The following is a 41,294-nucleotide window of genomic DNA, read 5'->3' as shown; positions in this document are numbered from 1 at the left end:
GGCCGAGTCGCCCGACGAGGATGTGAACGCCTACGCGTTCTGGATCCTCTGGCAGTAACGGATTCAAATCCCCCATTGCATTCCTTCCACCTCAAATAATGATAAAACGCTTAATGTGGTGATCTACGACTATCAAAGCAAATATCGGCCTTGTAGTTCACTGATTTCGCATCACTTTCATGACCCGTTCTCCAAGGGGCCCGCCCGCCACCTGCGACGGCGTCCCAACGGAATCGCGACGCTCCCCAGAGTGACCAGCACGACTCCGCCGAGCGAGAGCAAGGCGACCCACGTCGCGACCGAGATGCTCTGGGTGTCCTCCGGCGGGGCGTGCACTATCGCGTCAAGTGGCAGGGGAGCGGGCTCCGCCGGCGCGAGTGCCACCGCCTCCGAGGGCAGGATCGCCGAGACGGCCAGCAGCGGGTTGACCATTCCTTCGCCGGTCCCGCTCCCGGAGCCGCCGTCGGCGGTCAAGGTGATGCGCCGCCCCACCTCTTCGTAGGTCAGCTTCGGATAGCGGGCGCGGACCAGCGCGACGACCCCGGTCACGTACGCCGTGGCGTAGCTGGTGCCCTCCAGGTTCTCCTGGTAGGCCTGGCCGGGCCAGGTGGAGGTGACTCCGGTGCCCGGTGCCAGCACGTTGATGGGCGTGACCGGGTTGGAGGAGTCGGCCCTCTTCCCGTTGGGGCCGGCGGAACCGACGGACAGGACCCCGGGGTAGGAGGCCGGGTAGGCGCGAGCCGGAGAGCCGTCCTCCTTGTCGATGTTGCCGGCCGCGGCGACCACCACCACGTTCTTGGCCAGCGCGTAGGCGACCGCGTTGCGCAGGTCGGGATGGTCGCTGGCCTGGGCCGACACGTTGATCACACCGGCGCCGAGCTCGACGGCCTTCACGATGGCCAGCGCCAGCATGGCCACCTGTCCCTTGCCGTCATTGGTGTGTTTGACGGAGATCAACTTCGCCTCCGGTGCCACCCCGGCGAAGGGGACCCCTCTCATCCGGGCCGCGGCGACGATGCCCGCCACCTCCGTGCCGTGGCCGAGGCAGTCGCGTCCCCCGGTGCTGGTGACGTCCTCCACGATGCCCCGCGTCAGCTGGGGGTGTCTGGTGTCCAGGCCGCTGTCGACGACCGCGACGGTCACCCCGGCCCCCTGGGTCAGCCGCCACACCTCGGGTAGGTTGAGCCGCCGCTGGGCCCAGGACTCCGCGATGCTCGTCGTGCCCTGCTTGAGCGAGCACTTGTCGGGCTCCGCCGTCCCGGCCGCGCCCGCGGGAGTCGCCGGGACCGTGACCGCCAGCAGCAGTGACACCGCGATAAGTGTCCGACCGATCACCATGCGTCCCCCAAAACGGGTGAATAACCGACAGAACCCTACTCAACTTGATCAAGCCTCGTCAGGCAGAGAGCTCGCTCAGATGGAGGCGGCGCTCGCGGTCCTAAGCTGGCTGATGTGAATGAGCGAAGCGAGCGAGTCGACGTGTACTGCAGCGATCGCTCAGACCTCCCCGACGAGCGTGGCCAGGAGCGGGCATGAGTGGATATCCGTGGGGCGAGGCGACCGCGACCGGCATCGGGTCGCATCCGGGGGAGGACCATGCCGAGGCGGTCAGGGTCGTCCTGGGCGAGTCGCCCGCGCTGCCGTATCTGCCGGAGTTGCCCGCCAGAGGCGTCGGCGCCGACATGATCGGGCGCACCGCCTCGCTGCTGCTGGAGATGCCGGTGGAGGTGCAGCCCTCGGGCTGGCGGTTCGCCGACCGGCCGGGCCGCGATCTCAAGCGCGCCCGAGACCACCTGGTACGCGACCTCGACGCCCTGGAAGAGGCGGCCCAGGGATACGAGGGACCCTTCAAGATCCAGGTATGCGGCCCGTGGACGCTGGCGGGAGCGGTCGAGCTCAAGTACGGCGACAAGACGCTCGCCGATCCGGGGGCGGTGCGTGACCTGGTGGACTCCCTGACCGAGGGGCTCGCCGCGCACATCGCCGACGTGCGCCGCAGGGTGCCCGGCGCCTCGGAGATCGTGGTCCAGATCGACGAGCCGGGGCTGCCCGGCGTCCTCGCGGGCACGGTGCCGACCGCCTCGGGCTTCGGGCGGCTGACCGCCGTCGACCGCCAGGTCGCCGCGGACCGGCTCGGCGCGGTGTTCCCCGCGGGGACGTTCGTCGTCGTGCACTGCTGCGCCCCCGACGTGCCCTTCCGGGTGCTGCGCGCGGCGGGGGCGGCGGGCGTCTCGCTCGACGCCCGCCGGTTGAACAGGCGCGACGAGGACGCGATCGGCGAGGCCGTCGAGGCGGGGACGGCCCTGTTCCTCGGTGTCGTGCCGGGCGTGGACGCGAGGCTTCCCGATGTCGGCGTGGTCGCCGGACCGGCCGTCGAGCTCTGGCGCCGTCTCGGCTTTCCCGCCGCGACGCTGGCCTCGCAGGTGGTGCTCACCCCGGCCTGCGGCCTGGCCGGAGCCTCGCCCGCCTACGCCAGGGCGGCCCTGGCCACCTGCCGCAAGGCCGCCCGGGTGCTGCAGGACGACCCCGGCGAGTGATCCCGGCCGCCGGGCGTGCCAACTCGGGGTAAGGAGGGGCACGGACTGTCGGTGCTCAAGGATACGTTTGGCTTGGCCGACGACGAGGGGAGAGGCGGGCGATGGGCGCTGAGGTCGAGGGCGTGCCGGTGCGTGCGTTGGAGCGGCACGCGGAGCTGACCGAGCTGGTCGAGGAGGCCAACTGGCGCTACCACGTGCTCGACTCGCCCACCGTGAGCGACGCCCAGTACGACGGGTGGATGCGCGAGCTGCGCGAGCTGGAGGAGGAGAGCCCGTCCCTCCGCACGCCCGACTCCCCCACCCAGAAGATCGGCGCGCCGATCTCCAGCGATTTCAATCCCGTTGAGCACCTGCAGCGGATGGAGAGCCTCGACAACGCCTTCAACGCCGAGGATCTCGCCGCCTGGCGGGCGAGGGCCGAGCGGCTGGCCGAGCGCGACCCCGCGCCCTACCTGTGCGAGCTGAAGATCGACGGTCTGGCGATCGCACTGGTCTACGAGAAGGGCCGCCTGACCAGGGGGGCCACCAGGGGCGACGGCCGGGTCGGTGACGACGTGACGGCCAACGTCCGCACGATCGCCAACGTGCCGCACCGCCTGACCGGCGACGACGTGCCCGACCTGGTGGAGGTCAGGGGCGAGGTCTACATCCCGGTCGAGGAGTTCGGGAAGCTCAACGAGCAGCTGGTCGAGGCGGGCAAGGCTCCGTTCGCCAACCCGCGCAACTCCGCGGCGGGCTCCCTGCGGCAGAAGGATCCGCGCGTCACCGCGCAGCGGCCGCTGCACATGATCGTCCACGGGATCGGCAAGTGGGAGGGGACCGCCCCGCCCCGCACCCAGTCGGAGATCTACGACCGGCTCGCGGCGTTCGGTCTGTCGGTCAGCGACCTCTACCGGGTCGTCGACGACCTTGAGGGCATCAACGACTTCGTCGGCTTCTACAGCGAGCACCGTCACGACCCGGCCTACGAGATCGACGGCGTCGTGGTCAAGGTCAACCGCATCGAGCTCCAGCACAACCTGGGCTCCACCAGCCGGGCCCCCCGCTGGGCGATCGCCTACAAGTATCCCCCCGAGGAGGTCAACACCAGGCTCCTCGACATCCAGGTCGCGGTGGGCCGCACCGGCAGGGTCACGCCGTACGGGGTCATGGAGCCGATCGTGGTGGCCGGCTCCACCGTCGAGCGGGCCACGCTGCACAACGCCTCCGAGGTCGCGCGCAAGGGTGTGCTGATCGGCGACACCGTGGTGCTGCGCAAGGCGGGTGACGTCATCCCCGAGATCGTCGGCCCGGTCGTCGACCTGCGCGACGGCACCGAGCGGGCGTTCACGATGCCGGAGCGCTGTCCGGAGTGCGACACCGAGCTGGCGTACGAGAACGAGGGCGACGCCGACCTGCGCTGCCCCAACACCAGGGCCTGTCCCGCCCAGCTCCGCGAGCGCATCTTCTTCGCGGCCGGTCGCAGGGCCTTCGACATCGAGGGGCTGGGCTACGTGGCGGCCACCGCGCTGACCCAGCCGCTGCCGCCGCAGGAGCCGCCGGTCCGCACCGAGGCCGACCTGTTCGATCTGACGATCGAGCGGCTGCTGCCGATCAGGTCGGTGGTCCGCGACCCCGACACCGGGCTGCCCAAGACCGATCCGGAGAGCGGCGAGCAGAAGGTCGTCACCTTCTTCGCCAACCAGAGCGGCGAGCCGAGCAAGAACGCCGAGAAGATGCTGGAGCAGCTGGAGAAGGCCAAGGGCCAGCCGGTCTGGCGGGTGCTCGTCGCGCTCTCCATCCGGCATGTCGGCCCCCCGACCGCCCAGGCGATCGCCGCGGAGTTCGGTTCCATCCACGCGATCGCGAAGGCCTCCGAGGAGGAGCTCGCCGCGGTCGAGGGCGTCGGCCCGCGAGTGGCCGCGGCGATCCGCGACTGGTTCGAGGTCGACTGGCACCGGGAGATCGTCGAGCGCTGGGCGGGCGCCGGGGTCCGGATGGTCGACGACCCGCCGGCCGAGCAGCTTCCGCAGACCCTGGCCGGGCTGACCTTCGTGGTGACCGGCACGCTCGCCGACTTCACCCGCGACGAGGCCGGTGAGGCACTGGCCGCCCGAGGCGGCAAGGTCTCGGCGTCGGTGTCGAAGAAGACCTCCTTCGTGGTGGTCGGGGAGAACGCGGGTTCCAAGTTCGACAAGGCCGTGAAGCTCGGCGTGCCGATCCTCGACGAGGCCGGTCTGCGGGTCCTGCTGGCCGAGGGGCCCGAGGCGGCGGCGAAGGTGACGGTGCAGCCCGAAAAGTGATGGAACCGCCCCGCCGCCGTGTGCAAGGACGCGTGAATTTTCAGTGACGGAACGTGCGCAATCGGTTTCGCGAAGTGGCCCGTAGGCCGTACTCTCCCATAGTGAACTAATGGGGGTTTTGTTACTCATGGCCGACCCAACCGACACTCGCGATACCGGACCGCGTCTGGGATCGCCCCTCTGGGCCTATCTCGCCGCCGTCATCGCGGTCGGGTTCGTCGCCCTCGTCGTGTCCCAGCTGCGCATGGACACGGCCGAGGTCGTGGAACTCGCCCGGAGCCCGCTGTTCTGGATGCTCACGGTCCTTGTCGTGCTGGGTGAGTTGCGGCCGGTGATCCTGTCGGCGTCGCTGACCGTGGGCGGCACCTACCCGTCGACCATGTTCACCTTCGCCGCGCTGCTCCACTACGGCCTGCCGATCGCGGTGCTGCTGCAGGCGGTCGCCATGGTCGTCAACGGGGCGGTCACCCGTAAGGCGTGCCACCGGGTGATGTTCAACATCGCCCAGGTGACCCTGGCCTACACCGCCGCCGGGATGGTGCTCGGCCTCTTCGGCGACCAGCCCGTCACGGTGGGCGCCGGAGTGCCCGACGGCACCGACCTGCTGGCGATCGGGCTGGCCGGGCTGGCCTACTTCGTGGTCCGGGCCGCGCTGGTCTCCGGCGCGGTGGCGCTGCACGAGCGCAGGTCGATCCACCGGGTGATCAAGACCACGATCGGCCACCAGAGCCTCGTCTACGCCGGGCTGCTCGGCATGGCCCCGCTCGTCGTGGTGGTGATGAACCACTCGCCGGCCCTGGTGCCGCTCTTTCTGGCGCCCGTGCTGGCCGTCTACTTCACGGCCAGCATGTCGGTCCGCCGCGACCACCAGGCGATGCACGACGGTCTTACCGGGCTGCCCAACCGCAAGATGCTCGTGCTCAGCACGGAGGAGGCGCTCGCCGAGGCGCGGGAGGGCGAGCGGGTCGGCCTGTTCCTGCTCGACCTCGACCGGTTCAAGGAGATCAACGACACCCTCGGGCATCCGGTCGGCGACCGGCTCCTGCAGATGGTCGCGCACCGGCTCACCCACAGCGTCCGCCCCGGCGACGTGGTGGCCCGGCTCGGCGGCGACGAGTTCGCCGTTCTGCTGCCCTCGGTCAGGGACGCCGCGGCGGCCAGGGAGGTGGCGGCGCGCCTGCGGGTGGCGATCACCGAGCCGGTACGGCTGGAGGGCATGAGCTTCGACCTGGACGCCTCGTTCGGCATCGCCATCTACCCCGACCACGCACCGGACTTCGAGATGCTCCTGCAGCGCTCGGACGTGGCGATGTACCTGGCGAAGGAGAGCAGGACCGGGGTCGAGATCTACGCCGCCGACAAGGACCGCAACAGTCCCGAGCGGCTCACCCTCCTCGGTGACCTGCGCAGGGCCATCGACCGCTCCGAGTTGCGGCTGCACTACCAGCCCAAGCTCGACCTGTCGGGAGGGCAGGTGCGGGGCGTGGAGGCGCTGCTGCGATGGCGCCACCCGGAGCGAGGGATGATCTCCCCCGGAGAGTTCGTGCCGATGGCCGAGCAGTCGTATCTGATGCGCCACCTCACCGGATACGTCATCGACGCGGCCCTGGAGCAGGCCGCCCACTGGTGGCACACCGGCCTGCACGAGCAGATCTCCGTCAACGTCTCGGCCCGCGACCTGCTCGACTCGGCGCTCTCCGACCAGCTGGGAGCGGGCCTGGCGCGATACCGGCTGCCGCCCAAGGCGATCCAGCTGGAGGTCACCGAGCGCATCCTGATGACCGACCAGGCGTACACCGCCGACGCGGTCCGCGCCCTGGCCTCGCTGGGCGTGCCGCTCGCGCTCGACGACTTCGGCACCGGCTACTCCTCGCTGGTCCGCCTGCAGCGTCTGCCGGTGGCCGAGGTCAAGATCGACTCTTCGTTCGTCCGCCGGATCGGCGAGTCCAAGGACGACGAGCGGATCGTCCGCTCGATCGTCGATCTGGTCCGCTCCCTCGGCCTGCGCTCGGTCGCCGAGGGCGTCGAGTCGGCCGAGGTGGCCGAGCGCCTGGCCGACATGGGGTGCGATCTGGGCCAGGGCTGGCTGTTCGCCGAGCCCATGTCGGCCGCTGACGCGACAGTATGGTTGCGCAAGCATCGAGGGCTCGCCCCGCACGACTTCGGCTTCCTGCGTCCCACCGAGATCCTCGACTCCCAGCGGGCCTGGTCCTCCCTGTCACCATGATCTCGTGTGTGGCCGGTCCGCCTCCCGGCAAGTGTTTTCCGGGGCCGCGCGAGGAAGCGTTCAAGATCGATTCGGGCGGGAGGCGGGTCATGCCGGGGGCCGATTTCTCCGGCCTGGCGGGCCGGGGACGGTCTGACCGCTTCGAGTAAGAGATCTTCGGTTGGTTGCGACGGTGTTAATGAGTCGGGACCCTCAGGTCGCGAGCCATAGGATGACACTGTCCAATTGCCATTCCACGAAACGGGTTCAACGACTCATGTCCGCCATAACCCGCGACGAGGTCGCTCACCTCGCCCGGCTGTCCCGGCTGGCGCTGGCCGACGAGGAGCTCGACCACTTCGCCGCCCAGCTCGATGTGATCATCGGTGCGGTCGCCCGCGTCGCCGAGGTGGCGGCCGACGACATTCCGCCGTCCTCGCACGCGTTGCCGCTCACCAACGTCTACCGCCCCGACGAGGTACGGCCGGGACTGACGCCGGAACAGGCGCTGTCAGGCGCCCCGGCAGTCGAGGACGACCGCTTCCGCGTGCCGCGCATCCTCGGGGAGGAAGCATGAGCCTCATCCACAAGACCGCCGCGGATCTGGGTGCGCTGATCGCCGCCGGAGAGGTCTCCGCCGTCGAGGTCGCCCAGGCCCATCTCGACCGGATCGCCGCCGTCGACCCGCAGGTCAACGCCTTCCTCCACGTCAACGCCGAAACGACCCTGGAGCAGGCGCGGGCCGTCGACGCCCGCCGGGCCGCCGGCGAGGAGCTCGGCCCGTTGGCCGGCGTGCCGATCGCGCACAAGGACGTCTTCACCACCGTCGACATGCCGACCACGGCCGGATCCAAGATCCTTGAGGGGTATCGCCCGCCGTACGACGCCACCGTGACCCGCCGTCTGCGCGAGGCCGGCCTGGTGATCCTCGGCAAGACCAACCTGGACGAGTTCGCGATGGGCTCCTCCACCGAGAACTCCGCCTACGGCCCCACCCGCAACCCGTGGGACCTGTCCCGCATCCCCGGTGGCTCCTCCGGCGGCTCGTCCGCCGCGGTCGCCGCCTACGAGGCCCCGCTGTCCACCGGCACCGACACCGGCGGCTCGATCCGCCAGCCCGCCGCGGTCACCGGCATCGTGGGCATGAAGCCGACCTACGGCGGCTCGTCCCGCTACGGCCTGATCGCCTTCGCCAGCTCGCTCGACACGCCGGGCCCCTTCGCCCGCAACGTGCTGGACACCGCGCTGCTGCACGAGGCGTTCTCCGGCCATGACGTGATGGACGCGACCTCCGTCGACGCCCCGGTGCCCTCGGTCGTGGCGGCGGCGCGCAGCGGCGACGTGGCCGGGCTGCGCATCGGCGTGGTCAAGGAGTTCGGCGGCGACGGCTACCAGGCGGGCGTGCTCGCGCGCTTCCACGAGACCGTGGAGCTGCTGGAGTCGCTGGGCGCGAAGGTCTTCGAGGTCTCCTGCCCCTCGTTCACCACCGCCCTCCCGGCGTACTACCTCATCGCCCCCTCGGAGTGCTCCTCCAACCTGGCCCGCTTCGACGCCATGAGGTACGGCCTGCGCGTCGGCGACGACGGCACGCGCAGCGCCGAGGAGGTCATGGCCCTGACCCGGGCACAGGGCTTCGGCCCCGAGGTCAAGCGCCGCATCATCCTCGGCACATACGCGCTGTCCAGCGGTTACTACGACGCCTACTACGGTCAGGCGCAGAAGGTCCGCACGCTCATCGCGCGCGACTTCGAGGCCGCCTTCCAGCAGGTGGACGTGCTCATCTCGCCGACGACGCCCACCACGGCGTTCCCGATCGGCGAGCGCGCCGACGACCCCATGGCGATGTACCTGGCCGACCTGTGCACCATCCCGGCCAACCTGGCGGGCAACGCGGCCATCTCCGTGCCGTGCGGCCTGGCGGACGAGGACGGCCTGCCGGTCGGTCTGCAGATCATGGCTCCGGTGCTCGGCGACGACCGCTGCTACCGGGTCGGTGCCGCGGTCGAGAAGGCCCTCCAGGCGCGGTGGGGCGGCAGCCTGCTGTCCAGAGCCCCGGAGCTATAAGGGTTTTCTGGATTTCGGGGCGAGGGGGCGACAGGTGACAGGGAGAACGGCGGCATGATCACTCGGATCGAGATCGACGGGTTCAAGTCCTTCTTGAGCTTCGATCTCGATGTGCCGCCCTTCCTCGCGCTGGTCGGACCCAACGCGAGCGGCAAGTCGAACCTCTTCGACGCCGTGGGGTTCGTGGCGGCTGAGATCGAGGGGCCGGGCGGGCTGCTGGGCGCGACCCGCGGGCTGCCGGGCGAGCAGTTCCACCGGGTCGCCCACGGTTCCGCCGTTGGCGGGTTCGTCGTCTCGGTGGAGGCACTGGTCACCCCGGAGCCCGGCTCCGTGGTGCCGGTCAGGTTCGACGTGGGCGCGGAGATGGTGCTGAAGATCCCCAGATCCAGCGGGGCCGTGGTCAGCCACGTGGCCCAGCGGATCCCGCACGAGCTGCTGGATCTCCTGGTCGAGGACCCGGATCCGGAGGGCACGCCCCGCCGTACGGTCTCCTCGTGGCGTCGCTACTCGCCGTCCCCGGCGGCGATGCGCCGCCGCTGCCCCTCGGCCGACCGGGGAGCGCTCGCGGACGACGGCGCGAACCTGGCCGCGGTGCTCGCGCGGATGGCCGGTACGGAGGCGCTGGCCGACCTCGTGGTCGACCTCGCGGGAGTGCTACCCGACGTCACCGGGCTGGTGCCGCGCACCGACCGGAGGGAGTGCTCCTTCGACCTGCTCGTCGACGGCCAGGGAGCGGTGCCGGCCACGCTGCTCTCCGACGGCACCCTGCGGGTCCTCGGCCTGCTGACCGCCCTGTACGACCCCGACCACCCGGGCACGCTGCTGGTGGAGGAGATCGAGAGCGGCGTCCACCCGGGGCGCCTCGGCGAACTGCTGCGGCGGGTACGCCAGCGGACCTCCGGGCCGGGGGGTGCCGAGCCGCCGAGGCAGGTGATCCTCACCAGCCAGTCCCCGATCGTCGTCGCGGAGGTCTACCGGACCGAGCCGGACGCGCTGACGTTCCTCGACACCGCGGTCCGTGTCGACCCCGACAACGACCGGGTGTCGAGGGTGACCGTGGCCAAGCCGATCCAGCCGGACGGCGAGCCGGGCACGTTCGTCTCACCCCGGCAGGTCCGCAAGTACCTGGGCGCGGCCGCATGAGCCGCCCGCTGGTTCCCGGACTCATCGCGGAGGGGGAGACCGACGAGGGCTTCCTCAGCATCGTGATCGCCAGGCAGCTGCGCGAGCTCACCTGGATGTCGCCGTACGCGGTGGACGTCAAGGAGACCGAGGTCGTCTCCCACGACCGGGAGCACATGGTCACCGCGCTGGAGGAGCTCGCGGCCGACTGCCACCTGCTCTTCACCCACGATGACGGGCGGGAGCGCCGCCGTAGCGACGGCGTCCGCTACCACTCGCACTACCTGGTGCCGGTGATCGGACTTGGCGACACCGAGGCCTGGCTGCTCGCCGACCGCGCCGTGTGGGCGGGGCTGGCGGGCAGTGACCTCGGCGGGCTGCCCGCGCGGCCCCGCGATGTCGAGAGGATCGCCGATCCCGCGGGGGTACTGGCCGTGACCGTCCCCCGGCGTGGCAAACCGGTCCGCGACTACTTCGAATACATAGGACGCAACATCGACCTCGCCGTTCTGGCCCAGGTGCCCGCCTACGCGAACTGGGTGGCCGAGACGAGGAACGCGTTGAAGGGACTTGGATATCTATGACGTCTTCTATGAGGAGCGGTGAACGACGATGAGCGCTGAGACGTTGATGCCGTACGACGAGGCGATGGAGCGCTTCGAACCGGTGCTGGGCCTGGAGACACACGTCGAGCTGGGCACGGCGTCGAAGATGTTCTGCGGCTGCCCGACCACGTTCGGCGCCCCGCCGAACACGCACGTCTGCCCGGTCTGCCTGGCGCTGCCCGGCTCGCTGCCCACGACCAACGCCGCCGCGATCGAGTCGACGATCCGTATCGGCCTGGCGCTCAACTGTTCCATCGCCGAATGGTGCCGCTTCGCCCGGAAGAACTACTTCTATCCGGACATGCCGAAGAACTACCAGATCAGCCAGTACGACGAGCCGCTCTGCTTCGACGGCTACCTCGACGTCGAGGTCGACGGCAGGACGGTACGGATCGAGATCGAGCGCGTCCACCTGGAGGAGGACACCGGCAAGTCCACCCATGTGGGTGGCGCGACCGGCCGCATCCACGGGGCCGACTACTCGATCGTCGACTACAACCGGGCCGGCATTCCGCTGGTGGAGATCGTCACCAAGCCGATCCCGGGGACCGACAGGCTCGCCCCCGAGGTCGCCCGCGCCTACGGCACCGAGCTGCGCGAGCTGGTGCGCGGTCTCGGCGTCTCGGACGTACGCATGGAGGAGGGCTCCATGCGCTTTGACGTCAACGTCTCGCTCATGCCGCGCGGCTCCTCGGAGTGGGGCACCCGCACCGAGACCAAGAACGTCAACTCGCTGCGCAGCGTCGAGCGCTCCGTACGGGGTGAGATCGAGCGCCAGGCCGCGATCCTCGCCGACGGCGGCCGGATCATCCAGGAGACCCGCCACTTCCACGAGAACACCGGCACCACCACCTCGGGACGGTCCAAGGAGGAGGCGCAGGACTACCGCTACTTCCCCGAGCCCGACCTGGTGCCGATCGCCCCCGACCCCGCGTGGGTCGCCGAGCTCAAGGCGGCCCTGCCGGAGCTGCCGGGCGTGCGGCGCAAGCGGCTCCAGCAGGAGTGGGGCGTGTCCGATCTGGACATGACGTCCATGCACAACGCCGACGCCATCGGCCTGGTCGAGGCGACGGTGGCCGCCGGCGCCCCGCCCGCGGACGCCCGCAAGTGGTGGATGGGCGAGCTGGCCCGCCGTGCCAACGAGGCGGGGCTCCCGCTGAGCGCGCTGCGGATCACCCCGGACCAGATCGCCAGGGTGTGCGCGATGGTCGCCGGGGGGGCGCTGAACGACAAGCTGGCCCGCCAGGTGCTGGAGGGCGTGCTGAACGGTGAGGGCTCCCCGGACGAGGTGGTGGCCGCCCGCGGCCTGCAGATCGTCAACGACGAGGGCGAGCTGATGGAGATCATCGACCAGGTCCTGGCCGGCAACGCCGACGCTGCGGACAAGGTCCGCAGCGGCAAGGTCGCCGCCGTCGGCGCCCTGGTCGGCGGCGTCATGAAGGCCAGCCGGGGCAAGGCCGACGCGGGCCGGGCCAGGGAGCTCATCCTGGAGCGCCTCGGCGTCTCCGGGTAATCGGCGTCTCCGGGCAACCCGCGCGTAGGGTTTCCCGGGAGCTCAAGCGAAGGGTCTGCGAGTGGCCCGCGCGTAAGGTTTCCGGGGAACTCACGCTGAAGGTTTTACGGAGAGCCCGTGCGAAGGGTTTCCGGGAGTCCGCGTGAAAACCCCGCCGCCCTGGCGGGGCCGCGCTCGCGCCCGGGTGATCCGATCGCGTCCAAGCTCCACGAGCGGCCCGTGGTTGCGTACCACCGCTCGCGAGAAGTTGGGCGCGACGGCACGGGAGTCGTCTCTCCGTGCCGCCGCGCTGCTCATGGTGAGTTCGGCGGCTCGGCGTAGTGCTCACCGAGCCGTTCGGCGATCCGGACCGCGACCTGCGTCAGGTCGTCCACCGGAGCATGCTCGGCGGGCTCCTCCTGGTAGGCGGCGCCCCAGCAGAAGACGGTTCCTGCGCGATCGGCCCACACGGTCAGATCGGCGCTGACCACGAGGCGAGGCTGTCCCTCGTCGTAGGAGATCGCCGGATAGATCCGGTGAGTGTGCAATTCCACGCGTAGGCGCTGCAGAGCCGCGACGGCGGCGGGCCGCCGGATGGCGGCGCCCAGCCGGTCGCCCGCCGGTGTGCCGTAGGACGGGATCACCGTCAACTCCTCTCATCTGCTTGAGAACATGACTCCGACGGGCTCAGGTGGTCGGCCGCGATGGCCACGAGCGGCGTGGCACCTGGGGACGAGGTTCGCCAAAGGTCGAATTCCACCTGTTGCATGCGGTCCCACAGCTCGGCGGCGCTGTTCGCGTAGACGGTGCGGAAAAACGCCACGTCCCGGCAATCCCAGGCTTCGAACCGCCGGTATCTCAGGCTCCACCAGACCAGCCACCCGTACGCGTAGGTCTGCACCTGCCCGGCGGCCAGCACCGCGTCGGCGTCAGCGTGGGTCGACATGCTCTGCCAGGATCACGTCGGCCAGCAGCGGCAACTCGCAGCCCAGCAGCGTGGTGAGGGGGCGGGCGCGCAGGATCTCGTAGTGCTCGGCGAGCCGTTCGGCGGCCGTGGTCGAGTCTGAGGCGGCGCTGAGTAGATGATCGCCGGATCCGTCAAGCTTGGGACTGGTCCACCAGAAGTTCTCACCGTCGCTGTAGGCCAGGAGCCCGCGATAGACGGACACGATGGCGTTGCCGGAACGGAGCTCATGGATGTCGGCCGAGATGCCATGGGCGCGATCCAGTTCGGCGACTAGTTCTTCGGCGCGGAGCCGGGCGGTGGTCGGCGGCGCGGCGGCGTGCACCGGGGGAGGGAGACCGCCGCGCCTGCTCACGAGAGCGTCACTACGCTTCGGGGCCGAGTTCATGCCGCAACCCCTCGCCGGTACGGCTCACGCCGCCGGGGCGGGGAGGTGGTGTCCGGCGAGCGGCCTCCGCCATAGGCATCGGTGATCGCCGCCGGACGCGCGTGACGTCCGGGACGAACCTGGGACGGAGTGACGGGCGGGTGGACCTTCGATGGGCGCGACGGCGCCGCGACCGGTAGCCGATCGCCCAGGCCCAGACGCCGCCGCGTGGCCATCCGGGCGCACACCTGCCGGGGCGTGGGCTGCTCCCACAGGTGGTCACGACGATGCGGCAGGCTGCGCGCCTCGTGGGCATAGGGGGCATGCCCGCACCACCGGCAGCCCAGCGGCAGCGGCGGGGAATCCGCGTTCCAACGGATCCGGATGGCTCTAATCTTGGCCATGGATCAGGACTCGCTTCCTGGTCAAGGGGCCCGTACGGCGTGTCAGCGCCTACGGGTCCCGTTTCTTTTGCGACTCCTCTCATCACAACGCTGCGTAATCCCTTCGGCACAGATGCGTTTGGAGGACACTGGGGGCGACAGAACCGCCCCCAAGTGCGGCGAAGAGGTGTACGTGATGGCCGCTGATCTCCCCGCGTGGGCCGTACGACTCCGTAAGGAACGACGCGACCGGCTGTGGCCCCAGCGCGAGATGGCCCGCCGACTCGTCGAGGCGGCCGACGAGGAAACCCGCAACCACCTGCCCACCCGGGAGACCCTGATCCGCCGGATCAAGGCGTATGAGGCCGGGCACAACCGGCCCGGTGATCCGTACCGCGTGCTGTACGCACGAGCGTTCGGCATCCCCGAGGCCGACCTGTTCGACGATCCGCAGAATGTCTCTGCCTCTGAGCACCCGACCCGGGGTAGCCTCGCAGAGAAGGCGCCAGATGGAGACGACATGGAACGCCGACGACTTCTACAGCTCGCCGCCACCGGGTTCGGAATACTCGGCCTGTCCGGCGAAGCGGTTCGCCAACTGCTTGACCTGTCTCTCGCACATGATTTCCGCAGCGCCGAGGAATGGGAACTGGCCTGCGGCGATCACCTCTACGCGCTCCGGACCCGACCTCCCGCACAGGTGGCAGCCGATCTCATCATCGATCTGCTCCTGGTGCGACGGCAGTTGGAGACGTCGGCTCCCACCGAGGTCGCCGGACTGCAGAGGACCATGGCCGCACTTTCCACCGTCCATGCCAACGCGCTGACCCGCCTAGGCGATCACGGGGCCGCCGTCCGCTGGTGGCACACGGCCCGTCACGCGGCTGACGCATCCGGGGATCGAGAACTCCGCCTGCTGGTCCGGGCGGAGGAGGCGGGCCACGGACTCTACGGGCAGCGCGCCCCGGGGACGGTCCTCCGCCTCGTGCACGACGCGAAACAGATCGCCGGTGAACCCTCCGTCGACCTTTTGACCACCCAGGCCAAGGCCCTCTCCCTGCTTGGCAGGCACGATGAGGCGCTCGGAACGCTGAACGCCCTTCTCGACCTGGCGGCGAAGGGCAGCACCGGAGACTCCCTCGGCTTCTGGAAGCCGAACCAGATCCATTTCGCCGAGAGCTGGGTCTACGCCGGTGCGGGTGACGAGGCCAGGGCGGACACCGCCCGGACCAATGTGCTCAGACTGACCCGCGACTACCAGTACCAGGCCAACGTCGCGCTCCACGAGGCACTCTGCATGGTCGTCAGGGGGGACATCGACGAGGGCATGCGGCGGGCGGCAACGGTGATAGCCCCTCTTGCGCCCGCCTACCGCAGCAACCACATCATCGAAACCGGGAAAATACTGCTGCGCGCCGTACCTCGCGATCAGCAGGCCCGCCCGGCTGTCGGCGATTTTCACGAAGTGCTGACCACTGAGGCCTTGCAGAGTGCCTGAACAAACAGCCTTTCGAGCATCCTCGCGCCAGCCATCAGTCTCGACCTGGACTCGCATGGGTGCATAAAGGCGTGAGACGACTGAGGCCCTGATGAATATCACCTAGCAGGAACCCTGCGAGATAGGGAGGTGGTGAACATGGGTCTTCGTGACCCTCTGCCCGCCGAAGAGGTTACGCAGCGCCTGGCATCAAGCGGCTGGTCCGGCGACACCAACGAGATCAGTAAGAACTTCTCGATCGACTACGACAGCGCGATGCGCGCCGTCACCGAAATCGCACAGGCTGCCATCGAGTTGGAACATCGGCCAGACATCGATATCCGATGGGACCATCTGCGGATCGCCATGACCACTCACACGGCAGGCGATGTCGTAACGGAGCTGGACTTTCTTCTTGCCGACCGGATCAACGAAATCACCGAAAAGCACGGAGCCGTAACGACCTGACCCGAAGCGCTGTACCGTCGCGTCTGACCCACGAGCGGCCCCTGGTATCCGCGCCACCGCTCGCGGGAGTTCAGTGCGACGGCACGAAAGGGTCCGTGCTGTCGCGGCTGTTCACGGGGCGGTGAAGGTGTGCCGGGCCCGCGCGCTGTGCAGCCTTTCGACCTGGACGGACAGTTCCGAGGCGAGCGCCTCGGTGGAAAAGCGCATGAACGTCTCAGGAGTGGCGGACTCTCAACGTCCTGCGCGTGTGGTGATAACACCCCGCTGACCAGCTGACCAGCTGACCAGCGTCAGCGTCGAAGGAAATCGATCATCTCGGTTCTGGTCTCCTCGTGCGGTTCGACCGATGCCGCCTGCCGCATCCAGTGCCTTGCCTCGTCCGGTACGGCTGAGGCCGGCCAGGTGGTCAACGCGGCCAGGGCGGCGCGCCGGATCCGAGTGACCCGGTTGCGCAGTGCCACGTCGATCAGCGCCAGCCCGATGCCGGGGAAGGCCTCCAGCCCGCCCACGATGGACTCCAGCGCTCGATCCGGCCCGTACTCCTCGCCGATGTCGTGGCTGTCCTCTGGCCCGTTGGCCAGATCGGCCAGGGGAAGAAGTCGTTCGGCCAGGTGGCTGAGCTGCTCGGCTTCCTCGGCGGTGGCGAGCCGGATGGCGTGGTGCCAGGCGAACTCATCCAGCGGATCAATCTTCAGGCGGGCGATGATCTGCTCGACCACCTGTAGATGAAGTTCGTCGGCAGCCCACATCGCATGGCTGAAATCGACATGGTGTGGATCGGCCAGGCACCCCAGCACGAGGTCGTTCCACCGAGGTTGGGTGGTGAGTTCCTCGTAGCGGCGGCGGAGCTGCGCGATCATGTCGGGCGGCCAGGGCGAATCGTCGTCGGACTCGCGCAGGAAGGCCAGGATTCTCAGCACGGCGTGCAACCTGTCGAGCGTGGCCTGCCGGTCGGCGAGGAGGTCGGCGAAGCGATGCATGGCCGGTACGGCGTCGGCGTAGTCGCCCATGTCTTTGGCCGGACCACCCAGCGCCAGGGCGGCCAGGATGTCCGCGGCGCCGTCGAGCAGGGTGTCGTCGATGTCCGGCTCCAGCAGGGCCGAGTACAGGTCGCCGGTCGTGGCCGCGAGGTGGGCCAGGTATTCGTTCATGATCCCGTTGCGGAAACCATCCCTCAGCAACCAGGCCTTGATCTGTGGATCGTCGCATCCCTTGAGCCGTTCCACCGCGTGGATGCGGCCCCAGTCCCGCACTCGGCGGGCCAGTTCGTAGGCGGCACGTTGGCGGTCGGGCTGAGTGTGCTGCAGGGCCACTACCGCGTACAGGGTGAGCTCCTCCAGCGTGCCGAGCAGGAGCAGCAGCTCCCTGTCCCGCTCGTCTCCACAGACGCCGAGCAGCACAATGCCGATCTTGACAGCGTCGCGCCGGGTACCGTGCTCGGTCAGATGCCGCCCGACTTCGCCGATTCGATTACGGGGGAGCCGCCGTCGCCGGATCTGGTCGACGAGGTCGTCGGCGATGCCGAGTGCTGATACGGTGCCGAGCCGATCATGTAGCCGCAGAAGATCTTCACGGGCGGGGTCGCCGGTGACGAGCCTGCTGATCAGGTCGGCGATTTCGACGACGGCGTTGTTGTCGGGCTCGATACCAAAGTGGTGGCTCTGGATGCCGTCCATGACGACGCTGGTGATGAACGGCTCACGGTCACGGCGGGGCGGGTCATCTGGGAGCCGGTAGGCGTCCTCGGGCCACGGGCCGGGCCCGTAGCGCAGGGACATCGCGAGTGCGTGAGCGAGGAAGGTGGGGCGATCGTCGAGGGGATCGTCACCCAGCTTCCACGTGCCGGGGTTCACCGGCTGGGGCGGTGGCCGCCCTTCCCGTAGGTCATGCCCGCCATGATGGGCCACCGGGCGTCCGGATGGCAACCATGGGCCGCTCCCCTTGACTGCGCCACCTCGAGATTTTGATCAATTTACGCCGGTCTCATATCGTGTGAAAGGCGAGGTCAGGCGGGGGCGGCCTGGGCGGCGACGAGCTGTGCGTATTTGCCGCCGATGGCCATCAGTTCGTCGTGGGTGCCGCGTTCCACGATGCGGCCGGAGTCGACCACCAGGATCAGGTCGGCGTCCCGGATGGTGCTCAGCCGGTGGGCGATGACGATCCGGGTCTGGGTGAGCCAGAACAGATTGGCCTCGATGGTCGCCTCGGTGGTGCTGTCCAGGTTGCTGGTGGCCTCGTCGAGCAGCAGGATCTTCGGCCGGGGCAGGAGGGCACGGGCCAGGGAGAGCCGCTGGAGCTGACCGCCGGAGAGACCGCCGCCGTCGGTCAGCACCGTCTCGTACCCCATCGGCATCGCCATGATCTCCTCGTGCAGCGCCGCCACCTCTGCCGCGGCGATCACCCGTTCCAGGGGCGCGTCGGGAAGGTTCAGCGCGATGTTCTCCCGGATCGAGCCGTTGAACAGGGAGGTGGCCTGGCCGACCACACCGAACTGGCGGCGCAGGGTGCGCAGGTTGAGCTCGGAGGCCGGGACGCCGTCGTAGAGGATCTCGCCCTCCACCGGGATGTGCAGTGTCAGCAGCAGCCTGGCCAGCGTGCTCTTGCCCGAGCCCGAGGCGCCCACCAGCGCCACCTTCTGCCCCGGCCGGATGGAGACCGAGACGTCCCGCACCACCCACGGGCCGCGGGGGTCGTGCCGGAAGCTCACACCGCGCAGTTCCACCGCACCGCGCAGCCGCAGCACCTCGATGCCCTCGCTGGGCTCGGGCTCGGAGGCCAGGATGTCGGACAGGCGGTCGAAGTGCGCGCCCACCTGCTGCAGGCTCTGCAGGCCGGTCATCAGCGAGCCGAGCGGGGTCAGGGCGCCGAGCGCGATGGCGTTGAGCGCGATCAGCGCGCCCACGGTCAGCTGCCCGTCGAGGACCCGCCACGCGCCGAGCCAGAGCAGCCCGAGCGGGGCGATCACCCGGCTCGCGGACAGCGCGGCCTCCACCAGGCCCTGGGTGAGGCCGCTGCGCACGTCGGCGTTGAGCTGCTGGGCGAAGTGGGCCGACCACTGCTCCACCGCCCGCTTCTCGGCCCCGGACGCCTTCAGCGTCTCGATGCCGGTGATGGCCTGGATGAGGCTGCTCTGCGACGCGGAGAAGGCGGTCAGCTCCTGCTGGGTGAGCAGGTTGATCCGGCGGGTGGTGGCCAGCACCAGCAACCCCTGGAAGGCGACCACGCCGGTCAGCGCCAGCCCGAAGACGGGATCCCACACGTACACGAGCACGAGGTAGCCGACGGCGAGCGGACCGTCCAGCAGCGCCGCCACGATCTGGCCGGTGAGGATGTCGCGCAGCGTGGAGACGCTGGCGGCCCGGGTCAGCAGGTCGCCCTTGCCGCGCTGCGCGAAGTAGCGGTACGGCAGCGTCACCAGGTGGCCGATCACCCCCTCGGTGAGCTCCTGGTCGGCGCGGGCCCGTACCGCCACCAGCAGCGCCGCCCGCAGATAGCCGATCACGAACTGGGCCAGCCCGGCCAGCAGCACGGCCCCGCCGAGCAGGGGCAGCAGGTCCGCGGCCTGGGACGGGATGATCCTGTCGATCAGCAGCTGGGAGAAGAAGGGCAGGGCCAGCCCCAGCAGCTGCAGCAGCAGCGAGGCCGCGACGACCTGGGCGAGCAGGCCGCGTCGGCGCCGGAACAGGGTACGGACGAACTCGCGCCGCCAGGCGCTCGCCATCGAGGACGTGCCGCGGTGGAATCCCTCGCCGGGTTCGAAGACCAGCAGCACGCCGGTGAACCCGGCGCTGAACTCCTCCGCGGTCAGCCTGCGGCGGCCCCGCCCCGGGTCGACGAGGTCCACCCGGTCGGGCGACCAGCGCTCGACCACCACGAAGTGGTTGAACTCCCAGTGCGCGACCGCGGGGAGCGGCACGCGCGCCAGGTCCTCGGGCGCGAGCGAGAAGGCGCGCGCCTTCAGGCCGTGCTCGCGGGCGCCGTCCACGATGGCCTTGGCGCTCAGGCCGTCCCTGCCGACCTGGAGCCGTTCGGACACCTGGTGCAGGGTGGTGCGCTGGCCGTGGTGGCAGAGCACCATGGCCAGGCACGCGGCGCCGCACTCGGTGACGGTGTTCTGCAGCAGGACCGGTACGCGGCTCCTCATCCGCCGGCTCCCAGCGCGAGCGCGATCAGCGTGGCGCCGGCCGCCAGGACGGCGGCCACCAGGATCCACAGCAGCAGGAACGACGGGCCGCTGATCACCAGCGGCATCCGGGCGACGGAGCGGGCCTCGGCATGCCGGCGCAACGCCTCCGTCCGGTAGATGAGACGTCCCGGCGGGGACCCCGTCGGCTGCCCTTCCGGAGGCGCTGACGGGGAATGCGGCCGGTGGCCGGGCGGGGCCGCCGCGGGCGGGCGCTGCCGAGGAGGCGGAGGTGAGTACGGTGCCCGGGGACGGTACCCCTCGGTGTCCTCCCAGTTGCCGGCCCTGTGCCGGCCGGGCGCGGGAACGGCCTGGGTGCGGTCCGGATCGATCACGACCAGTGCCATTCGACCGTGGCCGCGGCGCGGCGCTCCGCCAGCCAGCCGGCGAACGCGGCGCGCCCGGCGGCGGCCAGCGTCTCCCGGTCGCCGGTGGCCGGGCTCCTGTGCAGGACGGCACCGGTCAGGAAGCCGCCGTCCGGCAGCTCCACCGGGCCGACGATCCCGCCGGGCGGCGTACCGCGCAGGGGCGTGGGCAGGTCCGCCTCCCAGCGGGTCGCGAAGGTCACCGTGGCCTCTCCGGTGTCCCCGAGCGAGGCCAGACCGGTCAGGAGGTCGGACACGGTGCCGGCGGTCACCTTCTGCTCGCCGGTGACCCACACGGCCCTGGTCCGGGCGAAGTCGCCGGGGTTCGCGGCCAGGTACCCCGGGGCCAGTTCCGCCTCTCTGTCCCGGCGGAACCGGCGGCGCCGGGCGATCTCGGTGATGTACGCCTCGAACTGTTCGCCCGACATGCCCGCCTCGGTCATCCAGGCGAGCGTCGACGCGCGGTCGTGCAGTCCCCGGCCCCGCCGGAACTCGTCGGCCGTCGCCTGGAGGTCGGCGGCGGTGAGCGGCTCGGCGGGCGAACCGGCAGGTGACTCGGTGTCGCCGGTGGCCTCGACGAGCAGGCACTGGTCGACGATCTCCCGGTACGGCGACGAGTCACCCCGGGAGAGCGTGCGCAGCATGGTCAGCGCCTGGGGGACCGTCACGTCCACGTCGTTGACGCTGACCAGGTATCCGGCCGCCCAGTGCGTCGAGTGGTCGATCAGCCAGGGCACCCCGTCCTCCGGCGGGGCGGTCAGCGCGACCGTGCCGCCGTCGGGATGGTCGAGGAGCAGGTCGTAGTCGACCACCGGGGTACCGGGGCGCCGGTCGACGACGAGCTGCGCCCGGACCTCCGGGTGCCGCGCCGCCCACTCGTCGGCCGCGCGCCGGGCGTCGGCGACGTCTACGCTGCGGCGGGGGAGCGCGCGGAGCAGGGAGACCCCTGCCTCCAGGGCCTCGGCGAAATCGGTCACGGTGTTCCTCCGTCCATGAGCCAGCCCGCGATCGCGTCGCTGACGGGCAGCCCGGTCCACAGCTCGACGAACCCCCAGGCGCCGTTGGAGTTCAGCTCCAGGAAGACGTACTCGCCGCCGGGGGTGACGATGAAGTCCAGCGCCGCGTAGGTCAGCCCGACGTCGGCGACCAGCCGGGCGCAGCGCAGCGACACCTCGGCGGGCAGCTCGTGCACGCCGTACCTGACCCGGTCGTTGTCGTAGTGCCGCCAGTCGTCCCTGGCCGCCCGGGAGCCCGACGCGTCGATCTCGGCCGCGAACACCCGCGCCCCCACGACGATCACCCGCAGCTCGACCGCCTTGGGGACGTAGGGCTGCAGGATGACCGGCTCGTGCCGGATCCGGTGCCGGGAGGTCAGGTGGCGGCGGGTGACCACGGTCGTGTACGCGCGGTGCTCTGCGCCGTCGACCTGGAACGGCTCGGCGGTGATCTGCTTGGCGACCAGCCGCCCCTCCGCCGACTCGTACGCGTCCGCCAGCTCCGCGGGGTCGTTGGTGTAGACCGTGTCGGGCACGGAGAAGCCCAGCTCGATCGCCCGCGCCATGTGGAAGATCTTGTTGTGCGCGCGGCGCTCGTCCGCTCGGCGGCCGGGGAGCCAGCGCGCGGTCAGCAGGCTCCACACCCCGTCCAGCATGAACTCCGCCTGCTCGTCGACGTGCGCGCGGTGGCTCGGTTCGGTCACGGTGCCGGCGGCCGAGGGTTTGCCCGGCCGGCTGCGCCACACCGCGGTGACCCGGGACAGGTCGACCGTCTCCGTACCGGTGTCCAGCAGCAGCCGCCGTTGCCCGCCGGCGAACGAGGCGGTGATCCGGCTGCGCCCGGGGAAGTCGGCGGTGTCCCACCACAGCACCGGCGGGCCGGTGCCGTCACCGGTATCGTCACCCACCAGCCGGGCGCCGCGCCGCCGGAGCGCGGCCAGCACTCTTTCCGCGGCCCCGTCCCCACGGCTGCTGACTATCAGAATCACTGCCCGGTCCCATCTGCGCAGGCGCGGCGGGACCGGTTTCCCGTCCCGCCGCGCCGTGTTCGATCCAGTACGCCGATCGGGGGCGCGGCCTGTCCTATGGTGAGACGGCCTCCCGGCACCGGCGGGGTGGCCTGGTCAGCCGACCCACTCGCGGCGGCAGGGTCCCGCCCCGTCGTAGGTCAGCACCCATCCGCCCTGGCCGCCGTCGACCCCGCCCAGCTCGGCCTCGGTCAGCTCGGCGCCCTCGAAGGGCAGGTCGTCGATCGTGATCTTCGACATGATCGCTCCTTCTGGCCGCGTGAGGCGGCGCGGTCGTATCGGACTAGCGGTCGTGTGCTCGGACTAGTACTGCCACCACTCGCACGGCAGGTTCTTCTTCCATGCGCTGACGGACCATTTCTGGCCGCCGTCGACCTCGCCCAGCTCGGCCTCGGTCAGCTCGGCGCCCTCGAAGGGCAGGTCGTCGATCGTGATCTTCGACATGATCACTCCTTTCGGCCGCGTCGTCGCGACCCCCGTTGGTCTTCCGCTCCCGGGATCGGGAGCCGGTCACCAGGTCCTTGTTCTCGGCCCCGGTCGTGTGGAGGACCCTAGGAACGGACACTTGCGGGCCACTTGTGCCCTGGTTGTGTCCGGGGCCGGAGGTTCTCGACCGTCCTGGCCGCCTCCGGGCGATCCGCGCGGCCCGGCCCGCCGAAGCGGTCCCGGTCCCCCTGAATCCGGGAAACGCGAAGAAAAGTGTCCGGCGATCGGCGGGATTTTTTCATGTGGTAATTCATATTTCTGAAATTCAACAGGTATTGACGAAATTCTTGATGACTTGCAAAGTGATCACTACAGTCCCGCCGTTCACTCTGGTACGACCTGACCTCACATTCGGAGAGCACGAAAAATGAGAAGGTTCCTGGCATTCGCCGCCGCGACGTTGACGGCCGCGGCGGGAATGGCCGTCGCGGCGGTTCCCGCCCAGGCAGCCCCTGTGAACAGGCTTTCCGTCCTGTCGGCGCTCCCCGCGGTGGACGCCGTGGTGATCGCGAACGGGGTGCGCCTGCGGGCCAGCGCCGGAGGGTCGACGGTTATCGGCTATCTCTATTACGGCGATTACGGGCAGGTGCTGAATCCGAACTCGACGAGCGGCTGGTGCAACTTCCGGCTGGGCGGCAGATCGGCCTCGGGACTGGCGGCGGGCACCACGGGATGGGTCTCGTGCAGCTACCTGGCCAGGGAGGACGGCCTGGGTGCCGACGGCTTGAACGTCGACACCCTGCGGGGATAGCGGGGACAGCGGGGACGACAGACCCGGCCGCCCGGCTCCCCACGGCCGGGCGGCCGTTTCTCGCCGACCCCTTTCCGTCGCCGGGTCCCGGCATCGCGTCGTGAAGCCCCGCCGTCGCGTCATCCGTCCAGGAGTTTGAGACCGATGACGCCGGCCAGGACGAGCGCGAGGCAGCCGAGCCTGGCGGGTGCCGCGCTCTCGCCCAGGGCGACGATGCCTACGGCGGCGACCCCGAGCGCACCGAGTCCGACCCAGGCCGCGTACGCGGTGCCCAGGGGCAGAGTCCTGAGCGCGAAGGTGAGCATGACGAAGCTCAGGACCGCCGCCGTCACCCCGACGAACGCCGGCCAGAACCGGGTGAACCCGTCCGAGCGTTCGAGCGCGGTGGCCCAGACGATCTCCAGTGCGGCCGCCGTGAGAAGCAGAACCCAGGCCATGGCGGTCAGGCCGTGGTGCCGGCGTCGACGGTGATGGTGGCGCCGGTGATGTTCCTGCCGCCCTCTCCCGCCAGGTGCGCGACGGTGGCGGCGATGTCGCCGGGGTCGCAGTAGCGGTCCAGGGCGGTGAAGCGCCGCTCCTCCTCCGCCTCGGGGCTGTCGGCCGGGTTCATCTCGGTGTCGGTCGAACCGGGCTGGACGAGGTTGGCCGTGATGCCCCTCGGCCCCAGGTCCCTGGCTAGGCCCTTGGTCAGGCCGACCAGCGCGGACTTGCTCATCGCGTAGAGCGTCCACCCCGGGTACGGCACGCGTTCGGCGAGGCTGCTGCCGATGCAGATGATCCGGCCATCCCGGCCCATGTGCCGGGCGGCGGCCTGGGCCAGCACGAACGAGGCGCGGGAGTGGATCGCGAGGGTGCGGTCGACCTCGGCGAGCGTCACCTCCTCCAGCGGCCCGAACGGGGCGATGCCGGCGTTGCTGACCACGATGTCGATCCGCCCGAACTCGGTGATCGTCCGTTCGACCGCGGCGACGAGCGCGCCCGCGTCGGTGGCCTCCGCCACCACGGCCAGCCCACGGGCGCCGGCGGCCTCGATCTTCTTGACGACCGTCGCCGCCCGCTCCTCCGAGCGCGCGTACGTGATCACCACGTCGGTGCCCTCCGTGGCGAGGCGTACGGCGATGGCGGCGCCGATCCCACGGCTTCCCCCGGTGACGAGGGCGACCCTGCGTGTCATGCTGTACTCCTTAAGCGGAATCAGTTCCGCTTAACCATAAAGTGGAACTGATTCCGCTTACAAGTCTCCAGTAGCCTGTGATCGTGGACGTCGTCACGAATCCCCGCCGCGAGCGGGTCGACGCGGCGCGCAACCGGGCGAAGATCCTCGCCGCGGCCGCCGGCATCGTCGCCGCTCACGGCGTCGAGGGGTTGTCGATGGCGGAGGTCGCCGCCGCCGCGGGGGTCGGCGTCGGCACGCTGTACCGCAGGTTCGGCGACCGCTCAGGGCTGGCGTACGCGCTCATCGACGAGCGGGAACGCGAGTTCCAGGCGGCCTTCATCGAGGGGCCGCCGCCCCTGGGGCCAGGTGCCGACGCGCCCGCCCGCATCCGCGGCTTCCTGCACGCCCTCGCTGACAGGACGGTGGAACAGCTGGACCTGCTGGTGATGGCCGAGACGGCGACACCGTTCGCGCGCTTCGGGGGTGCCTACGACGCCTACCACGCCCATCTGTCGATGCTCGTCGCCCAGGCCGGCCCCGGCTCCGACGCCTACGTCCTCGCCGACGCACTTCTCGCCCCGCTGGCCGCGCCACTGCTCGCCCACCGCCTGCGCGAGCACGGGGTGACGGTCGAGCGCGTCAAGGCGGGGCTGGACGACCTGCTGGCCGCGTTCACCCCCTGAGCGCCCGGAAGTCTTCCGGTGGTTCGCGCGGGCGTACGCTCCGCGCGGGGATGGGCGGAGACGGAGGGTACGCCCGCACGAGAAAACGGAAGCCGAAACAGGCGCGGAAACGGGCACGGACGTCCGTCCGTGCCCGCGTGTGCCGCACCCGGTGCGGCCGGTTCCGATCAGACGCCGCGGCGGGCGGCCGCCTTCCTGATGAGGGGCGTGAACAACGCCAGTACCGCCACGGCCAGCAGTGTCGCCGCGATCGGGCTTCTGACCAGGACCGTCACGTCGCCCGCGCCGATGGCCAGGGCCCGGCGGAGCTGGATCTCGGCCATCGGGCCCAGGATCAGGCCGATCACCGCCGGGGCGACCGGCAGACCGAAGCGGCGCATCGCGAAACCGAGCAGGCCCAGGAGATAGAGGATGACCAGCTCCACCCAGGAGGAGTTCAGCGCGTAGACGCCGAGCGCCGCGAACAGCGCGATCCCCGAGTAGAGGTAGGGGCGGGGGATGTGCAGCACCCGGGCCCAGAGCGGGGCCAGCGGCAGGTTGAGCACCAGCAGCATGGTGTTGCCCACGAACAGTGAGGCGATCATGCCCCAGACCAGTGCCGGATTGTGGTCGAACAGCTGCGGCCCCGGCTGCAGCCCGTACTGCTGGAAGGCCGCCAGCAGGATCGCGGCCGTCGCGGAGGTGGGCAGGCCCAGGGTGAGCAGCGGGACCAGCGTGCCCGCCGCCGAGGCGTTGTTGGCGGCCTCGGGGCCCGCGACGCCCTCGATGGCGCCCTTGCCGTACTCCTCGCGGGCGATCCCGCGCGCCAGGCGTCTCTCGATCGAGTACGACAGGAACGTCGGGATCTCCGCTCCGCCGCCGGGCAGCGCGCCGAAGGGGAAGCCGAGTGCGGTGCCGCGCAGCCAGGGCCGCCAGGAACGCGACCAGTCGGAGCGGCCGAGGAACGCCCGGCCGACCGGGATCACCTCCGGCGGGCCGTGCCGCAGCCGGGAGGCGACGTAGAGCACCTCGCCCACGGCGAACAGGCCGACCGCGACGATCACCACGTCGATGCCGTCGAGCAGCTGCGGCACGCCCAGCGTCAGCCGGGCCTGGCCGGTCTGCTGGTCGATGCCGATGAGCCCGATGACCAGGCCGAGCCCCAGGGACGCCAGTCCCCGCACCACGGAGCGGGACAGCACGGACGAGACGGCCGTGAAGGCCAGCAGGGCCAGTGCGAAGTAGTCCTCGGGGCCGAAGGAGATGGCGAAGTCCACCACCAGGGGGGCCGCGACGACCAGTAGCGCGGTGGCGATGGTGCCCGCGGCGAACGAGCCGATGGCGGCGGTCGCCAGCGCCTGGGCGGCCCGGCCCCGCTTGGCCATCTTGTTGCCCTCCAGCGCGGTGATCATCGAGGAGCTCTCGCCGGGCGTGTTGAGCAGGATCGAGGTGGTCGACCCGCCGTACATGCCGCCGTAGTAGATGCCCGCGAACATGATGAACGCGCTGGCCGGAGGGACGGTGAAGGTGATCGGCAGCAGCAGTGCCACGGTCATGGCCGGGCCGATGCCGGGCAGCACACCCACCAGCGTGCCCAGCGTGACGCCCACCAGCGCGTACAGCAGGTTGACCGGGGTGAGGGCGGTCGCGAAGCCATCCAGCAGCAACTGGAACGAGTCCACTCAGATCACCCCGGACAGCAGCCCGGCCGGCAGGGTCACACCGAGCCCTTTGACGAAGGCCAGGTAGGTGGCGGTGGACAGCAGGATCGCGATGACGCCCGCGCGCAGCCGGTGGGGGGCGCCGAGCGTCACGGACAGGCCGAAGAAGAGCAGCGCGCCCGCGACGACCCAGCCGAGCAGGTCGAGCAGCCCGGCGAAGGCCAGGAAGATCACGCTGACCAGCGCGACGGTGCGCCAGTCCGCCCGCGCGCCGGAGTCGGCGTCCTCGGCGTCCTCGGGATCGCCGTGGCCCCCCCTGAGCACGTCGATCACGTAGAACAGTCCGATCAGCAGCATCGCCGCCCCGACCAGGGCGGGGAAGAACCGGGGACCGAGACCGAAGGAGGAGCCCGCGGCGGCCACGTCCGCGGTGCCGACGATCACGAACGCCCCCAGCGCGAGGACCAGCACCGCCAGCCCCAGCTCGGGCCGCCGCCATGACCAGCCGGTCGCGCTCTCGGGCGCCGCCTCGCCTCCCGAATGCGGGACGGGACCGGGGGCGGAATCCAGGACGGGATCAGGACCGGAATCCGGGCCGGGGCCGGGGGACGCGCCGGTACCGCCGTCGCCCGCGCGGGCGACGGCGGCGGGTTCGGATCCGGTGCCGGTCGCACCGGCACCGGTCGCGCCGGTGCCGGTGCGATCAGACTGGTCTTCTACGGGAAGCATCAGGAGACGAGGCCCATCTCCGCGATGACCGCCTTGACCTTGGTCTGCTCCGCCGCGAGGAAGTCGGCGAACGGCTGGCCGGTCTGGAAGACGTCGGCCCAGCCGTTCTTGATCACCGCGTCCTTCCACGCCGGCGAGTCGTGCATCTTGGTGACCAGCTCGATGAGCTCCTGCTTCGTCCCGTCGTCCAGCCCGCCGGGCGCGACGAAGCCTCGCCAGTTGGCCAGCTCCACGTCCAGGCCGCCCTCCTTGAGGGTCGGGGCGTCCACGTTGCCCAGCCGGGCGGGCGAGCTGACACCGAGGGCGCGTAGCTTGCCGGACTTCACGTGCTCGGCGAACTCGCCGATACCGGAGATCCCGGCCGCCACCTTCTCGCCGAGCAGCGCGTTGAGCGCCTCGCCGCCGCCGGAGTGGGCGATGTAGTTGACCTGCTTGGGGTCGATACCCGCGGCCTTGGCCATCAGGCCCGCCACGATGTGGTCGGTACCCCCGGCGGAGCCGCCCGCGATGGCGATCTTCGCGGGGTCCGCCTTCCACGCCGCCGTCAGGTCGGCCAGCGTCTGGTAGGGCGACCCCGCGGGAACCACGACGATCTCGTACTCCTCGGTCAGCTTCGCGATGGGCGTGGTGTCGGCCAGGGTGACCTTCGACTTGTTCTGCTCCACCGCGCCGACCATCACCAGGCCCATGGTCATCAGCAGATTGCCGTTGCCCTTCTCGCCCGCGAGCTGGGCGAGGCCGATGGTGCCTCCCGCGCCTGGCACGTTGTAGATCTCGACCTTGCGGGACGGGGCAGCGGACTTCAACGCCTCTCCCGCGACGCGGGAGGTCTGGTCCCAGCCGCCTCCCGGTGAGGCCGGAGCCATGATTCTCAGCGCGCTGGTACCCGAGCCCCCACCGGAACCGCAGGCGGTGAGGGCGGCGAGGGACAGCACCGCGAGGGTGGCGAATCTCCGAAGACGCATGGTCGAACTCCCAACAACATGAACAGAGCGTGGTGAGGATGGTGACCGCAGCCGGTCGCCGTGTCGATCCTTTGCGTGTTTGCCGTCGTATCGGTCATATTGGTCACGCGTCTCCGCGATCTCACCGTTATCTCGGACTGCTTTCATCGATCTTCCCTGACAAGGGAGTCAACTCGTGCGACGCTTGGTCAACGCCTCGCTCGGCACCCAGTTCTTCGTGTTGCAGACGGTGATCGTGTTTCTCGCGGTCGGCGGTACGGCGGCTGTCTGGATGGAGCACACCCGTGAGCTGCTGGACTGGCAGTATCAGCAGCGCGCCCTGGCGATCGCCGAGTCCGTGGCGGGGCTTCCCCAGGTGCGCGAGGCGTTCAGCAGGGCGCGGCCCGAACTGAGCCTGCAGCCGATCGCGGTCGGGGTGCAGGCGGCCACCGGCGCCGACTACGTGGTGATCGCCAACCGGGACCAGATCCGCTACGCCCACCCCAACACGGCCCTGATCGGCAAGCGGCTGTCCACCGACGGCTCGCAGGTCATGACGGACGGGCGGCCCTGGACCGGCATCCAGACGGGAACGCTGGGCCGCTCGGTGCGCGGCAAGGCGCCGATCTTCGACTCCGCGGGGAAGGTCATCGGTCTGGCCTCGGTCGGGATCCTGGAGGAGACCGTCGCCGACCAGCTCAGCGTGGCGCTGCCGCCACTGTTCTGGACCGTGCTCGCGGTCCTGGTCGCCGGGTCGGCCGCCGCCGCGTTGATCGCTCAGAGGGTCCGCCGTCAGACGTTCGGCCTGGAACCGGCGGAGATCGCGGCCCTGCTCGAACAGCGTGAGGGCGTGCTGCACGGCGTCAAGGAGGGGGTGCTCGCCCTCGATCTGGCGGGCCGGGTGACGCTGGTCAACGACGCGGCACGCGACCTGCTCGGACTCTCCCAGCACGACGTCGGCCGGAGTCTGGGAGAGATGCGGCTTTCCGACCGGATGCGGGACGTGCTGGACGGTGCGGACCCCGGCGACGACCGGGTGGTGCTCCACTGTGACCGGGTGCTGGTGCTCAACCGGACCCCGGTGGCGGTGCGGGATCGGCAGAGCGGCTGGGTGGTCACCCTGCGGGATCGGACCGAGCTGGTACGACTGGCGCGCGAGCTCGACCAGGCCAGCACCACGACCGGCGCGCTGCGCGCGCAGGCCCACGAGTTCGCCAACCGGATGCACACCGTGGTCGGCCTGCTGGAACTCGGCGAGTACGAGACGGCCGTCAGTTACATCACCCAGACCACCGAGGCGTACAGCAGGCACGCCGCGGGCGTCCGGGAGAAGGTCGCCGACCCGACGCTGGCCGCGCTGCTGCTGGCGAAGTCGGCGGAGGCGGCCGAGCGGGGCGCGACCCTGGTGCTGTCCGACGACTCCCGGGTGGAGGAGGGCATGATCGGTGATCCGCACGACGCGGTCCTGGTCGTCGGCAACCTGGTGGCCAACGCCCTCGACGCGCTGCAGGAGAGTGGGGGAACGGTGGAGGTCTCGGTCCGTACCGAGGCGGACGGGCTGCACATCCGGGTCGGCGACTCCGGTCCGGGGATCACCCCGAGCCTGGTCCACGAGGTCTTCCTGGAGGGCTTCACCACCAAGGTGGCCCATGCCGGGCCACGGGGCCTGGGGCTGGCGCTGACCCGCCAGACGTGCTCGCGCCGGGGTGGCTGGGTACGGGTGCACAACGCGGGCGGCGCCGTCTTCACCGCGCTCCTCCCCACGGGTGAGCCCCCGCCGTCTCCCGAGGGGGAGCCCGCCGGCCCCGGGGAGCCCGCGGAACGGCAGGTGCGGAGATGACCGGGGACGGGTGCGCGGAGGAGATCCGCGTACTGGTGGTGGACGACGACTTCATGGTGGCCAGGATCCACGGCGGCTACGTCGCCAGGCTGTCCGGCTTCACGGTCACCGGCATCGTGCACACCGGGAGCGCCGCCATCGAGTCGGTCATGACGCACCGGCCCGACCTGGTGCTGCTCGACATCTATCTGCCGGACATGTCGGGACTCGATGTACTCATGACGCTCAGGGGAGCCTCGCACCCGGTGGACATCCTGGTGATCACCGCCGCGCGTGACGTGGCCACGGTCCGGGCGGCCATGCGCGGCGGCGCGGTCAACTACCTGATCAAACCTTTCACCGCCCGCGTTCTCGGTGACCGCCTCGGACAGTACGCCGAGATGCACCGGAGGCTCGCCACTCTCGGGAACGAGGCGCGCCAGGACGAGGTCGACCAGTTCTTCGGCACGGTCAAGGGAGTCCCGCTGCCGCTGCCCAAGGGGTTGTCGGCCACCACGTGCACCCTGGTGGCCACCGCGCTCAGGAAGAGCGGCACCGACATGTCGGCGGCCGAGGCGGCGGTGATCACCGGCCTCTCCAGAGTCAGCGCCCGCAGGTACCTGGAGCACCTGTGCGCGGCGGGTCAGGCGGAGCTCCGTCCGAAGTACGGCACCGCTGGTCGGCCCGAGCACCGCTACCGCTGGACTGGTTGATTTGTTATTTATTTTTGGGTGTCGGTTGACCGGTGTGGTCTAGGGTTGCGGGAGGTGGAAGCTGCGAAGCAGGAGGAGACGGAGGCCGTGCGGAACGCCGGAGCGTCTGTGGACCCGCCGACGGACCCCTTTGAGGCGATACCGCTTCCCTCGCGTCCAGTCCCGCCCGGTGCCCGTGATCCACGCCTCCCTCCGGGAGCACCGGGCGGCCGTTCCAAGGACGGCTCGCGCCTCCCCCCGGGAGTCTCGCCCGACATCTTCGGCCCCACCGGTTTCGGCGGTCCCGCCGCACCGGCCCGCGGGGCGACGGCGCTTCCGCCCGTGGCACAGCCACCGCAACCCTGGCAGATGGCGGCTCCACCCGAGCCCTCGTTCCGGCGGGACGAGCCCTCGCTCGTCCCCGGTGGCGACGGGGGGTTCCCGCAGCCCAGCGGCCTCCGTTACGAGGAGCCCGCCCCGGGCCGGCGCAAGGGCCGCAGGATCGCCCTGATCATCCTCGCCGTGCTGTTCGTCGCCGCTCTCGCCTACGCGGTGCCCGCGGTCGTCATGTCCGGCAAGATGCTGCCGGGCACCACGGTGCGGGGTGTCGAGATCGGTGGCCTGACCGCGACCGAGGCGGCCGACAAGCTCAGAGACCGACTGGCGGGTGAGGCCTCGGAGGAGATGACCCTCCTGGCCGCGGGCAAGCGCTACGAATTCGAACCGGGCAAGGCGGGTCTGGAGTTCAACGTGGTCGACACCATCGACCAGGCGCCCAGCGACTTCCCCAATCCCGCCGAGGTGTGGCGGGCCTTCACCGGCACCACCGAGCTGGAGCCCAAGATCTCCTCCGACGCCGAGGCCATGAAGACCGCGGTCGCGGGCCTGGCCAAGAAGATCGACCTCAAGGTCCGCGAGGGTTCGGTCACGTTCGAGGGCGTCAAGCCCGTCGTCGTGACGCCCCGCGACGGCAGGGAGCTGGAGAGGGAGGCCGCGGTCGCCGCGATCACGGACGCCTTCCTCGGTCCGGCGAAGGAGGTCAGGCTTCCGGTCTCGGTGATCAAGCCCAAGGTCGGCGCGGAGACGGTCAAGAAGGCCGCGAACGACGCGGGCAAGGCGTTGTCCGGGCCGGTCACCCTGACCTTCGCCGGCAAGCAGGTCCAGTTGCCGGTGGAGACCCTCGCCGCGCACCTGTCCTTCGAGCCGGACAGCTCCGGCGGCATGCGCCCGGTGTTCGACGCCAGGAGCGCGGTGGCCTCGGTGGAGGACAAGCTCATCGACCCGGTGCTGGCCCCGCGCGACCCCACGTTCCAGATCGTCGCGGGCAAGCCGAAACTGGTGCCCGGCCGCAAGGGGAAGGGCGTCGACGACGAACGGCTCGCGGCCGACGTGGCCGAGATGGTCTCCCGTAACGGAGAGCGGACGATCCCGGTGGCCATGGCCACGGTCCGGCCGCGGATGTCCGACGCCGAGGCGCGCAAGCTCGGCATCAAGGAGCGGATCAGCCAGTTCACCACGCCCTACGAGTGCTGCCCGCCACGGGTGACCAACATCAGGGCGCTCGCCAAGCTGCTGGACGGTTACCTGGTCAAGCCGGGCGAGACCTTCTCGCTCAACGGCGTCATCGGCCAGCGCGACACCGCCCGCGGTTTCGTCCCCGCTCCCATGATCCAGGGCGGCAGGCTGGTCGACTCGGTCGGCGGCGGCATCTCCCAGTTCGTGACCACGATGTACAACGCGGTGTTCTTCGGCGGCCTTGAGGACGTCCAGCACATGGCACACGAGTTCTACATCTCCCGCTACCCCGCCGGACGGGAGTCCACCGTCTCCTGGCCCGAACCCGACTTCCGCTGGAAGAACGACTCGCCGTACGGGGTGCTGGTGAAGACCTCCTTCGACAACAACGGGGTCACCGTCGCCTTCTGGAGCACCAAGCGGTACGAGATCGAGTCGATCTCGTCCGAGCGCTACAACATCACCCCGTTCAAGAGCGCGACCGACAGCGGCCCCAACTGCATCCCGATGGTCGGCCAGCAGGGGTTCACGATCGACGTCTGGCGCGTCTTCAAGCAGAACGGCAAGGAGATCAAGCGCGTCAAGGAGACCACGGTCTACCGCCCCGAACTCGACCTGAAGTGCGTGAGTGCCGATGGCGACGCTGACGCGTCGCAGTGAGGCCGCTCTTACCCGGCTCCTTCCCTCGTCGAGGAAGGCCGCTCGTTCCTCACGACCTTCCTCTCCTCAGTCCAGTCGCCGGCGCGGCCTCACGGGGAGTCCCTCGGGGATGGAACGTGGGGTACGTCCTCGGGGTGGTCGCTGGGGTGACCTTTCTGGGAGTGGTTGGATAATGCGGGGATGAAGATCTGGGTCCCCTCGAAAGCCGCCGCCGACGTTCTGTGTGATCTGCCCGAAGTGGAGTGCGCCGTCTATGACGGCACGGAGCCGGTGCCGGAGGGGGCGGAGCGGGTCGAGGTCTGGATTCCGCCGCTGACGCCGGTGGCGGGTCTCCCCGATCTGCTCGCCAGGATGACCGGCCTGCGGCTGCTGCAGACCGTCACGGCGGGTGTCGACGCCTACCGGCCGCACCTGGCGGAGGGGGTGACGCTGTGCAACGCCCGGGGAGTGCACGACGCGGGTACCGCCGAGTGGGCGGTGGGGGCCATGATCGCGGTGCTTCGGGAGTTTCCCGGATTCGTGCACGCGCAGCGGAAGGGCGAGTGGACCTACCACCACACCGGGGTGCTGGCCGACTCCACGGTCCTGATCGTCGGCTACGGCTCGATCGGTGAGGCACTGGAGCGGCGGCTCGACGGTTTCGAGGTGGACGTCGTCCGGGTGGCCAGGACCGCCAGGCCAGGTGTGCACGGCATGGACGAGCTGCCCGCCCTGCTGCCCGCGGCGGATGTGGTGGTGCTGCTCGTACCGTCCACCCCCGAGACCGCGGGCATGGTGAACGCGGGTTTCCTGGCGGCGATGAAGGACGGCGCCGTCCTGGTGAACGCGGCCAGGGGGTCGGTGGTCGACACCGCGGCTCTCGTCGCCGAGCTGGGCGGCGGCCGGATCCTGGCCGCGCTCGACGTCACCGATCCCGAGCCGCTGCCCGAGGGGCACCCGCTGTGGAGCGCGCCGGGGGTCCTCATCACCCCGCACGTCGCGGGCAGCAGCCCGGCGTCCGTACGGCGCACGCTGAAGCTGCTCCGCTCCCAGTTGCTGCGCTACCTCGCGGGCGAGCCGCTCAAAAACGTGATCACGGGTTCCTACTGACCGGCAAAGGAATCCGGACTGTGGCTACCTCGTGACCTGCGGTGCGTACCGTCGGCAGGAGCGATTTGCATCGCCCGCGCGGTTATCAGATCGGTGACGACTATGGCGTTGTCACTCCTCGCGCGGGCCGGACGGCCCACACTGGCCGTGTGCCGGTACGAGCGCCGAGGACGAAGAACGACGTGCTCGCGCCGGTGACACGAGCGCAGTGAGTAAGGGATGCTGCGGGAGCAGAGCACACTGAAACGACACCGATAGGCAGACGACATTGATCCGCTGGCGTGACCCCCGGGTACCGCTGACCGCCGCCGCCGTCGGCGTGGTGGGGCTCGTTGCCGCTCTTGTCAGCGGCGCTCCCGCCGTGGTCGTCGAGGCGGTGGCGGGCGTCGTCACCGCTGCGGCCGCCGCGGGTTCACTGTTCGCCGCGGCCTCCAGGGTGATCAGCAGGCGCAGGGCACTGGCCTGGCGCTGGCTGGCGGGTGGCTCGGTCACCTGGCTGCTCGGGGTGGGGGTGCGGCCGATCGCGGACGGCGCGCCGTTCGTGGTGACCTTCGCCGACCTGGTGCTGCTGGCCGGTACGGCCATGATCGCCGTCGGTACCGCGCTGTCGGCGGTCAGGCCCGCCCGAGGGCATGCCCTGTTGCGCGATCTCGCCGACTCCTACGTGTGCGCCGCCTCCATTCTGGTGATCATCTGGGTGACGCTGGTGGGGCCGGTCTACCGCGACGCCGGCGACGCGGGCAACGCCGCGGTCACCTTCGCCTCACCCCTGTTCTGCCTGATCCTCGCCTGTGTCGTGGGCCCCGCCGTGGTGCCGATCAGGCGGTCGGCCTGGCCGGTCGGTCTGGCGGCGCTGGCCGTGCTGGCCGCCGTCGCGACCTCGGAGACGACCACCGCGCTGGCTCGGGTGAGCGGCGACACGCCGTCGCTCACCTGGGTGTGGCTGGCCCCCGTCGCGTTCCTGGTGCTCGCCGTGGTCCCGTGGAGCGGGCGCGCGGAGCGACCGCCGGACCTGGAGGACGACGAGCCCCTCCTCCGCGAGAGCACGTCCTCGCTGATCGCGGCGGTGCCGCTGTTCCTGGTCGCGGCGGCCACCGTCGTCGTGCTCCTGAAGGTGATCGGTGGCGGGGTACAGGGACCGCCAGTGGTGCTGGCCTCGGTGTGCGCGTCGATCGTCGCGGTCCTGCTGGTACGCATGTTCGTGATGCTGCTGGAGACCGGGCGGCTGCGCAGCCTGCTCCATCTCGGTGAGCGGCAGCTGCACGACCTGGCGGAGAGCGCCGGCGACGTGGTGCTGCTCTGCGACTACGACGGTGTGGTGCGGCAGATCGGCGAGGGGGTCGAGAGCACGTACGGGTACCGCCCCGAGGAACTGGTCGGCGGGAAGATCTTCGACTACATCCACCCGGAGGACGTGCCGGGAATCCAGGGGGCGCTGAGCGCGATGAGCCTGGAGGAGGAGGCCGAGGAGGGGCCTGGCGCGTGCATGGTCGCCTGCCGGGTCCGAGCCTCCGACGGTACCTGGCGCCCCGCCGAGTCGGTCGCCACCCGGCACGTGCGCGGCGAGGGCCTGCTGCTCGTCACCACCCGCGACATCAGTGACCAGGAGGCCCTGCGCAGCCAGGTCGCCCACCTGACCTTCCACGACGGGGTGACGGGCCTGCCCAACCGGGCCTACTTCGAGGAACGCACCCGCGAGGTGCTCGGCCGTCCCGGCGCGAGCAGCGTCGCCGTGGTCTTCCTGGACCTGGACGGTTTCACCGCGGTGAACGACTCGGTCGGCCACGCCAGCGGCGACTACCTGCTCGGCCAGGCGGCCAGGAGGCTCCGCGCCGCCGTACGGACCGACGACACCCTGGCGCGTTGGGGCGGAGACGAGTTCGCGGTGCTGCTCGAGGCGGTCGACGCCCAGACCGCGGTGGACCTGGCCGAGCGACTGGTCCGCACGGTCTCGTCCGAGCCGTTCCGGGTGGCCGACCGTGACATCGCGCTGACCGCGAGCGTCGGGGTGGCCTTCGCGGCCGACGACGTCTCCTCCGCCGACCTGATCCGCAACGCCGACGTGGCGATGGCCAGGGCAAAGGAACTGGGCGGGCGCAGGGTCGAGGTGTTCGCCGCGCACATGCACGCCGACGTGGTACGGCGCCTGGAGCTCGCCGCCGACCTGCAGCGGGCGCTGCTGGAAGACCAGTTCGTGATCGAGTACCAGCCGGTGGTCGACCTGGCCACCTCGCGCGTCACCGCCGTCGAGGCACTGGTGCGCTGGTGTCAGGGGGGCGAGTTCGTACCGCCCGAGCAGTTCCTCGGTCCGGCGGAGGACACCGGCCTGATCGTGCCGCTGAGCGAGTGGATCCTGCGCGAGGCATGCCGGGAGGTGGCCGTCTGGCGCGCCTCCGCGTGGGAGATCGGGCTCTCGCTCAACCTGTCCGCCCGGCAGATCATGGCGCCGCGTTTCGTGGAGACCGTCGAGTCCGCCCTGGTCGAGAGCGGGCTGCCGCCCAGCGCGCTGACCCTGGAGGTCATCGAGGAGATGCTGGTCGAGGACGCCGAGCAGACCATCACCCGGCTCTCCGAGCTGCGCACCCTCGGGGTCCGGCTGGCCATCGACGACTTCGGCACCGGTTACGCCTCGCTGGCGCTGCTGCGGCAGCTCCCGGTCGACATGATCAAGATCGACCCCTCCTTCGTGTCCGGGCTCGGTTGCGACGAGACGCTGACCCTGCTGACCCGTACGATCGTGCGGCTGGGCCACGACCTGGGGCTGATCGTGGTCGCCGAGGGCATCGAGCGGCCCGAGCAGCTGGAGTTGCTGCGCGAGATGGGCTGCACCCGAGGCCAGGGATTCCTGGTGGCGCGCCCGATGGCCGCGCGCGGCGTCGACTCGCTGATGCGCACCAGCCTCTCCAGCCTGGGGACTCACGCGTGACCTCACATCTCGGACTCTGAGATATCTGTCCCATGAATTTGACGTGGAGCCACTCCGTCGGCCAAGGTGGAGGCATGCAGATTGACCGTGGGATTCTTGTAGTACTTCACCGGCGCGCAGGTCGCTGAGCGAAGTACTCTGACCTGCGCGCCGCCCCAGCTCCGCCGATCAAGCGGAATGGGGCATTTTTTATGCCATTAAGCATGTTCAGCCACAAGGAACGAGCCGATGACCGAACAGATGACAGGAGCCCAGGCCCTCGTGAGGGCGCTGGAGCACGTCGGGGTCGACACTGTGTTCGGGATCCCGGGCGGCGCGATTCTCCCCGCCTATGATCCGCTCTACGACTCGACCAAGGTCCGGCACGTGCTTGTACGGCACGAGCAGGGCGCGGGGCATGCGGCCCAGGGGTATGCGCAGGCCACCGGCAAGGTCGGAGTCTGCATGGCCACCAGCGGTCCCGGCGCGACCAACCTGGTCACCCCGATCGCCGACGCCTACATGGACTCGGTCCCGATGGTCGCGATCACCGGTCAGGTGGCCAGTGCCGCCATCGGCACCGACGCCTTCCAGGAAGCCGACATCTCCGGCATCACCATGCCGATCACCAAGCACAACTTCCTGGTCACCGACCCGAACGACATCCCCAGGACGATCGTGGAGGCATTCCACATCGCCTCGACCGGGCGCCCGGGGCCGGTGCTGGTCGACATCGCCAAGGACGCGCTCCAGGCGAAGATGACCTTCGAATGGCCGGTCGTCATGCAGTTGCCCGGCTACCGGCCGGTGACCCGGCCGCACTCCAAGCAGATCCGCGAGGCGGCCAAGCTCATCGTCGAAGCCGGAAGGCCGGTGCTCTACGTGGGCGGCGGCGTGCACAGGGCCGGCGCGTCGGCGCAGCTGCTGGAGTTCGCCGAGCTGACCGGCATCCCGGTGGTCACCACCCTGATGGCGCGGGGCACCTTCCCCGACAGCCATCCGCAGCACATGGGCATGCCCGGCATGCACGGTTCGGTGTCGGCGGTCGGCGCGCTGCAGAAGGCCGACCTGATCATCGGACTCGGTGTCCGCTTCGACGACCGGGTCACCGGAGACCTGTCGACCTTCGCGCCGTACGCGAAGATCGTCCATGCGGACATCGACCCGGCGGAGATCTCCAAGAACCGGCACGCGGACGTCCCGATCGTGGGCGACTGCAAGGAGGTCATCTCCGACCTGATCGCCGCGGTGCGCGGTGAGGGACGCAAGGGCGACTACGCCGACTGGTGGACCGCGCTCAACACCTACAAGGCGACCTACCCGCTGGGCTACACCGAGTTCGAGGACGGCTCCCTCGCCCCGCAGTACGTGATGGAGCGGCTGGGAGCGATCGTCGGCCCGGACGCGATCTACACCGCGGGGGTCGGCCAGCACCAGATGTGGGCCGCCCAGTTCATCGGTTACGAGAACCCCGGCACGTTCATCAACTCCGGCGGCGCGGGCACGATGGGCTTCTCGTTGCCGGCGGCGATGGGTGCCAAGATGGGCCGGCCCGACACCACGGTCTGGGCCATCGACGGTGACGGCTGCTTCCAGATGACCAACCAGGAGCTCGCCACCTGCACGATCGAGGGCGTGCCGATCAAGGTCGCGATCATCAACAACGGTAACCTGGGCATGGTCCGGCAGTGGCAGACGTTGTTCTACAACGAGCGTTACTCCAACACCGACCTGCAGACGGTCCGCCGCATCCCCGACTTCGTCAAGCTCGCCGAGGCATACGGCTGTGTGGGACTGCGGTGCGAGCGCCCCGAGGACGTGGACGCGACGATCAAGAAGGCCATGGAGATCAACGACGTGCCGGTGGTCGTCGACTTCGTGGTGCACCAGGACGCCATGGTGTGGCCGATGGTCGCGGCCGGGACCAGCAACGATGACATCAAGTTCGCGCGCGACATGGCGCCGGTCTGGGACAGCGAGGACTAGGCATGAGCAGGCACACGCTCTCCGTGCTGGTGGAGAACAAGCCCGGCGTGCTCGCGCGCGTCGCGTCGCTGTTCAGCCGCAGGGGGTTCAACATCGACTCGCTGGCGGTCGGGCCGACCGAGCACGCGGACATCTCCCGGATGACCATCGTGGTCAGCGTCGCCGACCTGCCGCTGGAGCAGGTCACCAAGCAGCTGAACAAGCTCGTCAACGTGCTGAAGATCGTGGAGCTCGACCCGGCGCAGTCGGTGCAGCGCGAGCTCACACTGATCAAGGTGCGGGCCGACGCCGACAACCGCTCCAGCGTGCTGGAGCTGGTCAACCTGTTCCGGGCGCGCTGCGTCGACGTCTCCTCGGACGCGGTGACCATCGAGGTCACCGGCACGCCGGACAAGCTGCAGGCCTTCATCAAGGTCCTTGAGCCGTTCGGCATCAAGGAGCTCGTCCAGTCGGGCATGGTGGCCATCGGCCGCGGCGCCCGTTCCATCACCGACCGTTCTCTCCGGGCCCTGGACCGGACCGCGTAACGCACCCGAGAAACCCGAAAGGTTAAGCAAGTGACTGAGATCTTCTACGACGACCAGGCCGACCTGTCGATCATCCAGGGCCGGCACGTCGCCGTTCTGGGATATGGCAGCCAGGGCCACGCCCACGCGCTCTCGCTGCGCGACTCCGGTGTGGACGTCCGGGTCGGCCTGCCCGAGGGTTCCAAGAGCAGGGAGAAGGCCGAAGCCGACGGCCTGCGGGTGCTCACGCCCTCGGAGGCCGTCGAAGAGGCCGACCTGACCATGATCCTCGCGCCGGACCACATCCAGCGCCACCTTTACGCCGACCACGTGGCCCCGAACCTGGTCGAGGGCGACGCGCTCTTCTTCGGGCACGGCCTGAACATCCGCTACGGCCTCATCGAGGCGCCGGAGGGTGTGGACGTGGCCATGGTCGCCCCCAAGGGCCCCGGTCACCTCGTGCGCCGCCAGTACACCGCGGGCCGCGGCGTGCCGTGTCTCGTCGCGGTGGAGAAGGACGCCAGCGGGAACGCCCTGGACCTCGCCCTGTCGTACGCCAAGGGCATCGGCGGCACCCGCGCCGGCGCGCTGAAGACGACCTTCAAGGAGGAGACCGAGACCGACCTGTTCGGTGAGCAGGCCGTGCTCTGCGGCGGCGTGTCCGAGCTGATCAAGGCCGGTTTCGAGACCCTGATCGAGGCGGGCTACCAGCCCGAGGTCGCCTACTTCGAGTGCCTGCACGAGATGAAGCTGATCGTCGACCTGATGTACGAGGGCGGCATCCACAAGATGTACTGGTCGGTCTCCGACACCGCCGAGTACGGCGGCTACTCCCGCGGCCCGCGCGTGGTGACGCAGGAGACCAAGAAGGAGATGCAGCGCATCCTCGCCGAGATCCAGTCCGGCGAGTTCGCCAGGGAACTGGTGGAGGAGTTCGACAGCGGCCAGAAGAAGTTCACCGCCTACCGCGAGGAGCTCGCCGAGCACCCGATCGAGAAGACCGGTGCCAAGCTCCGCCCGATGATGAGCTGGCTGAAGTAGGGGCCGCCCGCACCGGGCACCTCGGAACGGCCCGCGCCCCCGCGACGAGTTCACGTCGCGCTCGGGGTTGGGCAGGCCGAGGACGCCCATCGCGCCGAGCGTGCGGAACACGTCGCGCGGGAAGTCCTCGTCCGCCTCGGCCTTCGCGACCCGG

At 70.1% G+C, this 41,294-nt stretch carries 35 protein-coding genes and 1 pseudogene; 20 read left to right on the top strand and 16 right to left on the bottom strand.

The window, feature by feature from the left end; all coding sequences use genetic code 11:
• Positions 1–177: 177 nt before the first annotated feature.
• A complete protein-coding gene (locus AB0K21_RS42565) occupies positions 178–1,311 on the bottom strand; it encodes a S8 family serine peptidase (RefSeq protein ID WP_364158559.1) in 1,134 nt (377 codons plus the stop codon).
• Between the two features lie 221 nt (positions 1,312–1,532).
• Between AB0K21_RS42565 and AB0K21_RS42560 the strand changes: the two genes are divergently transcribed.
• The 8 genes from AB0K21_RS42560 (at position 1,533) to gatB (ending at position 12,329) form a co-directional block, all read left to right on the top strand.
• Entirely contained in the window at positions 1,533–2,537 is a 1,005-nt protein-coding gene (locus AB0K21_RS42560; RefSeq protein WP_364158556.1) for a methionine synthase, read from the top strand.
• Positions 2,538–2,638: 101 nt separating this feature from the next.
• Entirely contained in the window at positions 2,639–4,819 is a 2,181-nt protein-coding gene (ligA, locus tag AB0K21_RS42555; RefSeq protein ID WP_364158553.1) for an NAD-dependent DNA ligase LigA, read from the top strand.
• 127 nt (positions 4,820–4,946) lie between these two features.
• Positions 4,947–7,046, top strand: coding sequence for an EAL domain-containing protein (locus AB0K21_RS42550; RefSeq protein ID WP_343970041.1), 2,100 nt, complete (start codon positions 4,947–4,949; stop codon positions 7,044–7,046).
• A 256-nt stretch (positions 7,047–7,302) separates the two neighbouring features.
• Positions 7,303–7,602: an Asp-tRNA(Asn)/Glu-tRNA(Gln) amidotransferase subunit GatC gene (gene gatC, locus AB0K21_RS42545; protein WP_030913706.1), complete on the top strand. Its 300-nt coding sequence runs from the start codon at positions 7,303–7,305 to the stop codon at positions 7,600–7,602.
• Positions 7,599–9,089: an Asp-tRNA(Asn)/Glu-tRNA(Gln) amidotransferase subunit GatA gene (gene gatA, locus AB0K21_RS42540; protein ID WP_364158549.1), complete on the top strand. Its 1,491-nt coding sequence runs from the start codon at positions 7,599–7,601 to the stop codon at positions 9,087–9,089. The genes gatC and gatA overlap by 4 nt, the downstream gene beginning before the upstream one ends.
• A 54-nt stretch (positions 9,090–9,143) precedes the next feature.
• Positions 9,144–10,232: an AAA family ATPase gene (locus AB0K21_RS42535; protein WP_343970031.1), complete on the top strand. Its 1,089-nt coding sequence runs from the start codon at positions 9,144–9,146 to the stop codon at positions 10,230–10,232.
• On the top strand, positions 10,229–10,795 hold the full coding sequence (locus tag AB0K21_RS42530) for a hypothetical protein (protein WP_343970028.1): 567 nt from the start codon (positions 10,229–10,231) through the stop codon (positions 10,793–10,795). The genes AB0K21_RS42535 and AB0K21_RS42530 overlap by 4 nt, the downstream gene beginning before the upstream one ends.
• A gap of 28 nt (positions 10,796–10,823) precedes the next feature.
• Positions 10,824–12,329, top strand: a complete 1,506-nt coding sequence (gene gatB / locus AB0K21_RS42525; protein WP_343970025.1) for an Asp-tRNA(Asn)/Glu-tRNA(Gln) amidotransferase subunit GatB — start codon at positions 10,824–10,826, stop codon at positions 12,327–12,329.
• A gap of 293 nt (positions 12,330–12,622) precedes the next feature.
• Here gatB and AB0K21_RS42520 read toward each other — a convergent pair whose 3' ends face one another.
• Genes AB0K21_RS42520 through AB0K21_RS42510 form a run of 3 tightly spaced genes read right to left on the bottom strand, consistent with a single transcriptional unit; the run spans position 12,623 to position 13,627 of the window.
• Positions 12,623–12,952 carry a hypothetical protein gene (locus tag AB0K21_RS42520; protein WP_343970022.1) on the bottom strand — a complete coding sequence of 110 codons (330 nt, stop codon included), beginning with the start codon at positions 12,950–12,952 and terminating at the stop codon, positions 12,623–12,625.
• Between the two features lie 2 nt (positions 12,953–12,954).
• A complete protein-coding gene (locus tag AB0K21_RS42515) occupies positions 12,955–13,254 on the bottom strand; it encodes a hypothetical protein (RefSeq protein ID WP_343970019.1) in 300 nt (99 codons plus the stop codon).
• The gene (locus tag AB0K21_RS42510) at positions 13,238–13,627 is read right to left on the bottom strand and encodes a hypothetical protein (protein WP_364158542.1); all 390 of its coding nucleotides are present in this window, start codon (positions 13,625–13,627) and stop codon (positions 13,238–13,240) included. The genes AB0K21_RS42515 and AB0K21_RS42510 overlap by 17 nt, the downstream gene beginning before the upstream one ends.
• A gap of 591 nt (positions 13,628–14,218) precedes the next feature.
• Here AB0K21_RS42510 and AB0K21_RS42505 point away from each other — a divergent pair.
• The gene (locus AB0K21_RS42505) at positions 14,219–15,520 is read left to right on the top strand and encodes a hypothetical protein (protein ID WP_364158539.1); all 1,302 of its coding nucleotides are present in this window, start codon (positions 14,219–14,221) and stop codon (positions 15,518–15,520) included.
• A gap of 138 nt (positions 15,521–15,658) precedes the next feature.
• Complete coding sequence (locus AB0K21_RS42500; RefSeq protein ID WP_343970009.1) at positions 15,659–15,967, top strand: 4a-hydroxytetrahydrobiopterin dehydratase; 309 nt, start codon at positions 15,659–15,661, stop codon at positions 15,965–15,967.
• A 290-nt stretch (positions 15,968–16,257) separates the two neighbouring features.
• Here AB0K21_RS42500 and AB0K21_RS42495 read toward each other — a convergent pair whose 3' ends face one another.
• The 7 genes from AB0K21_RS42495 to AB0K21_RS42465 all read right to left on the bottom strand — a co-directional run bounded on the left by AB0K21_RS42495 (position 16,258) and on the right by AB0K21_RS42465 (position 22,982).
• Positions 16,258–17,820: a hypothetical protein gene (locus AB0K21_RS42495; RefSeq protein ID WP_343970007.1), complete on the bottom strand. Its 1,563-nt coding sequence runs from the start codon at positions 17,818–17,820 to the stop codon at positions 16,258–16,260.
• Between the two features lie 152 nt (positions 17,821–17,972).
• On the bottom strand, positions 17,973–20,111 hold the full coding sequence (locus AB0K21_RS42490) for a peptidase domain-containing ABC transporter (protein ID WP_343970004.1): 2,139 nt from the start codon (positions 20,109–20,111) through the stop codon (positions 17,973–17,975).
• A complete protein-coding gene (locus tag AB0K21_RS42485) occupies positions 20,108–20,497 on the bottom strand; it encodes a hypothetical protein (protein ID WP_364158534.1) in 390 nt (129 codons plus the stop codon). The genes AB0K21_RS42490 and AB0K21_RS42485 overlap by 4 nt, the downstream gene beginning before the upstream one ends.
• Positions 20,482–21,492 carry a TIGR04500 family putative peptide maturation system protein gene (locus AB0K21_RS42480; RefSeq protein WP_364158531.1) on the bottom strand — a complete coding sequence of 337 codons (1,011 nt, stop codon included), beginning with the start codon at positions 21,490–21,492 and terminating at the stop codon, positions 20,482–20,484. Before AB0K21_RS42480 ends, AB0K21_RS42485 begins: the two co-directional genes overlap by 16 nt.
• Positions 21,489–22,499 (bottom strand): MvdC/MvdD family ATP grasp protein, encoded by a 1,011-nt coding sequence (locus AB0K21_RS42475; RefSeq protein ID WP_364158528.1) that lies wholly within the window; start codon positions 22,497–22,499, stop codon positions 21,489–21,491. The genes AB0K21_RS42480 and AB0K21_RS42475 overlap by 4 nt, the downstream gene beginning before the upstream one ends.
• Before the next feature lie 135 nt (positions 22,500–22,634).
• A complete protein-coding gene (locus AB0K21_RS42470; RefSeq protein WP_343969995.1) occupies positions 22,635–22,778 on the bottom strand; it encodes a putative ATP-grasp target RiPP in 144 nt (47 codons plus the stop codon).
• A gap of 63 nt (positions 22,779–22,841) precedes the next feature.
• Positions 22,842–22,982 (bottom strand): putative ATP-grasp target RiPP, encoded by a 141-nt coding sequence (locus AB0K21_RS42465; RefSeq protein ID WP_343969992.1) that lies wholly within the window; start codon positions 22,980–22,982, stop codon positions 22,842–22,844.
• Positions 22,983–23,391: 409 nt separating this feature from the next.
• On the opposite strand from AB0K21_RS42465, the gene AB0K21_RS42460 reads away from it, so the two are divergent.
• Positions 23,392–23,775, top strand: a complete 384-nt coding sequence (locus AB0K21_RS42460) for a hypothetical protein (RefSeq protein ID WP_343969989.1) — start codon at positions 23,392–23,394, stop codon at positions 23,773–23,775.
• Positions 23,776–23,894: 119 nt separating this feature from the next.
• On the opposite strand, the gene AB0K21_RS42455 is transcribed toward AB0K21_RS42460, so the two are convergent.
• Positions 23,895–24,212 (bottom strand): multidrug efflux SMR transporter, encoded by a 318-nt coding sequence (locus tag AB0K21_RS42455; RefSeq protein ID WP_343969986.1) that lies wholly within the window; start codon positions 24,210–24,212, stop codon positions 23,895–23,897.
• 5 nt (positions 24,213–24,217) lie between these two features.
• A complete protein-coding gene (locus AB0K21_RS42450; RefSeq protein ID WP_343969983.1) occupies positions 24,218–24,949 on the bottom strand; it encodes an SDR family oxidoreductase in 732 nt (243 codons plus the stop codon).
• 83 nt (positions 24,950–25,032) lie between these two features.
• Between AB0K21_RS42450 and AB0K21_RS42445 the strand changes: the two genes are divergently transcribed.
• Complete coding sequence (locus tag AB0K21_RS42445) at positions 25,033–25,614, top strand: TetR family transcriptional regulator (protein ID WP_343969980.1); 582 nt, start codon at positions 25,033–25,035, stop codon at positions 25,612–25,614.
• 167 nt (positions 25,615–25,781) lie between these two features.
• On the opposite strand, the gene AB0K21_RS42440 is transcribed toward AB0K21_RS42445, so the two are convergent.
• Genes AB0K21_RS42440 through AB0K21_RS42430 form a run of 3 tightly spaced genes read right to left on the bottom strand, consistent with a single transcriptional unit; the run spans position 25,782 to position 28,948 of the window.
• Positions 25,782–27,275, bottom strand: a complete 1,494-nt coding sequence (locus AB0K21_RS42440; protein ID WP_343969977.1) for a tripartite tricarboxylate transporter permease — start codon at positions 27,273–27,275, stop codon at positions 25,782–25,784.
• Positions 27,276–27,983 (bottom strand): tripartite tricarboxylate transporter TctB family protein, encoded by a 708-nt coding sequence (locus AB0K21_RS42435; RefSeq protein ID WP_364158521.1) that lies wholly within the window; start codon positions 27,981–27,983, stop codon positions 27,276–27,278.
• Positions 27,983–28,948 carry a tripartite tricarboxylate transporter substrate-binding protein gene (locus tag AB0K21_RS42430; RefSeq protein ID WP_343969971.1) on the bottom strand — a complete coding sequence of 322 codons (966 nt, stop codon included), beginning with the start codon at positions 28,946–28,948 and terminating at the stop codon, positions 27,983–27,985. The genes AB0K21_RS42435 and AB0K21_RS42430 overlap by 1 nt, the downstream gene beginning before the upstream one ends.
• A 175-nt stretch (positions 28,949–29,123) precedes the next feature.
• Here AB0K21_RS42430 and AB0K21_RS42425 point away from each other — a divergent pair, with 175 nt between their 5' ends.
• The 8 genes and pseudogenes from AB0K21_RS42425 to ilvC all read left to right on the top strand — a co-directional run bounded on the left by AB0K21_RS42425 (position 29,124) and on the right by ilvC (position 41,140).
• Entirely contained in the window at positions 29,124–30,767 is a 1,644-nt protein-coding gene (locus AB0K21_RS42425) for a sensor histidine kinase (protein ID WP_343969968.1), read from the top strand.
• Positions 30,764–31,459: a response regulator gene (locus tag AB0K21_RS42420; RefSeq protein ID WP_343969965.1), complete on the top strand. Its 696-nt coding sequence runs from the start codon at positions 30,764–30,766 to the stop codon at positions 31,457–31,459. The genes AB0K21_RS42425 and AB0K21_RS42420 overlap by 4 nt, the downstream gene beginning before the upstream one ends.
• A 348-nt stretch (positions 31,460–31,807) precedes the next feature.
• A complete protein-coding gene (locus tag AB0K21_RS42415; protein ID WP_364158516.1) occupies positions 31,808–33,613 on the top strand; it encodes a VanW family protein in 1,806 nt (601 codons plus the stop codon).
• A 180-nt stretch (positions 33,614–33,793) separates the two neighbouring features.
• Complete coding sequence (locus AB0K21_RS42410; protein WP_364158513.1) at positions 33,794–34,702, top strand: 2-hydroxyacid dehydrogenase; 909 nt, start codon at positions 33,794–33,796, stop codon at positions 34,700–34,702.
• A gap of 268 nt (positions 34,703–34,970) precedes the next feature.
• The gene (locus tag AB0K21_RS42405) at positions 34,971–37,628 is read left to right on the top strand and encodes a GGDEF domain-containing protein (RefSeq protein WP_343969957.1); all 2,658 of its coding nucleotides are present in this window, start codon (positions 34,971–34,973) and stop codon (positions 37,626–37,628) included.
• 225 nt (positions 37,629–37,853) lie between these two features.
• Positions 37,854–39,593 (top strand): annotated as a pseudogene (locus tag AB0K21_RS42400) (acetolactate synthase large subunit); the annotation flags it as partial.
• 2 nt (positions 39,594–39,595) lie between these two features.
• Positions 39,596–40,120 carry an acetolactate synthase small subunit gene (gene ilvN / locus AB0K21_RS42395; protein ID WP_343969953.1) on the top strand — a complete coding sequence of 175 codons (525 nt, stop codon included), beginning with the start codon at positions 39,596–39,598 and terminating at the stop codon, positions 40,118–40,120.
• 39 nt (positions 40,121–40,159) lie between these two features.
• Positions 40,160–41,140, top strand: a complete 981-nt coding sequence (gene ilvC, locus AB0K21_RS42390; RefSeq protein ID WP_343970053.1) for a ketol-acid reductoisomerase — start codon at positions 40,160–40,162, stop codon at positions 41,138–41,140.
• The last annotated feature ends 154 nt before the right edge of the window (positions 41,141–41,294 follow it).

It is taken from the genome of Streptosporangium sp. NPDC049248 (genome assembly GCF_040678965.1).
In the GTDB taxonomy this organism is placed as follows: domain Bacteria; phylum Actinomycetota; class Actinomycetes; order Streptosporangiales; family Streptosporangiaceae; genus Streptosporangium; species Streptosporangium fukuiense.
Note: the sequence above shows the minus strand (reverse complement) of the source record. Positions and strands in the feature narration are given on the sequence as shown.

What these genes read in the sequence shown, in the direction of transcription:
- AB0K21_RS42430 (WP_343969971.1), bottom strand. Translation starts at nt 28,948, where the DNA reads ATGCGTCTTCGGAGATTCGCCACCCTCGCGGTGCTGTCCCTCGCCGCC.
- AB0K21_RS42535 (WP_343970031.1), top strand. Translation starts at nt 9,144, where the DNA reads ATGATCACTCGGATCGAGATCGACGGGTTCAAGTCCTTCTTGAGCTTC.
- AB0K21_RS42530 (WP_343970028.1), top strand. Translation starts at nt 10,229, where the DNA reads ATGAGCCGCCCGCTGGTTCCCGGACTCATCGCGGAGGGGGAGACCGAC.
- AB0K21_RS42420 (WP_343969965.1), top strand. Translation starts at nt 30,764, where the DNA reads ATGACCGGGGACGGGTGCGCGGAGGAGATCCGCGTACTGGTGGTGGAC.
- AB0K21_RS42410 (WP_364158513.1), top strand. Translation starts at nt 33,794, where the DNA reads ATGAAGATCTGGGTCCCCTCGAAAGCCGCCGCCGACGTTCTGTGTGAT.
- AB0K21_RS42465 (WP_343969992.1), bottom strand. Translation starts at nt 22,982, where the DNA reads ATGTCGAAGATCACGATCGACGACCTGCCCTTCGAGGGCGCCGAGCTG.
- AB0K21_RS42560 (WP_364158556.1), top strand. Translation starts at nt 1,533, where the DNA reads ATGAGTGGATATCCGTGGGGCGAGGCGACCGCGACCGGCATCGGGTCG.
- AB0K21_RS42415 (WP_364158516.1), top strand. Translation starts at nt 31,808, where the DNA reads ATGGCGGCTCCACCCGAGCCCTCGTTCCGGCGGGACGAGCCCTCGCTC.
- AB0K21_RS42490 (WP_343970004.1), bottom strand. Translation starts at nt 20,111, where the DNA reads ATGAGGAGCCGCGTACCGGTCCTGCTGCAGAACACCGTCACCGAGTGC.
- gatC (WP_030913706.1), top strand. Translation starts at nt 7,303, where the DNA reads ATGTCCGCCATAACCCGCGACGAGGTCGCTCACCTCGCCCGGCTGTCC.
- ilvN (WP_343969953.1), top strand. Translation starts at nt 39,596, where the DNA reads ATGAGCAGGCACACGCTCTCCGTGCTGGTGGAGAACAAGCCCGGCGTG.
- AB0K21_RS42460 (WP_343969989.1), top strand. Translation starts at nt 23,392, where the DNA reads ATGAGAAGGTTCCTGGCATTCGCCGCCGCGACGTTGACGGCCGCGGCG.
- AB0K21_RS42485 (WP_364158534.1), bottom strand. Translation starts at nt 20,497, where the DNA reads ATGGCACTGGTCGTGATCGATCCGGACCGCACCCAGGCCGTTCCCGCG.
- gatB (WP_343970025.1), top strand. Translation starts at nt 10,824, where the DNA reads ATGAGCGCTGAGACGTTGATGCCGTACGACGAGGCGATGGAGCGCTTC.
- AB0K21_RS42550 (WP_343970041.1), top strand. Translation starts at nt 4,947, where the DNA reads ATGGCCGACCCAACCGACACTCGCGATACCGGACCGCGTCTGGGATCG.
- AB0K21_RS42515 (WP_343970019.1), bottom strand. Translation starts at nt 13,254, where the DNA reads ATGTCGACCCACGCTGACGCCGACGCGGTGCTGGCCGCCGGGCAGGTG.
- ligA (WP_364158553.1), top strand. Translation starts at nt 2,639, where the DNA reads ATGGGCGCTGAGGTCGAGGGCGTGCCGGTGCGTGCGTTGGAGCGGCAC.
- AB0K21_RS42505 (WP_364158539.1), top strand. Translation starts at nt 14,219, where the DNA reads ATGGCCGCTGATCTCCCCGCGTGGGCCGTACGACTCCGTAAGGAACGA.
- AB0K21_RS42450 (WP_343969983.1), bottom strand. Translation starts at nt 24,949, where the DNA reads ATGACACGCAGGGTCGCCCTCGTCACCGGGGGAAGCCGTGGGATCGGC.
- AB0K21_RS42470 (WP_343969995.1), bottom strand. Translation starts at nt 22,778, where the DNA reads ATGTCGAAGATCACGATCGACGACCTGCCCTTCGAGGGCGCCGAGCTG.
- gatA (WP_364158549.1), top strand. Translation starts at nt 7,599, where the DNA reads ATGAGCCTCATCCACAAGACCGCCGCGGATCTGGGTGCGCTGATCGCC.
- AB0K21_RS42435 (WP_364158521.1), bottom strand. Translation starts at nt 27,983, where the DNA reads ATGCTTCCCGTAGAAGACCAGTCTGATCGCACCGGCACCGGCGCGACC.
- AB0K21_RS42500 (WP_343970009.1), top strand. Translation starts at nt 15,659, where the DNA reads ATGGGTCTTCGTGACCCTCTGCCCGCCGAAGAGGTTACGCAGCGCCTG.
- AB0K21_RS42455 (WP_343969986.1), bottom strand. Translation starts at nt 24,212, where the DNA reads ATGGCCTGGGTTCTGCTTCTCACGGCGGCCGCACTGGAGATCGTCTGG.